Source organism: Mesorhizobium sp. 01N446 (assembly GCF_056399285.1).
In genome coordinates this window covers 224,798-281,906 of record NZ_JBFTRA010000003.1, presented here as the reverse complement: position 1 = coordinate 281,906, position 57,109 = coordinate 224,798, and the positions used below count along the sequence as shown (strand labels likewise).

51 protein-coding genes and 1 riboswitch (2 of these 52 cut by a window edge) are annotated in these 57,109 nt (G+C 64.1%); of the genes, 24 read left to right on the top strand and 27 right to left on the bottom strand.

What is annotated here, in order from left to right:
* The 9 genes in view from AC1DPX_RS15615 to AC1DPX_RS15575 are tightly spaced (at most 46 nt apart) and all read left to right on the top strand, a layout consistent with a single transcriptional unit that may run on beyond the window.
* A protein-coding gene (locus AC1DPX_RS15615) for a carbohydrate ABC transporter permease (RefSeq protein WP_023777019.1) crosses the window boundary here: on the top strand, positions 1-826 show its 3' portion. 98 nt of this gene lie to the left of the window's left edge; 826 of the gene's 924 nt are visible here — the last part of the coding sequence; the start codon falls outside the window, past its left edge; its stop codon occupies positions 824-826.
* 9 nt (positions 827-835) lie between these two features.
* Complete coding sequence (locus AC1DPX_RS15610; protein WP_477237863.1) at positions 836-1,693, top strand: carbohydrate ABC transporter permease; 858 nt, start codon at positions 836-838, stop codon at positions 1,691-1,693.
* A gap of 2 nt (positions 1,694-1,695) precedes the next feature.
* A complete protein-coding gene (locus AC1DPX_RS15605; protein ID WP_202355459.1) occupies positions 1,696-2,814 on the top strand; it encodes an ABC transporter ATP-binding protein in 1,119 nt (372 codons plus the stop codon).
* Positions 2,811-3,935: an ABC transporter ATP-binding protein gene (locus AC1DPX_RS15600; RefSeq protein ID WP_477237861.1), complete on the top strand. Its 1,125-nt coding sequence runs from the start codon at positions 2,811-2,813 to the stop codon at positions 3,933-3,935. Before AC1DPX_RS15605 ends, AC1DPX_RS15600 begins: the two co-directional genes overlap by 4 nt.
* A complete protein-coding gene (locus AC1DPX_RS15595) occupies positions 3,935-5,488 on the top strand; it encodes an FGGY family carbohydrate kinase (RefSeq protein WP_477237859.1) in 1,554 nt (517 codons plus the stop codon). Before AC1DPX_RS15600 ends, AC1DPX_RS15595 begins: the two co-directional genes overlap by 1 nt.
* Positions 5,489-5,498: 10 nt before the next feature.
* The gene (locus AC1DPX_RS15590; protein ID WP_477237857.1) at positions 5,499-6,539 is read left to right on the top strand and encodes a 2-hydroxyacid dehydrogenase; all 1,041 of its coding nucleotides are present in this window, start codon (positions 5,499-5,501) and stop codon (positions 6,537-6,539) included.
* A 45-nt stretch (positions 6,540-6,584) separates the two neighbouring features.
* On the top strand, positions 6,585-8,102 hold the full coding sequence (locus AC1DPX_RS15585; RefSeq protein WP_477237855.1) for a glycerol-3-phosphate dehydrogenase: 1,518 nt from the start codon (positions 6,585-6,587) through the stop codon (positions 8,100-8,102).
* The gene (locus AC1DPX_RS15580) at positions 8,072-9,160 is read left to right on the top strand and encodes a class II aldolase/adducin family protein (protein ID WP_477237853.1); all 1,089 of its coding nucleotides are present in this window, start codon (positions 8,072-8,074) and stop codon (positions 9,158-9,160) included. Before AC1DPX_RS15585 ends, AC1DPX_RS15580 begins: the two co-directional genes overlap by 31 nt.
* 46 nt (positions 9,161-9,206) lie before the next feature.
* Positions 9,207-10,145: a sugar phosphate isomerase/epimerase family protein gene (locus AC1DPX_RS15575; protein ID WP_477237851.1), complete on the top strand. Its 939-nt coding sequence runs from the start codon at positions 9,207-9,209 to the stop codon at positions 10,143-10,145.
* Between the two features lie 65 nt (positions 10,146-10,210).
* On the opposite strand, the gene fba is transcribed toward AC1DPX_RS15575, so the two are convergent.
* Positions 10,211-11,275 carry a class II fructose-bisphosphate aldolase gene (fba, locus tag AC1DPX_RS15570; protein ID WP_477237849.1) on the bottom strand — a complete coding sequence of 355 codons (1,065 nt, stop codon included), beginning with the start codon at positions 11,273-11,275 and terminating at the stop codon, positions 10,211-10,213.
* A 275-nt stretch (positions 11,276-11,550) separates the two neighbouring features.
* On the opposite strand from fba, the gene AC1DPX_RS15565 reads away from it, so the two are divergent.
* Genes AC1DPX_RS15565 through derI form a run of 3 tightly spaced genes read left to right on the top strand, consistent with a single transcriptional unit; the run spans position 11,551 to position 13,597 of the window.
* On the top strand, positions 11,551-12,321 hold the full coding sequence (locus tag AC1DPX_RS15565) for a DeoR/GlpR family DNA-binding transcription regulator (RefSeq protein ID WP_202355452.1): 771 nt from the start codon (positions 11,551-11,553) through the stop codon (positions 12,319-12,321).
* 48 nt (positions 12,322-12,369) lie between these two features.
* Positions 12,370-13,128, top strand: a complete 759-nt coding sequence (locus tag AC1DPX_RS15560; RefSeq protein WP_477237847.1) for a triose-phosphate isomerase — start codon at positions 12,370-12,372, stop codon at positions 13,126-13,128.
* Positions 13,129-13,156: 28 nt separating this feature from the next.
* Positions 13,157-13,597, top strand: a complete 441-nt coding sequence (derI, locus tag AC1DPX_RS15555) for a D-erythrulose-4-phosphate isomerase (RefSeq protein ID WP_202355450.1) — start codon at positions 13,157-13,159, stop codon at positions 13,595-13,597.
* On the opposite strand, the gene dhaL is transcribed toward derI, so the two are convergent.
* The 4 genes from dhaL to AC1DPX_RS15535 all read right to left on the bottom strand — a co-directional run bounded on the left by dhaL (position 13,594) and on the right by AC1DPX_RS15535 (position 17,299).
* Positions 13,594-14,229, bottom strand: coding sequence for a dihydroxyacetone kinase subunit DhaL (gene dhaL, locus AC1DPX_RS15550; protein ID WP_477237845.1), 636 nt, complete (start codon positions 14,227-14,229; stop codon positions 13,594-13,596). The genes derI and dhaL overlap by 4 nt on opposite strands.
* A 15-nt stretch (positions 14,230-14,244) precedes the next feature.
* Positions 14,245-15,258, bottom strand: a complete 1,014-nt coding sequence (locus AC1DPX_RS15545) for a dihydroxyacetone kinase subunit DhaK (protein ID WP_477237844.1) — start codon at positions 15,256-15,258, stop codon at positions 14,245-14,247.
* Between the two features lie 69 nt (positions 15,259-15,327).
* Positions 15,328-15,801: a 6,7-dimethyl-8-ribityllumazine synthase gene (locus tag AC1DPX_RS15540; protein ID WP_202355447.1), complete on the bottom strand. Its 474-nt coding sequence runs from the start codon at positions 15,799-15,801 to the stop codon at positions 15,328-15,330.
* 78 nt (positions 15,802-15,879) lie between these two features.
* Positions 15,880-16,022, bottom strand: a riboswitch (FMN riboswitch).
* Positions 16,023-16,123: 101 nt separating this feature from the next.
* Entirely contained in the window at positions 16,124-17,299 is a 1,176-nt protein-coding gene (locus tag AC1DPX_RS15535; RefSeq protein WP_477237842.1) for an MFS transporter, read from the bottom strand.
* Between the two features lie 48 nt (positions 17,300-17,347).
* On the opposite strand from AC1DPX_RS15535, the gene AC1DPX_RS15530 reads away from it, so the two are divergent.
* Positions 17,348-17,887 carry an Lrp/AsnC family transcriptional regulator gene (locus AC1DPX_RS15530; protein ID WP_202355445.1) on the top strand — a complete coding sequence of 180 codons (540 nt, stop codon included), beginning with the start codon at positions 17,348-17,350 and terminating at the stop codon, positions 17,885-17,887.
* A 12-nt stretch (positions 17,888-17,899) separates the two neighbouring features.
* Here AC1DPX_RS15530 and mtnA read toward each other — a convergent pair whose 3' ends face one another.
* On the bottom strand, positions 17,900-18,994 hold the full coding sequence (gene mtnA / locus AC1DPX_RS15525) for an S-methyl-5-thioribose-1-phosphate isomerase (RefSeq protein WP_477237840.1): 1,095 nt from the start codon (positions 18,992-18,994) through the stop codon (positions 17,900-17,902).
* A complete protein-coding gene (gene mtnK, locus AC1DPX_RS15520) occupies positions 18,991-20,262 on the bottom strand; it encodes an S-methyl-5-thioribose kinase (protein WP_477237837.1) in 1,272 nt (423 codons plus the stop codon). The genes mtnA and mtnK overlap by 4 nt, the downstream gene beginning before the upstream one ends.
* A gap of 137 nt (positions 20,263-20,399) precedes the next feature.
* On the opposite strand from mtnK, the gene AC1DPX_RS15515 reads away from it, so the two are divergent.
* The 3 genes from AC1DPX_RS15515 (at position 20,400) to AC1DPX_RS15505 (ending at position 24,088) form a co-directional block, all read left to right on the top strand.
* Positions 20,400-21,911 (top strand): sugar ABC transporter ATP-binding protein, encoded by a 1,512-nt coding sequence (locus tag AC1DPX_RS15515; protein WP_477237835.1) that lies wholly within the window; start codon positions 20,400-20,402, stop codon positions 21,909-21,911.
* Between the two features lie 81 nt (positions 21,912-21,992).
* Entirely contained in the window at positions 21,993-22,988 is a 996-nt protein-coding gene (locus AC1DPX_RS15510; RefSeq protein WP_096455690.1) for an ABC transporter permease, read from the top strand.
* Between the two features lie 47 nt (positions 22,989-23,035).
* Complete coding sequence (locus AC1DPX_RS15505) at positions 23,036-24,088, top strand: substrate-binding domain-containing protein (protein WP_096455692.1); 1,053 nt, start codon at positions 23,036-23,038, stop codon at positions 24,086-24,088.
* An 83-nt stretch (positions 24,089-24,171) separates the two neighbouring features.
* Here AC1DPX_RS15505 and AC1DPX_RS15500 read toward each other — a convergent pair whose 3' ends face one another.
* The 4 genes from AC1DPX_RS15500 to AC1DPX_RS15485 all read right to left on the bottom strand — a co-directional run bounded on the left by AC1DPX_RS15500 (position 24,172) and on the right by AC1DPX_RS15485 (position 27,867).
* A complete protein-coding gene (locus tag AC1DPX_RS15500; protein ID WP_202355440.1) occupies positions 24,172-24,444 on the bottom strand; it encodes a type II toxin-antitoxin system YafQ family toxin in 273 nt (90 codons plus the stop codon).
* A 2-nt stretch (positions 24,445-24,446) separates the two neighbouring features.
* Entirely contained in the window at positions 24,447-24,704 is a 258-nt protein-coding gene (locus tag AC1DPX_RS15495) for a type II toxin-antitoxin system RelB/DinJ family antitoxin (RefSeq protein WP_202355439.1), read from the bottom strand.
* Between the two features lie 57 nt (positions 24,705-24,761).
* On the bottom strand, positions 24,762-26,816 hold the full coding sequence (locus AC1DPX_RS15490; RefSeq protein WP_477237833.1) for a bifunctional aldolase/short-chain dehydrogenase: 2,055 nt from the start codon (positions 26,814-26,816) through the stop codon (positions 24,762-24,764).
* A gap of 85 nt (positions 26,817-26,901) precedes the next feature.
* Positions 26,902-27,867 carry a sugar-binding transcriptional regulator gene (locus tag AC1DPX_RS15485; protein WP_477237831.1) on the bottom strand — a complete coding sequence of 322 codons (966 nt, stop codon included), beginning with the start codon at positions 27,865-27,867 and terminating at the stop codon, positions 26,902-26,904.
* A 202-nt stretch (positions 27,868-28,069) separates the two neighbouring features.
* On the opposite strand from AC1DPX_RS15485, the gene AC1DPX_RS15480 reads away from it, so the two are divergent.
* The 5 genes from AC1DPX_RS15480 to AC1DPX_RS15460 all read left to right on the top strand — a co-directional run bounded on the left by AC1DPX_RS15480 (position 28,070) and on the right by AC1DPX_RS15460 (position 36,811).
* Positions 28,070-29,710: an acyl-CoA synthetase gene (locus AC1DPX_RS15480; RefSeq protein WP_477237829.1), complete on the top strand. Its 1,641-nt coding sequence runs from the start codon at positions 28,070-28,072 to the stop codon at positions 29,708-29,710.
* A gap of 379 nt (positions 29,711-30,089) precedes the next feature.
* Entirely contained in the window at positions 30,090-30,695 is a 606-nt protein-coding gene (locus AC1DPX_RS15475) for a TetR/AcrR family transcriptional regulator (RefSeq protein WP_202355435.1), read from the top strand.
* A gap of 48 nt (positions 30,696-30,743) precedes the next feature.
* The gene (locus tag AC1DPX_RS15470) at positions 30,744-31,886 is read left to right on the top strand and encodes an efflux RND transporter periplasmic adaptor subunit (protein WP_477237827.1); all 1,143 of its coding nucleotides are present in this window, start codon (positions 30,744-30,746) and stop codon (positions 31,884-31,886) included.
* 238 nt (positions 31,887-32,124) lie between these two features.
* Positions 32,125-35,265 (top strand): efflux RND transporter permease subunit, encoded by a 3,141-nt coding sequence (locus tag AC1DPX_RS15465; protein WP_477237825.1) that lies wholly within the window; start codon positions 32,125-32,127, stop codon positions 35,263-35,265.
* A gap of 190 nt (positions 35,266-35,455) precedes the next feature.
* Positions 35,456-36,811: an LLM class flavin-dependent oxidoreductase gene (locus AC1DPX_RS15460; RefSeq protein WP_477237823.1), complete on the top strand. Its 1,356-nt coding sequence runs from the start codon at positions 35,456-35,458 to the stop codon at positions 36,809-36,811.
* A 62-nt stretch (positions 36,812-36,873) separates the two neighbouring features.
* Here AC1DPX_RS15460 and AC1DPX_RS15455 read toward each other — a convergent pair whose 3' ends face one another.
* From AC1DPX_RS15455 to AC1DPX_RS15380, 16 genes are all read right to left on the bottom strand, one after another.
* Positions 36,874-38,583 (bottom strand): APC family permease, encoded by a 1,710-nt coding sequence (locus tag AC1DPX_RS15455; protein WP_477237821.1) that lies wholly within the window; start codon positions 38,581-38,583, stop codon positions 36,874-36,876.
* 253 nt (positions 38,584-38,836) lie between these two features.
* Positions 38,837-41,206, bottom strand: a complete 2,370-nt coding sequence (locus AC1DPX_RS15450) for a DUF1989 domain-containing protein (protein ID WP_477237819.1) — start codon at positions 41,204-41,206, stop codon at positions 38,837-38,839.
* 260 nt (positions 41,207-41,466) lie between these two features.
* Positions 41,467-42,144: a sarcosine oxidase subunit gamma gene (locus tag AC1DPX_RS15445; protein WP_477237817.1), complete on the bottom strand. Its 678-nt coding sequence runs from the start codon at positions 42,142-42,144 to the stop codon at positions 41,467-41,469.
* Positions 42,083-45,064 carry a sarcosine oxidase subunit alpha gene (locus AC1DPX_RS15440; RefSeq protein WP_477237816.1) on the bottom strand — a complete coding sequence of 994 codons (2,982 nt, stop codon included), beginning with the start codon at positions 45,062-45,064 and terminating at the stop codon, positions 42,083-42,085. Before AC1DPX_RS15440 ends, AC1DPX_RS15445 begins: the two co-directional genes overlap by 62 nt.
* The gene (locus AC1DPX_RS15435; RefSeq protein ID WP_202355427.1) at positions 45,064-45,339 is read right to left on the bottom strand and encodes a sarcosine oxidase subunit delta; all 276 of its coding nucleotides are present in this window, start codon (positions 45,337-45,339) and stop codon (positions 45,064-45,066) included. Before AC1DPX_RS15435 ends, AC1DPX_RS15440 begins: the two co-directional genes overlap by 1 nt.
* Positions 45,340-45,355: 16 nt before the next feature.
* The gene (locus AC1DPX_RS15430) at positions 45,356-46,609 is read right to left on the bottom strand and encodes a sarcosine oxidase subunit beta family protein (RefSeq protein ID WP_477237815.1); all 1,254 of its coding nucleotides are present in this window, start codon (positions 46,607-46,609) and stop codon (positions 45,356-45,358) included.
* A gap of 36 nt (positions 46,610-46,645) precedes the next feature.
* Positions 46,646-47,953: a type III glutamate--ammonia ligase gene (glnT, locus tag AC1DPX_RS15425; RefSeq protein WP_115143675.1), complete on the bottom strand. Its 1,308-nt coding sequence runs from the start codon at positions 47,951-47,953 to the stop codon at positions 46,646-46,648.
* 33 nt (positions 47,954-47,986) lie between these two features.
* Positions 47,987-49,315, bottom strand: a complete 1,329-nt coding sequence (locus AC1DPX_RS15420; protein WP_202355425.1) for an FMN-binding glutamate synthase family protein — start codon at positions 49,313-49,315, stop codon at positions 47,987-47,989.
* Positions 49,316-49,321: 6 nt separating this feature from the next.
* Positions 49,322-50,053: a GltB/FmdC/FwdC-like GXGXG domain-containing protein gene (locus AC1DPX_RS15415; RefSeq protein WP_477237813.1), complete on the bottom strand. Its 732-nt coding sequence runs from the start codon at positions 50,051-50,053 to the stop codon at positions 49,322-49,324.
* A 4-nt stretch (positions 50,054-50,057) separates the two neighbouring features.
* Positions 50,058-50,954 (bottom strand): class II glutamine amidotransferase, encoded by an 897-nt coding sequence (locus AC1DPX_RS15410; RefSeq protein ID WP_477237811.1) that lies wholly within the window; start codon positions 50,952-50,954, stop codon positions 50,058-50,060.
* Positions 50,955-51,039: 85 nt separating this feature from the next.
* On the bottom strand, positions 51,040-51,369 hold the full coding sequence (locus AC1DPX_RS15405; RefSeq protein ID WP_202355422.1) for a hypothetical protein: 330 nt from the start codon (positions 51,367-51,369) through the stop codon (positions 51,040-51,042).
* Positions 51,366-52,055 (bottom strand): hypothetical protein, encoded by a 690-nt coding sequence (locus AC1DPX_RS15400; RefSeq protein WP_477237809.1) that lies wholly within the window; start codon positions 52,053-52,055, stop codon positions 51,366-51,368. The genes AC1DPX_RS15405 and AC1DPX_RS15400 overlap by 4 nt, the downstream gene beginning before the upstream one ends.
* Before the next feature lie 45 nt (positions 52,056-52,100).
* Complete coding sequence (locus tag AC1DPX_RS15395; RefSeq protein ID WP_202355420.1) at positions 52,101-53,495, bottom strand: APC family permease; 1,395 nt, start codon at positions 53,493-53,495, stop codon at positions 52,101-52,103.
* 14 nt (positions 53,496-53,509) lie between these two features.
* On the bottom strand, positions 53,510-53,671 hold the full coding sequence (locus AC1DPX_RS15390; RefSeq protein WP_202355419.1) for a hypothetical protein: 162 nt from the start codon (positions 53,669-53,671) through the stop codon (positions 53,510-53,512).
* A 23-nt stretch (positions 53,672-53,694) separates the two neighbouring features.
* Positions 53,695-54,072 (bottom strand): hypothetical protein, encoded by a 378-nt coding sequence (locus AC1DPX_RS15385; RefSeq protein WP_202355418.1) that lies wholly within the window; start codon positions 54,070-54,072, stop codon positions 53,695-53,697.
* Positions 54,073-54,084: 12 nt separating this feature from the next.
* Positions 54,085-54,372, bottom strand: coding sequence for a hypothetical protein (locus AC1DPX_RS15380; RefSeq protein WP_202355417.1), 288 nt, complete (start codon positions 54,370-54,372; stop codon positions 54,085-54,087).
* Positions 54,373-54,658: 286 nt separating this feature from the next.
* Between AC1DPX_RS15380 and AC1DPX_RS15375 the strand changes: the two genes are divergently transcribed.
* The 3 genes in view from AC1DPX_RS15375 to AC1DPX_RS15365 are tightly spaced (at most 41 nt apart) and all read left to right on the top strand, a layout consistent with a single transcriptional unit that may run on beyond the window.
* Positions 54,659-55,792, top strand: coding sequence for an aminomethyl transferase family protein (locus tag AC1DPX_RS15375; RefSeq protein ID WP_115143666.1), 1,134 nt, complete (start codon positions 54,659-54,661; stop codon positions 55,790-55,792).
* 41 nt (positions 55,793-55,833) lie between these two features.
* A complete protein-coding gene (locus AC1DPX_RS15370; protein WP_202355415.1) occupies positions 55,834-56,430 on the top strand; it encodes a dimethylamine monooxygenase subunit DmmA family protein in 597 nt (198 codons plus the stop codon).
* Positions 56,427-57,109, top strand: partial view of a PDR/VanB family oxidoreductase gene (locus tag AC1DPX_RS15365; RefSeq protein ID WP_202355414.1) — the 5' portion only. Its footprint extends 283 nt past the window's final position; the window shows 683 of its 966 coding nt (coding positions 1-683); it begins with the start codon at positions 56,427-56,429; its stop codon lies off the right edge, out of view. Before AC1DPX_RS15370 ends, AC1DPX_RS15365 begins: the two co-directional genes overlap by 4 nt.

Here is a 57,109-nt window from a genome sequence, read left to right as displayed (position 1 = left end):
CATCGGCATCCTGATCCCGTTCCTGACCTCGGTCGTCTATTCCTTCCAGCGCTACCGGCTGAGCCAACCCTGGGCGCGGCAGTTCAACTGGGGCGACAACTACATCTCCTTCTTCACCGACCCGAAATTCTGGAATACGCTCAAGGTGTCGCTGCTTTATGCCGGCACCACCGTCGTGCTGGAACTGCTTCTCGGCCTCGCCATCGCCTTGCTGCTGCAGAAGCGCTCGACGCTGAACAATTTCATCTCGATCATGCTGTTGATGCCGTTGATGACGGCGCCCGCGCTTGCGGCGCTCATGTGGAAACTGATGACCAATCCCGGCTTCGGCGTGCTGAGCTATCTTGCCAGCCTGATCGGGCTCCAGGATTTCCGCTGGGCGTCGTCGCCCTCGACGGCGCTGTTCACCGTCGTGCTCGTCGACATCTGGGTCTACACGCCCTTCATCATGATCTTGCTGCTCGCCGGACTGCGCAGCCTGCCGACGCAGCCCTTCGAGGCGGCCGCACTCGATGGCGTGCCGCGAAGCTTCGTCTTCTTCCGCATCACGCTGCCGATGCTGACGCCCTACATCCTGACGGCGACTTTGTTCCGCCTGCTGGATTCCATCCAGCAGTTCGACATCATCTATGCGATGACCCAAGGCGGGCCGGGCGATACGCTGACCGTCTTCCAGGTCGAGGCCTATCTCAACTTCTTCCAGTCGACCAATGTCGGCCGCTCGGCGGCGCTGATGATCATCCTGTGGGCGATCACCTATTTTCTCTCCAACATCTTCATCAAGAACTGGCTCAGGCTGCGCGAACGCGCCCGTGGCCAGGCATAGGAGGCCGGGATGGAACACACATCCTTGCTCGAACGCATCCTGCGCGGCGCAGCCCTGACGCTGGTCGTGATCTTCTTCATGTTCCCGATCGTCTGGATCTTCATGATGTCGTTCCAGACCAATGAGACCATCCTGCGCATTCCGCCGCAGCTGATCTTCGAGCCGACGCTTGCCAACTACACGGCGCTGATCACCGGCAAGCTGATGACCGCCGCCGGCACGCTCGACATCGCCTTCATGCGCAATCTCGGGAATTCGGTGTTCCTGTCGGTGACTTCGGTGGCGGTCTCGCTGCTGCTCGGCGTCCCGGCGGCCTATGCCTTCGCGCGGCACAAATTCCGCGGCTCCGAGGACATCGCCTTCACGCTGCTGTCCTTCAAGTTCGCGCCGGCGCTGCTGGTGCTGCTGCCGCTCACCCTCTATTTCCAGAAGCTCGGGCTCGCCAACACCTATATCGGCCTGATCTGGGTCTACCAGCTGATCTGCCTGCCGCTGATCCTGTGGATCGTGCGCGGCTATTTCGAGGATATCCCGGCCGACATCGAATATGCCTACCGCATTGGCGGCCATTCCTGGTTCGCGACCTTCCGCAAGATCGCGCTGCCGCTCGCCGGCCCCGGCATCGCCGCCGCCGGCCTGCTCGCCTTCATCTTCGCCTGGAACAATTTCGTTTTCGCCCTGGTGCTGGCCTCGGCCGACAAGCAGCCGGTGACGGTCGGCGCGCTCGCCTTCATTACCTCCTCGGGCATCCAGTACGGCCAGATCTCGGCGGCCATCGTGCTCTCGATCACGCCGACGCTGGCGCTCGCCCTCTATGCGCAGCGCTATCTCGTCGAAGGCCTCTCGCTTGGCGCGGTGAAAGGATAGACATGGCCAGCCTCGAACTCAAAAACATCGTCAAGCGCTACAAGAGCCAGACCGTCCTCGACAATCTGTCCTTGACGGTCGCCGATGGCGAAACCCTCGTTCTGTTCGGTCCGTCCGGCGCCGGCAAGACGGTGCTGCTCAGGCTGGTCGCCGGCGTCATCGATCCGGATGAAGGCAAGATCTTCATCGGCGGCGACGACATGACCGATGTCGATGCGGAGTTCCGTGGCGTCGGCATGGCCTTCCAGAATTTCGCGCTGTTTCCGCATATGACCGCCTTCGACAATATCGCCACGCCGCTGGAGGCCAAGCGTTCCTCGCCGGGCGCGATCAAGGCCGGCGTAGAGAGCGTCGCCAAGCTGCTGAAGATCGCCCATGTGCTCTCGCACAAGCCGCGCGCGCTCTCCAACGGCCAGAAGCAGCGTACAGCACTTGCGCGCGCGCTGGTCGGCTCGCCGCCGCTTCTGCTGCTCGACGATCCCTTGCGCAATGTCGACGCCAAGCTGCGCTTCGAGATGCGGCTCGAACTGCCGCGTCTGCTCGCCGATCGCGGCGCCACCGTCGTCTACGTCACCCAGGACTACAAGGAAGCTATGGCGCTCGGCGATCGCATCGCCGTCATGTCGCAAGGCGTCATAAGACAGCTCGGCACGCCAGAGCAGATCTATCGCGAGCCGGCCAATATCGAGATCGCAAGGCTGTTCGGCGACCCCACCATCAACCTGCTCGACGTCAAGCCTGCGCGGGATAGCAGGGGGATTTATGTCGGCCTGTCGAATGTCCAGGTCCATCTCGCCGGTGCCCATGAGACGGCCGTCGGCCGCGATTGCGTGATCGGCCTGCGGCCCGAAGCGTTGAGCTTCGTCGAGGAAGGCGTGCCCGGCGCCATTCCGGTGACGGTCGAGGCCGAAACGCCGCTCAACGAAAAGATCGTCACGCTGGTGCGCACCGTGCGCGGCCGCGAAATCCTGGTCTCGCGCCCGGCCGGAACACCGGGCCGCAGCGAGGGCAAGGCCCATATCGCCGTCGACGGCAAGAGCGCCTTGCTGTTCGATCACGCCAGCGGCGACCGCATCGGTTCGAAGAACGTCGTCGCCTTGCGCAATGGAGAAGCGGCATGAGCCAAAGCGCACTCACCATATCCGGTGTCGACAAGTTCTATGGCCCGATCGATCGCGGCGTCCACGCGGTCAAGAACCTGACCATGGAAATCACCAAGGGCGAGATCGTCGCCCTGCTTGGTTCGTCCGGCTGCGGCAAGACCTCGACGCTGCGCATGATTGCTGGTTTCGAAGAGGTCTCGCGCGGCGCTATCTCGGTCGGCGGCCGCCAGGTTCACACGCTGCCGCCGGTCAGGCGCAATGTGGCGATGGCCTTCGAGGGCTATTCGCTTTACCCGCCGCTGACCGTGCGTGAGAACATGGCCTTCGCGCTCAAGGCGGCAAGGCTGCCGAAGAGCGAGGTCGACGCCAAGGTCGCCAGCATCGCCAAGTTGCTCGAGATCGAAGATATATTGGAGCGTTATCCCAGCTCCATCTCGGGCGGCCAGCAGCAGCGCGCCAGCCTTGGCCGGGCGCTGATCCGCGAGGCCGATTTGCATCTGCTGGACGAGCCGATGGGGCAGCTCGAACCGCAGCTGCGCGCCGTGCTGCGCGGCCGCATCAAGCATTTCATCAAGGAGCGCGGCCTGACCGCGATCCTGGTCACCCACGACCAGACCGAGGCCAACGCGCTTGCGGACCGCATCGCGGTGATGGAAGGCGGCGTGCTGCAGCAGTTCGACACGCCGGACCGGATCAAGGAGCGCCCGGCGAACCTGTTCACCGGCACCTTCGTCGGCGAGCCGCCGATGAATGTCTTCGAGGCCTATGTCGGCGCGAACGCAGGCCGCATCAATCTCAAGCTGCCCGACGGCCTGTCGCTTGATTACGACAAGGGCGCCTTCAGCGCGCCGGTTCGTGACCAACTGCTCAGCCGCGAGCGGGTCGTCATCGGTATCAGGCCCTATGCGGTCCGGCGATCGAAGGAGGGTGTTCCCGCCAGGGTTTCGGCCAACCAATGGCTCGGCGACCAGACCCATATCGCTGCGGACTTCGCCGGCGGTTCGCTGGTCCTGGTCGAACATGACCGCACCCGCCTCGATCTCGGTGCGCCGATCAATGTCAGCATCGATCCGAAAAACCTGCATGTCTTCGACCAGGCCAGCGGCAAGGCGATCTCGCACGGCATGGAGCTCGCCTGATGCGTGACATACTGATCGGCATCGATGCCGGAACCTCCGTCATCAAATCCATCGCCTTCGACATAAAGGGCCGGCAGATTGCCGCCGCGGCTCTCCCGAACCATTATGAGACGCTGCCGGGCGGCGGCGCCGAACAGGATCTGGCGCGCACATGGAGCGATGCCGCCACGACCCTGCGCCAGCTTGCCGACAAGGTGCCCGATCTCGCCAGCCGGACGGTGGCGATCGCGGTCACCGGGCAAGGAGACGGCACCTGGCTGATCGACGCCAAGGGTGAGCCGGTGGCCAAGGGCTGGCTCTGGCTCGACGCGCGCGCGGCCGGCGTCGTCGAGGAGATCCGTGCGCGGCCCGAGGACCGGCTCCGCTTCGAAAAGACCGGCAGCGGCCTCGCCGCCTGCCAGCAGGGTTCGCAATTCGTCTTCATGAAGCGCGCCATGCCCGCAATGCTCGGCAAGGCGGCAACCGCCTTCCACTGCAAGGACTGGCTCTATTTCAAGCTCACCGGTGAACGCGCCACCGATCCGTCCGAGGGCACCTTCACCTTCGGCGATTTCCACACCCGCGACTATAGCGACGAGGTGCTCGACGTGCTCGGCGTCACCGATCTCCGGCACTTGCTGCCGCCGATCGTCGACGGCACCAGACACAGCACCGGTCTGTCGCAGGCGGCGGCCGACGCCACCGGCATGCTGGCCGGCACGCCGGTCGTACTCGGTTATGTCGACGTCGTCTGCACCGCGCTCGGCGCCGGCCTGCTCGATCGCCAGCGCAAGCCCGGCTGCTCGATCATCGGCTCCACCGGGATGCACATGCGGCTCGCTGAGACTCCCGACGACGTGCAGCTCAACGAAGCGGCGACCGGTTATACGATGGCCATGCCGGCGCCCGGCGTGTTCGCGCAGATGCAGTCCAACATGGCGGCGACGCTCAACATCGACTGGGTGCTGGGGCTCGCGTCAGGTATCCTCGCCTCGCAAGGCATCACACGCAGCAATGGCGAGATGATCGCGCTGGTCGATGCCTGGATCGCGGCCGCGCAGCCCGCCTCGCTGCTCTATCAGCCCTATGTGTCGGAAGCGGGTGAGCGGGGGCCGTTCGTCGATGCCAATGCCAGGGCCGGCTTCGTCGGCATTTCCTCGCGGCACGGCTATGCTGACCTTGTCCGCGCCGTCTTCGAGGGCCTGGCGTTCGCCGCGCGCGATTGCTACGCGGCGATGGGACCGTTGCCGCGCGAAGTCCGCCTGACCGGCGGCGCCGCCAGAAGCCCGGCGCTGCGCAAGATCCTGGGTGCGGCGCTGGGTGCTGACATTCGCACCAGCGCGCGCGAGGAGGCAGGCGCGGCGGGCGCGGCGATGATCGCCGCGGTCAGCGTCGGCCTTTACAAATCAATGGACGAATGCGTCGGCGAATGGGTGACGCCGTTGCTCGGCGAGGCCGAGCCGAGCGACCGCAGCCTCGCCGCGATATACGACAAGATGACCCCGTCCTACATGCTGGCACACCAGGCGCTGCGGCCGGTCTGGCGCGCAATGGCGGCATCGCAGGCAAGTTGAGAAGTTGAGTATGGGTAGGAAAATAGCGATCATTGGCGACAACTTCATGCTCCCGCAGGTGTTCCGCGCCGAAATCGAGAAGGTTGCCACTGGCGACTTCGACATCAGGACATTGCAGACGGCATGGCCCGACGAGCCGATGGAATTCGGCAATCCGGCGTTGGGGCTCGACAAGGTCAAGGAGTATTTCGGCCATCCCGACGAAGTCGTCGATTTCATCGGCGACGCCGAAATCCTTGTCACCCAGTTGGCGCCCCTGTCGGAGGCCATGATGCGGCGCCTGCCTGATCTCAAGCTGGTCGCGGTTTCGCGTGGCGGCCCGATCAACATCGATATGCCCGCCGCCAGGGCGCACGGCATCACCGTGGTCAACGTGCCCGGCCGCAACGCCACCGCCGTCGCCGAATTCACCATCGGCGCCATCCTGGCCGAGACGCGGCTGATCCGTGTCGGCCACGAGGCCTTGCGCAAGGGCGAATGGCGCGGCGACCTCTACCGTGCCGACCGCACCGGCCGCGAGCTCAGTGAAATGACCGTCGGCGTTATCGGCTATGGCAATATCGGCACGAAGGTGGTGCGCCTGCTGCGCGCCTTCGGCTGCCGCGTCCTCGTTTGCGACCCCTATGTGCAGTTGAGCGCCGAGGACCGCAATGCCGGCGTCGAACTCGTCTCGCTGGACAATCTCCTCGTCCGCTCCGACGTCGTCACGCTGCATCCCCGGGTGACCGAGGAGACGCGCGGCCTGATCGGCAAGGACACCATCGCGCGGATGAAACCGGGCGTCATTCTCATCAACACGGCGCGCGGGCCACTGGTCGACTATGACGCTCTTTACGAGGCGCTGGTTTCAGGCCAGATCGCCAGCGCCATGCTGGAGACGTTCGCGATCGAGCCGGTGCCGTCGGACTGGCCCTTGCTGCTGCTTCCCAACGTGACGCTGACGCCGCACATCGCCGGCGCTTCGGTGCGCACCGTCACCTATGCGGCCGAACAGGCCGCCGAAGAGGTGCGCCGCTACCTCGCCGGCCTCCCTCCGGTCAATCCGTGCTGAGGTGGTCGCCATGACGCATCAAACCGGCATCGAGGCCATGGCGAGATGAACGGCGGCCTTGAAATCGTCGACCTCTTCGTCATAGGCGGCGGCGTCAATGGCGCCGGCATCGCGCGCGACGCGGCGGGCCGCGGCCTTTCCGTGATCCTGTGCGAAAAGGACGATCTCGCCGAAGGCACCAGCTCTCGCTCCGGCAAGCTCGTCCATGGCGGCTTGCGCTACCTCGAATATTACGAATTCCGCCTGGTGCGCGAGGCGCTGATCGAACGCGAGGTGCTGTTGGAATCAGCACCCCACATCATCTGGCCGATGCGCTTCGTGCTGCCGCACAGCCCGGACGACCGGCCGGCCTGGCTGGTGCGGCTCGGCCTGTTCCTCTACGACCATCTCGGCGGACGCAAGCGGCTGCCGGCGACACGCACGCTCGACCTGCGCACCGCGCCGGAGGGCGCGCCGATCAAGGACGCCTTCCGGCGCGGCTTCGAATACTCCGACTGCTGGGTCGACGATGCCCGCCTCGTCGTCATCAACGCGCTCGACGCCGCCGAGCGGGGAGCAAGGGTTTTCACCCGCACCGCCTGCACCGCCGCCCGCCGCGAGAACGGCCTGTGGGTTGTCGAGATGCAGGACGGCAGGACGAGCATCAGGACGGTGGTTCGGGCGCGGGCGCTGATCAATGCCGCCGGCCCCTGGGTCAACGACATCGTCAACCGCGTTGCCGGCCAGAACTCCAGCCGCAATGTGCGCCTGGTCAAGGGTAGCCACATCGTCGTGCCGAAATTCTGGGAAGGGCGCCAAGCCTATCTCATCCAGAACAGCGACAAGCGCGTGATCTTCATCAATCCCTATCAGAACGATCTGGCGCTGATCGGCACCACCGACATTCCTTATGACGGCCGGCCCGAGGACGTGGCGGCGGATGAGAGCGAGATCGATTACCTGATCAGGGTGGTGAACCGCTATTTCAAGCACGGTTTGGCGCGCGGCGATGTCGTCTATTCCTTCTCCGGCGTCAGGCCGCTCTATGACGACAATGCCGACAACCCAAGCGCTGTGACCCGCGACTATATTTTCGAGCTCGACGCGCCGGACGCGCAGGCCCCGCTGCTCTCCGTCTTCGGCGGCAAGATCACCACTTTCCGCAAGCTGGCCGAGCATGCGCTGGACAGGATCGCGCCGTTCTTTCCCCATATGGGCAAGCCCTGGACCGCGAAGGCGCATCTGCCCGGCGGCGACATCGCCAATGCCGATTTCGAGCAATTTCTCGGCGATCTCGCAGGCGAATATCCCTGGATGCCGGCATCCCTGCTGAAGCACTACGGCCGGCTCTACGGCACCAGGACACGGGCTTTGGTTGGTGGGGCCCGTTCGCTTGATGAGCTCGGCCGCTGCTTCGGCAAGGATTTCTTCGAGCGCGAGGCCAGCTATCTCTTCGACCGGGAATGGGCGGTTACATCGGCCGACATTCTCGAGCGGCGCACCAAGCATGGCCTGCATCTGTCCGCCGAGGAGAGGGCGGCCTTCGAGCATTGGTGCGCGAACCGGCTGGCGAGGGCAGGCTGATGGCGCATTCGGGCGACAACCATCACAGCGAATTCTGCATGCTGCGTTCCTTGTCCGCCAGCATCGGCGCCGATCCGCTGCTGGTCCAGGGCGCCGGCGGCAACACCTCCATCAAGCAGGCCGGCGTGCTGTGGATAAAGGCCTCCGGCACCTGGCTGAAGAATGCGCGCGACGACGAGATCATGGTGCCGGTCGCGCTGGCGCCGTTGCTGGATGCCGTGGCGCATCGCAGCCCGGCGGCCGAGACGGCCGGGCAGTTCACGTTGGCCGACCTCAACCCCCGCCAGTTGCGGCCCTCCATCGAGACGACGGTGCACGCACTGCTGCCGCAGAAGATCGTGGTCCACGTCCATTGTGTCGAGACGATCTCGATCGCCGTGCAGGCCAATGCCGAAGCCTTGCTGGAGGAGCGCCTGCGCGGCCTCGACTGGGCCTTCGTGCCCTATCGCCGGCCTGGCCTGCCGCTGGCGCAGGCGATCGCCGAGCGGCTGAGGCCCGCGACCAATGTGCTCGTGCTTGGCAATCACGGGCTGGTGGTCGCCGCCGACACGGTCGGCGAAGCAGCCTTGCTGCTGCAACGGGTGACCGGGCTGCTCGCGCGGCCGCCGCGCCCGGCTCCAGAACCCGATCTCGACGCGCTGCTGAGGCTGGCCGCCGGCAGCGATTACCGGCTGCCGGCATCGGCGGCCGCGCATGCTGTCGCGACCGATCTCGCCAGTTGCCGCATCGCCGCCTCTGGCAGCCTCTACCCGGATCATGTGATCTTCCTTGGCGTCGGCTCGGTGATCGCCGGTCCCGGCGAGGACGCGGCGGCGGTCGTTGCCCGCACTGGAGCCACACCGACGTCCATTCTCTTTCCCGGCAAGGGCGTGGTGATGCGCCGGGACGCCAATGCCGGCGCCGAAGCGATGGCGCGCTGCCTGGCTGATGTCATCGCGCGCGTCGATGGAACGGCGCGCGTCAACTATCTCAGCCCGAATGAGAATGCCGAGCTCTTGAACTGGGACGCCGAGAAATACCGGCAGCAGCTCAACCGCGAGGGGGCGACGCTGCAATGACGGCATTCCGCTCCATCGAGCCGTGGTCACGGGAGGGATAGCGGCCTTGGCTTTCACGCTTTCCCTCAACACCAATCCGCTGGTCAATCGCTTTGCCGATCCGGACGACCTCATCGACACGATTGCTTACGACATCGGCATAAGGGACGTGCAGCTCACGCATGAGTTCGTCAATCCCGGCTGGCCCGCCGCGACGATCGTCAAATTCGTCCGCCTGTTTCGCGGCGCGCTCGCCCGCACCGGCGTGCGTGTCACCTCCGGCATGACCGGCCCCTATGGCCGGCTCAATCATTTCGGCCACCCCGATGCCGACGTGCGCCGCTACTATGTCGACTGGTTCAAGACCTTTGCCGACATTGCGGCACAGCTTGGCGCCGGCGGCATGGGCACGCAATTCGCCATCTTCACCCATCGTGACTTTGACGACCTCGAGCGCCGCGAGCGGCTGTTCGATATCGCGCTGGACTGCTGGCGCGAGGTCGCAGAGCACGCCAGGGCGGCCGGCCTGACCTACCTGTTCTGGGAGCCGATGTCGGTCGGCCGCGAATTCGGCCACACAATCGAGAACTGCCGGCTGCTGCAAGGCGCGATCGACGCCGCCGGCATGGCCATTCCGCTGGAGATGATGGTCGACATCGACCATGGCGACGTCACCTCGAGCAATCCCGCTGACATCGATCCCTATGCCTGGGCCGAGGCCTTTCCCAGGAAATCGCCGATCATCCACATCAAGCAATCGTCGATGAACAAGGGCGGCCACTGGCCGTTCACGTCGGCCTACAACAAGGACGGCCGCATCACCCCGGAAAAGCTGCTGGAGACGGTGCGGCGCGGCGGCGGCACAGACAACGAAATCTGCCTCGAGCTATCGTTCCGTGAGCGCGAACCGGTCGACCATCAGGTCGTCGCGATGATCCGCGAGTCCGTCGACTACTGGGCGCCGTTCATCGAGACCGGCAGGTCCGGTCTTCTGCCAAAGGCCTGATAAAAACGGGCAGGGGCCGATGCGGCTCCTGCCCGTTGAACTTTTCAGATTGAAGTCGCCAGAACTCAGCCGAACTTCGGGTCGAGGCTGCCCGACTTGTAGCGCTTGGCCATTTCCGAGACCGGCAGCGGCTTGATCTTCGGCGCGTTGCCAGCGGTGCCGAACTGTTCGAAGCGCTCCTTGCAGAGCTTGCGCATCGCCGCCATGGCCGGCGTCAGATATTTGCGCGGGTCGAACTCGCTGGGGTTCTCGGTCAGCACCTTGCGGATCGCGCCGGTCAGCGCCATGCGGTTGTCGGTGTCGATGTTGATCTTGCGCACGCCATGCTTGATGCCGCGCTGGATCTCTTCCACCGGCACGCCCCAGGTCGGCTTCATCTGGCCGCCATATTTGTTGATGATCTCCTGCAATTCCTCCGGCACCGAGGACGAGCCGTGCATGACCAGATGCATGTTCGGCAGGCGGCGATGGATATCCTCGATGACGTTCATCGCCAGCACCGCGCCGTCGGGCTTGCGCGAGAATTTATAGGCGCCGTGGCTGGTGCCCATGGCCACCGCAAGCGCGTCGACATGGGTGTCCTTGACGAACTGCACCGCCTGTTCCGGATCGGTCAGAAGCTGGTCGTGGCTGATCGCGCCTTCGACGCCGTGGCCGTCTTCCTGCTCGCCGCCGCCGCTCTCCAGCGAACCGAGCACGCCGATCTCGCCTTCGACTGACACGCCGCCCCAATGCGCCATGTCGACGACGCGCTTGGTGATGCCGGAATTATAGGCGTAGTCGGCCGGCGACTTGCCGTCTTCCTTGAGCGAGCCGTCCATCATCACCGAGGTGAAGCCGTACTGGATCGCGGTGACGCAGGTGGCTTCGTTGTTGCCATGGTCGAGATGCATGCAGACCGGGATGTCGGGGTGGATCTCGACCAGCGCGTCGATCAGCTTGGCCAGCACCACGTCATTGGCATAGGCGCGCGCACCGCGGCTTGCCTGCAGGATGACTGGCGATTTGGTCTCTTCCGCCGCCTCCATGATGGCGAGGCCCTGTTCCATGTTGTTCATGTTGAAGGCCGGCACGCCATAGCCGTATTCGGCGGCGTGATCGAGCAATTGTCTCAGTGTGATGCGAGCCAACGAATAGTCTCCCGTATCTGGTTTCAAACCTGGTGGTTGCGGACTGTCCGCGCATCGTCCAGCCCACCGATGCTTCTGGCCGGATTTCCGCGCAACCGCAACCGTGACAGACCGTCCCGGCCGCAATTCTTGTTACAGCGCTGCGATCGAGGTCGACGGAATATCCCAGAGAATTATCCCATTATCACAAAATTTATGATACTTTTGCGATAGAAGCTGTTACATTCAGAAGTTGGATCAAGGAGCCACGCTTCGGCGTTTGGCGGTCAGCGGCAATGAAGAGCGACGTCAGGCGTCAAGGCATCATGGAGTTTCTGATGGACGCCGGTCAGGCCGGCGTCGACGACCTCGCCTTGCGCTTTGGCGTCTCGAAGATGACCGTGCACCGCGACCTCGACGATCTCGAGGAAAGCGGTTTCCTGCGCAAGGTGCGCGGTGGCGCCTCGATCCAGCCGAGCAGCCTGTTCGAAAGCGATTTTCGCTACCGGCAGAAGCAGGCGACGGAGGAAAAGCAGCGTCTGGCCGCGGCCGCCGTGGCCATGATCGAACCCGGCCAGACGGTGATCATCGACGACGGCTCGACGGCGGGCGGTATCGCGCGCCATCTCGCCGACCTGCGGCCGCTGACGGTGATCTCCAACAATCTGGCCGTCATCCAGGAGCTCGCCGGCGCCGGTGGCATCAACCTGATCGCGCTCGGCGGCCAATACAGCAAGAAGTTCCACGGCTTCTTCGGCCTGCTGGCCGAGGCTTCGCTCAAATCGCTGCGCGCCGACGTCGCCTTCCTGTCGTCCTCGGCCATCCATGGCGCTTCCGCCTTCCACCAGGACCAGGAGGTCGTGCAGGCCAAGCGGCTGATGATGGCGGCGGCGACCCGCAAATATCTGCTGGTCGATCATGGCAAGTTCGGCCGCACGGCGCTGCATTTTCTCACCGATCTCAGCGCATTCGACACGGTCTTCACCGGCCGCACGCCCGAGCCGGGCGTGCGCGCGGCGCTGGATGCCGCCGGCGTTTCGCTGACGGTGGTCGACAAGGGATCATGATGCCTGAAATCGGCGGACCGTGGTCAACAAAGTTAGGGAGCAGTACGCGTGGTCTACTGGGTCGGTACAAGCTGGAAGATGAACAAGACGCTCGCCGAGGCGCTGGATTTCGCGGAGCGCCTGGCCGGCTTCATTCCCGGTTTCGATGACCGCATCCAGCCCTTCGTCATCCCGCCCTTCACGGCGGTGCGCGAGGTCAAGCAGGTGCTGTCGTCGACGCGCGTCAAGGTCGGTGCCCAGAACATGCATTGGGCAGATGCCGGCGCCTGGACCGGCGAAATCTCTCCGCCAATGCTGAGGGATTGCGGGCTCGATCTGGTCGAACTCGGCCACAGCGAACGGCGCGAGCATTTTGGCGAGAACGATCGAACGGTTGGTCTGAAGACGGCGGCCGCCGTGAAGCACGGTCTGATCCCGTTGATCTGTGTCGGCGAGACGCTGGCCGAGCGCGAAAGCGGCAAGGCCGATGCCGTGCTGAGTGCCCAGGTCGAGGGCGCGCTGCAATTCCTCGAAGGCGAGGCGAGGGGCGCAAGAATCCTGTTCGCCTACGAGCCGGTCTGGGCGATCGGCGACAAGGGCGTTCCGGCCAGCGCCGATTATGCCGACAAACAGCAGGCGTTGATCAAGATGGTGGCTGGCGGCCTTCTGCCGTCGGTGCCGCCGGTGCTCTATGGCGGCAGCGTCAATCCTGGCAATGCCGCCGAACTGATTGGCCAGGCCAATATAGACGGCCTCTTCATCGGCCGCTCCGCCTGGCAGGCGGACGGTTACATCGACATTCTCAGCCGCACCTCGGCGGCGATCTGAATCATCCGAACACGAAAGGGTCAGAAGCATGAAAATAGCCATTGGAGCCGACAGCGCCGGCAAGCCGCTGCTCGATGTCATCGCCGCGCATCTCGCCACCAAATCCGGCCTGACGGTCAGCGATCTCAGCCAGGCCGGCTACTATGCCGACCTGTCGCAGAAACTCGCCCAGACCATCATCGATGGCGAGAACGATCGCGGCATCCTGTTCTGCGGCACGGGCATCGGCGTCTCGATCTCGGCCAACAAGGTGCCGGGCATCCGCGCCGCGCTCACCCATGACACCTATTCGGCCGAACGCGCGGCGAAATCCAACAACGCGCAGATCATCACCATGGGCGCCCGCGTCATCGGCCCGGAACTGGCCAAGGCGATCGTCGATACGTGGCTCGCCTCCGAGTTCGACGAACAAGGCCCCTCGGCCGGCAATGTCCAGGCGATCAACAGGCTAGACGCGGCCAAGGGCTAAGCGAGACTGTCTCGTATCGCGCCGATCACTGTGACGGCCGATGCTGCGCCCGGGTCCATGTGCCCGAGTGATCGCTCGCCGAGCCGCGAGGAGCGGCCCTTGGCGGCGATCATGTCCTTGGTCGCTTCCGCACCAGACTGGGCGGCGGCAAGGGCTGCCCCGAGGCTCTCGGCCAGGGTCTTGCCGGCGACACTGGCCGCGGCGGCCGCTTCGGCCGCCGGTTGCCAGGCATCGACCATCGTCTTTTCGCCCGGTTCCGCCTTGCCGCGATCCTTGATGCCTTGTGCCATGGCCTGGAACAGGGCGGTGAAGTCCGCGTCCGCCAGCGTCGCCTTGCCCTTGACGGCGGCGGCGGCGCGCATGAAGGCCGTGGCGTAGAGCGGGCCCGAGGACGCGCCGACGGCATTGAGGAACGATTTCGCCGCCGTGTTGAGCAGCGCCGTCGGCTCGGTCGCCGCGAGGTCGAGCGAGGCCAGCGCATCGCGCACGGCATTGAAGCCGAGCGCCATGGCAATGCCATGGTCGGCGTCGCCAATGACGCCGTCGAGCTGGCAGAGCCGGTCCTTGTCGGCCTCGACCGCTCCCGCGATCGTATCGAACATTCTTTTCAGGTCAGCGGTGTCGATGGTCACGGGAACGCTCTTTCGTCAGCCGGCACGGAACATGGCGCAGTCGCAGGGGTGGTCGAGCATGGTCTGCAATTCCGCGTCGAGATGGAAAAGCGTCACCGAGGCGCCGGCCATTTCCAGCGACGTGCAGTAATTGCCGACCCAGGTCGCGTGGATGGAAACGCCGATGTCGTCGAGCCGCTGCTTGACCCGCCGATTCATGATGTAGAGCTCCATCAGCGGCGTCGAGCCGAGCGAGTTGACCAGCACCGCGACCTTGTCGCCGCGCTTCGGCGCCATCTCGGCGAAAATCTTGTCCAGCATCTCGTCGGTGATCGCGTCGGCGGTGCCAAGCTTGCCGCGGGCGATGCCGGGCTCGCCATGGATGCCCATGCCGATCTCCATTTCGTCCGCGCCGATCTCGAAATTCGGCCGCCTCGTCTGCGGCAGCGAGCAGGGCGACAGCGCCACGCCCATGGTGAAGGTGTGGTCGTTGGCCTTGCGCGCGATGCGTTCGACCTCGTCCAGTGAGAGCATCCGGTCGCAGGCCGCACCAGCCGCCTTGAAGATGAAGAAATTGCCGGCGACGCCACGGCGCTTCTGCCGCTGGTCGCGCGGCGCCGAGGCGACGTCGTCGGTGGTCAGCACGGTGCGCACGTCGATGTCGTCCATCGCTGCCATCTCGGCCGCCATGTCGAAATTCATCACGTCGCCGGCATAGTTGCCGTACATGAACAAGACACCGGCACCGCCGCTGACCGCCTTGGCGCATTCGAGGATCGGATCGGGCGGCGGCGAGGCAAAGACGTTGCCGATGGTCGCCGCGTCCGCCAGCCCCTTGCCGACAAAGCCGAGAAAGGTCGGCTCATGGCCGGAGCCGCCGCCGATCACCAGCCCGACCTTGCCGGGCCGCGGCCCGTCGCGGGCGATGATCGAGCGCGGGCTGCCGTCCACGCTCCTGAGATGGCGAGGATGCGCGGCCAGGATCCCTTCGAGCATTTCGTCGACGGCGCGGTTGCCGTCATTGATGATCTTCTTGGTCTGCACCGGCATCCTCCCCGAACTCGGTATTTCGCAAATACTACCGGGTGTTATCGCGATTTCCACCCGGCCGGGAAGATTTCATGCCGCGATCTTTTCCCGCGCGGCGAGAATCTCCACGCAAGCCTTGGCCGCTTCCTTGCCCTTGACGGTGAAGTGCTCGAAGAAGAAGCGATGGTGCTCGGCGCTGTCGTGATAATTGTGCGGCGTCAGCACCGCCGAAAGCACCGGCACGCCGGTCGACAGCTGGACGTTCATCATGCCGTCGATAACGGCGCTGGCGACGAACTCATGCCGGTAGATGCCGCCATTGACGACGAAGGCCGTGCCGAGGATCGCGGCATAGCGGCCGGTCTCGGCCAGGGCCTTGGCGTGCAGCGGGATCTCGTAGGCGCCGGGCACGTCGAAGACATCGACGGCGAAGCGGCCGCCTCCGATCTCGGCCATCTCCGCCTCGAACGCGTTGACGCACTGATCGACGATATCCGCATGCCAGCGCGCGCGGATAACGGCGATGCGAACAGTTTCATAGTCTTTGTGGGAATGCTGATTCATGGGTCCATCCTTCCGTTTCGAACCAGAATCAGGACGCACGATACGGAAATCCGGCCCGCCGGAGCGGTCGGTTTTCCGTTTCGTTCTCTTTTATCCGGACTGTAACCGTCGGCCCCGGAATCACACCGGATCTGCTGACCTTTCCAATTGGAAAGCGCTCGCGGGCTTGGGTCGAGACCCTTACCGCCGGTGGGGACTTTCACCCCGCCCTGAGAACATTAACGCCGTTTGTATGGAGGGATGGGAGCGCTGATGTCAACCTCGCGGCGGCCAGTGGCTGGTCACGTTCCGTCGACTGGAGCAATTCCGTGGAAGAACCGCTCTACCGCGTGCGCCAGGCCGCAGCCGCTGCGGCAACCAGCATCAGCAGAGCCGCAACCATCGCGCAGATGGCGAAGCCGAAGCTGGAATAGATCGGCCCGAAGCCGGTGGTGCCGATAAAGACCGCCAGATAAGTCACCGCGCTGTTCAGGCCCATGATCGTGCCGCGCCGTGAGGGATCGAGTGCGGAGAGGCGCATCACCAAGACGTTCAATCCGAAATGATTGGCAAGTCCCCACACCGCGACCATGGCCAGCGTCAGGCCGAAACTGTCGCTGGTCGCGGCAATGGCGACATAGACGGCGGCGACGAGGAGAAAGGCGAACGGCATGACGCGACGCGCGCCCAGGCGATCGATCACGCCGTCGAGGAGTGCGGCCGTGCCGAAGCCGATGCCATAGGCAAGTGCTGCCCAGCCATTGGCGCTCACCGGTTTGCCCAGTCCGCTGTGCAGGTGGTCGCCGAGATAGCCGTAGACCCCGTAGAAGGCGGTCATGAAGGCCGCACAGGCGATGAGAAGCGGCACAATGCCGGGAATGCCGAGCGCCGCCAGCGGTGTTGGTGCCGGACCGCTCTTCCTGACATCGCTCAGCGACGTCATGGTGAGGCTGGCCAGCGCCAGCATTGCCAGCACCGCGACGGCGGCGAGGACGGCGCGCCAATGCACGAGATCGGCAAGCACGGCCGAGAGCGAAACGCCGGCCACCATGCTGAGCGTCCATCCGGTCAGTACGACGCCGATGGTGCCGCTTTCGCGGCCGGGCGGCGCGATCGCCGCCGAACTGGCATAGATCGCCGGCATGGCGACGCCGGCGGCGATGCCGGCGACGAGCTGGGCCGCGACCAGCATGATCAGGATCGGTGCGGCCGCGCTTGCGGCGAGAGCAATGGCCAGCAACAGCAATGCCCCTTGCAGCATCCGGCGGGCGCCGAGCCGGTCGATATAGCGGGCCAGGAACAGGGCGCTCGCCGAGGTGCCGAGGCCAAAGGCGGCCGCCGCGATCATGACGGTCGGGACGCTGCTTTCGAAGGACGAGGCCACGGCCGGGGCTATCGGGCCCAGGACCAGCGAATTCGAGCCGATCACGGCGATACATCCGGTCAACAGATAGGCGATTGCCGGGATCGGCGGCCTGGCATCGGCTGGCAGGGCGGTGGCTTGATTGCTGTTCGACATATCACCATAATGGCCGTATTAAATTCCGTCGCAATCGGGATTGTCGATATGGATGAAGAAACAGATGGCATTCTGCGGAACACGCCAGCGCCTCGCGACGTCGATGCAATTGACCGAAAAATATTAGGCGTTCTCGTCGACGATGCCACGGTCAGCTATGCCGAACTCGGTGATCGCGTCGGCCTTTCGCCGCCCGCGGCGCATGAACGGGTCAAGCGCCTAAGGCGCAGCGGCGCCATTCGCGCGACCTCGGCGATCATCGATCCCAAGGCGGTGAAGAAGCCGCTGCTCGCCTTCGTGCATATCGACACCAGGGGCTGGGGCAAGACCCCGGAGCTGATGGCGGTTTCGCAATATCCGGAAGTCGAGGAGATCCACACCGTCGCCGGCGACACCTGCGTGTTGCTGAAGGTCCGCACGGAAGATACGCGGGCGCTGGAAGGCCTGCTCTCGCGCCTCTACGAAACGGCTGGTGTCACCTCGACGCGCAGCTATGTGGTGCTGTCGACCTATCTCGAGCGTCCGGTGCAGCCCGGCGTTACCGACAAATGGCCGACGCCGGGTCACATGAGCAAGCCGCTCTATTAGCCGGCTCCGGCACTATCCCCTCTCGGGGAACATCGCCTTCAGGCCCTCGCGCGAGGCCTTGGCGATGCCGCGTTCGGTGATCAGTCCGGTCACCAGTCGTGCAGGGGTCACATCGAAGGCCGGGTTCGCGGCCGGCGTCGCTTCGGGCGAGATGCGCACCTGTGCGATCTCGCCGCTGGCGGTCTTGCCCCACACCAGCGAGACCTCGTCGGCCGAGCGCTGCTCGATCGGGATCTCCTGGAGCCCGTCATGCACCGTCCAGTCGATGGTCGGCGAGGGCAGCGCGACATAGAACGGCACGTCATTGTCGGCGGCGGCGAGCGCCTTCAGATAGGTGCCGATCTTGTTGCAGACATCGCCGTCGGCGGTGGTGCGGTCGGTGCCGACGATGACCATGTCGATCGCGCCGCGCTGCATCAGATGGCCGCCGGCATTGTCGACGATCAGCGTGTGCGGCACGCCGTGGCCGGCCATCTCCCAGGCGGTGAGCTGGGCGCCCTGGTTGCGCGGCCGCGTCTCGTCGACATAGACGTGGACCGGGATGCCGGCTTCGGTCGCCAGATAGATCGGCGCGGTGGCGGTGCCGTAGTCGACGGTCGCCAGCCAGCCGGCATTGCAATGGGTGAGGATATTGACCGTCTCGCCCGGTTCTTTACGCGCCGCGATCGCCTTGATGATGGCAAGGCCGTTCTCGCCGATGGCGCGGTTCAGCCCGACATCCTCGTCGGCGATCTCCCCGGCGCGCCGATAGGCGGCAGTGGCGCGCTGTTGCGGTGCAAGCGGCTTGAGGAAGCGCCGCATCTCGTCGAGCGCCCAGCGCAGGTTGATCGCCGTCGGGCGCGTCTCGTGCAGCGTTTCCCAAACGGCATCGAGCGCTGCGTCGGACGGATCGTCCGCCATCTGCATCGCGACGCCGTAGGCCGCGGTGACGCCGATCAGCGGCGCACCGCGCACCCACATGTCGCGGATGGCGGTGGCGATGCCGGCCACCGTGCGAACCGTCTCGATGCGGAAATCATGCGGCAGCCAGCGCTGGTCGATGATCTCGACCGAACGCCCGTCGTCGCTCAGCCAGATGGTGCGGTAGTGGCGGTCGCCGACGTTCAAATGCTGCTCTCCTGTTCGATCAGCGCGGCCAGGGTGTTGACCTCGTCGATGCTGTGTATCTGGCGCCGGTTGACGGCGATGTGACGGCCGAATTTGAGCGCCTTCGCCTCACAACTGGCGCGAAGCTCTTCATCGGCGATGGTCTCGAAATCGGCATTGTGGGCGAGGCCGAGGATGCGCCTGTGCACCTCGATGCCGGCAAAGCCGAGCAGATCGGTCCAGATCTGGTGCAGCACATGGTCAAGTGCCTGTTCCGCGCCCAGCCTGTCGCCCTGATCCTCGAACAGGCTTTTTTGGTACAGCATGCCGGTGCGCTCGCTGCGCCACAGATGCGAGAATTCGGCGCGGAACACCGCCCACGTCTCAGCGGTGACCCCAAGCAGATAGGTGCGCATGGCGTCGCGCTTGCCCTTCTCCTCATGTCCGCGCTGCGAGAAGAACGACATCCAGAAATTGGCCAGCAGCATGCCGACATCGAAGGCCATCGGGCCGTAGAAGGCGAACTCCGGATCGATCATCCGGGTTTCCTGGTCGGTGACCATGATCGAGCCGGAATGCAGATCGCCATGCAGCAGCGTCTCGGCATTGGCCGCGAAAATGTGCTTCAGCCGTTGCGCCTCGACCTTGAGGTCGCGGTCGGCGCGCAGTTCGGCAACGACGCTGTCGAGCTGCGGCGTATGCCGGTTCATCTTGGCGTCGAAATAGGGATCGGAAAACACCAGGTTCTCGGTGATGTCGCAAAGCTCGACATTGTCGGCGAACAGCGCCAGATCGGCCTTGCGCTCCTTGGTCACCATCGACAGGTCGGAACCGCGAAACAGGGTGCGGGCCATGAACAGGCCGATGTCCCTGGCGATGTTGGGCAACTGGCGCCCCTCGATCAGGGCGCGCCTGAGAATGACGTGCGGCGGCGCCAGATACTCCATGATGATCAGCGCCTGGCCCTCATCGAAATGATAGATCGCCGGCACGGAGCCCGGCGCGCGCGCCTCTTGCCGCGTCAGCGCGTGGTACTCGAAGAAGGAGCGTTTCAGCGGCAGCGGCCAGCTGTCGCCGACCAGGCGGACATAGGGCAGGGCCTGCTTGACCACGGCCGCGCCGCTGGCGCCTTCGACGATGAACACCAGGTTCAGATTGCCGTCGCCGACCTCGCGGACTCTCCAGTGTGTCGTGTCCCTGCCGATCTTGGCGCACAGCGCCTCATTCGTGCCGAGGCGCGTTGCAAGCGTCTCCACCGACAGTGCTTCGAACGGCAATTTCCCGGTCATTCGTGTCCCTCCCGCCTGTGCGCTCCGATCATAAGGGAGCCTTGACGGCGGGGCCAAGCTAGGAAGCGATCTGGCAATTGTCAATCGTGTTGACAATTGCCGATGTAGCCCATAGCGTCATGGTCAGGGAGGAACGCATGGTCGGCAATGCCGTGTTCCGTGTAGAGGGACTGAGGAAATCCTTTGGCCGCAACGAGGTGCTTGGCGGCATCTCGCTCGAGCTGCATTCCGGCGAAGTCACCGTGCTGATGGGCGCCAATGGCGCCGGCAAATCCACCCTCGTCAAGATCATCAGCGGCGTCTACGAGCGCGGCGGCGGCACGATGAGTCTCGCGGACCAGGACTTTGCGCCGAGCACGCCGGCGGAAGCGATCCGCGCCGGTGTCGTCACCGTGCATCAGAACATCAATGACGGTGTCGTCGCCGATCTCGACGTCGCCACCAACCTCACGCTCGACCGGCTGAGCGGCCGGGGCGTGCCGACCCTGTTCAATCCGGCCCGCGTGCGCCGCGAGGCCAAGGCCGTCGCCGACCGCATGGGCTTGGCCATCGATCTCAAGGCCCGCGTCAACGACCTTTCGCTGGCCGATCGCCAGATGGTGGCGATCGCGCGTGCACTGGCGCATCAGCCGAAAGTGCTGATCCTCGACGAGCCGACCTCCTCGCTCTCCAGCGCCGAGGCCGACCGGCTGTTCGCACTGGTCGACAGGCTGCGCGAGCAGGGCGTGGCGATCCTCTACATCTCGCATCGCATGTCGGACATCAGGCGGCTCGCCGATCGCATCGTCTCGATGCGTGACGGCGTCATTTCCGGTGTCTTCGACACCAAACCGCTCGACTATGAAGGCGCGGTCAACGCCATGCTCGGCCGCAAGATCCATCTCGACCAGATCGTTGCCAGGAGTTCCGCCAAACCGGTCCTGACCGTCGAAGGCCTGCGCATCGGGCAGGGCGCCAGGCCGATTTCGCTGACGCTTGGCGATGGCGAGGTCGTCGCCATCACCGGCCTCGTCGGCGTCGGCAAGACGGCACTTGCCGAAACGCTGTTCGGCGTGCGCAAGCCGCTCGCCGGCACCATGACGATGAACGGCAAGCCCTATGCGCCGCGCTCGGCGGGCGATGCGATCGGCGCCGGCGTGTTCCTCGTCGCCAAGGACCGCGCCACCAGCGGCATCGTCGGTGGCTTCAACATCGAGCGCAATGTCAGCCTGCCATTCCTCAAGCGCATGTCTAGTCTGAGCGTGCTCAAGCGCCGGCTCGAACGCGCCACCGCGCGCCGGCAGATCGAGGAACTCAGCATCGTCTGCCGTTCCGAGAAGGACGAGATGTCGGCCCTGTCCGGCGGCAACCAGCAGAAGGTCATGGTCGCCCGCTGGATGGCGCAGAATGCCGCGCTGTTCGTCCTCGACGAGCCGTTTCAGGGCGTCGACATTTCGGCCAGGCGCGACATCGCCGCCAAGCTGAGGGCAAGCGCCAATGGCCGCGCGACGCTTTTGTTCGTCACCGAACTCGACGAGGCGCTGGAGACGGCCGACCGCATCCTGGTGATGTCGGAACACACAATCGTCGGTGAACATCGCAACGCCGAAGTCGATCTCGATCGCCTGTTGGCGGAGGTTGCCGGTGGACCGCTGCACAGCGCTGCCTGAGCGTGGCGATCGACAGAATTGGAATGGAGAGACTATGGGTTTGAGTTGGGCAAGAATGGTCGCGTCGCGCGGGTGCGCTGAATGACGCTGCGCGACTACGCCATCCGCTATGGCTTTATTGTCCTGTTGTTCGGGCTGGTCGCCTATTTCGCGATCGCCGCGGACGGTTTCGTCTCGCCGCAAAGCGCCGTCTTCATCTTCCAGTCGGTCGCCATCACCGGCGTGCTGGCGCTGGGCGTCACAGCCACGCTGGTTGTCGGCGGCTTCGACCTGTCGATCGGCTCGGTGGCCACATCCGCCATGATGGCGGCGGCCTATGTCATGGTGGTGCTGGAGCAGAATGCCGTCGTCGCCGTCGTCGTCTGCCTGCTCATCGGTGCCGTGGTCGGTCTGATCAATGGCTGGCTGATCGTCTATATGCGCGTGCCCGACCTCCTGGCGACGCTCGGCATGATGTTCCTGCTCGTCGGCCTGCAGCGCATCCCGACCGAAGGCCGCTCGATCGCCACCGGCATGACCATGCCGGACGGTTCGGTCGCCAACGGCAAGTTTGGCGACGCCTTCCTGGCGCTCGGCCGCCACCGCTTCGACTTCTTCATCCCGAACCTCATTCCGGTGTCGGTGGTCGTGCTGCTGGTGCTGGCCGTGCTGATCTGGTTCTTCCTCGAATACACCCGCTTCGGCCGCATGATGTATGCGGTCGGCTCCAATGAGCGCGCCGCCGAACTCGCCGGTGCGCCTGTCAAGGCATACAAGATCTGGGCCTACGTTATTTCAGGAGTTTTTGCCTCGATCGGCGGCATTTTGCTCGCGGCCCGGCTTGGACGCGGCGACATCGCCTCGGGTAATAATCTGCTGCTCGATGCGGTCGCCGCGGCGCTGATCGGCTACGCGGTGCTGGGGGCCGCCAAGCCGAACGCCTTCGGTACCGCTGTCGGCGCGCTGTTCGTCGGCATCCTGCTGCAAGGCCTGACGATGATGAACGCGCCTTACTACACGCAGGATTTCGTCAAGGGCGTGGTTCTGGTCGTCGCCCTTGTCTTCACCTTTGCCCTTTCGGGCAGGGGCAGGGGGTAGTCCGACCGGACAGGATTTTGGGTTCAACAAGAGTGGAGGAAAACAAGGTGAACATCACAAGACGACTTCTGGGGAAGGTGGCGCTCGGACTGGCCGGCGCAACCATGCTGATGCAGGTTCCGGCTTTTGCCGCGGACAAGCCGGCGCCGTTCGACAAGCCTGGCGTCAAGATCGCACTGGTGCGCTATCTCTCGACCGGCGACTTCTTCCAGGCCTATCTCTCGGGCGTCGAGGCACAGTCGAAGGCGCTCGGCATCGACCTGCGCGTGCTCGACAGCCGCCAGGATGCCGCCCTCCAGTCCGACATGGTCGACCAGGCGATCGCGCTTGGCGTTCAGGGCATCATCATCCAGCACGGCCTGACGGAATCGATGAAGGACGCCGCGCAGCGCGCGGTCGACGCCGGCATCAAGGTCGTGGCCTTCGACGTCAATGTCGAGAACCCGAAAATTCCGCAGATCGAACAGTCGGACAAGGACCTTGCCCGCCTCGCGCTCGAGCAGGCGGTGAAGGACAATGGCGAGAGCTGGAATGCCGGCTATGTCTATGTCGCCGGCATCGCGCCGCTCGACCGCCGCAATGAGACCTGGGTCGACGTGAAGAAGAAATACGCCGGCATCAAGGAAGTCGCGATGTTCGGCACGCTCGACAACCCGATCGCCAATTCCGTCGCCAACCAGGCGCGTTCGGTGCTGTCGGCGCATCCCGACATCAAGGTGATGTTCGCCCCCTATGACGAATTCGCCAAGGGCGTGAAGATCGCCGTCGACGAAGCCGGCCTGAACAAGGGCATCAAGATCTACTCGGCCGACATCTCGACATCGGACATATCAGCGATGCGCGAACCCGACAGCGCCTGGGCAGCGACTGCCGCCACCAACCCGGCCGTCGTCGGCCAGGTCTCGGTGCGCGCTCTGGCGCAGCTGCTGGCCGGCGAAGATCCCGGCCACAACGTCATCGTGCCGCCGACCCTGATCACCCAGAAGGAGCTGATCGACAAGGACATCAAGAACATGGAAGACCTGTCGGCCAAGCTGCCGCAGTTCGCCCACGCCGATGTCGCCATGCCGGCCTGGATGCCGAACCCGAACGCGAAGTAGCTTTCGGCACTTTACGGCGTGTCGAATGGCACGCATCGAGAGCCGCCCGCAGCAGATCGCTGTGGGCGGCTATTTCGTGGAGTTCACTCGTTGAACAGGTCGGAATGCGAACCGGTACGGGCAAGCTGCAATTCATCGCCGACAACGCGGTAGATCAGGAGCCAGTCCGGTTCGATATGCGCGTCTCGAAAGCCCTTCCAGTCGCCTTTCAGAGGATGATCCTTATACGTCGGCGGCAGTTCATGCCCGGCGATCAGCAGGCCTAGCAGATCGCGCAATTTCCCAAGGTTCTTGCCACGCTTTTCCATACGCTTCACATCCCGACGAAATTGCCCGGAATGAATGGGCGCTGGCATTCCTAGAGCCCCAGATCCTTGAACAATTCATCAGCCGAGGCGAAGCGCTTGCCTTTGCCTTTTTCCAATTCGGCCATGGCCTTTCGCGTGGTTGCGTTAGGCACTTTCACCGGGAAAGGAAATTCCTTGTCGGCGGCCACGCGCACCAGGAGCAGGCGAATGGCATCGGAGACCGACAAGCCCATGGCCGCCAAAGCTTCCGTTGCCTGATCCTTCGTTGCGGCGTCGATCCGAGCGCGGACCACTGCATCTGTAGCCATATCGTAACTCCCTTGCGTTGAGCCACAATGTAGCTACAGCGGACAGTTCTTACAAGCCTACCGCAGCGCCGCCGCGATGTTGCCGCCGTCGACCGTCGTCACGTCGGCGGTTGTCCGCTCGGCCAGCGCGTGATGCAGGAAGGCCTGCGCCACGTCCTGCGCCGTCACTTCCTGGCCGAGCAGGTTGCCGGACATGTATTCCTTCTCCGACACGCCGCGCGCGCCGGAGCGGCTGGCGATCATGGCGTCGGTCAAAAGCCCGGAGCGGATGCGGTCGGCGTTGACGGCGTTCGAACGGATGCCATGCGCGCCATAGTCGAGCGCGTATTGCCGGGACAGGAACAAAGTCGCCGCCTTCGGCACGCCATAGGCGCCGAACTTCGGCCCCGGATTGACCGCCTGCTTGGAGGTGTTGAACAACAGCACGCCGCCGGTGCCCTGTTCCAGCATGATGCGCACGGCGTTCTGCGCCACCGACTGATGGGCGAAGAAATTGAGCTCGAAACTCTTGCGCAGCAGCGCGTCGTCAAGCTCGCCGATGCGGCCTTCCCAGGCCGCACCCGCATTGGAGACCAGAATGTCGACGCCGCCGAAGACGGCGACCGCTTTGTCGAAGGCGGCACGCACTTGTGCGGGGTCGGTGATGTCGGCGGCAACGCCGATCGAATTGTTGCCGGCCTTCTTGGCGGCATCGGCGGCCTTGTCGCCATCGAGGTCGACGACGACGGCATGGGCGCCATTGTCGGCGAACAGCTTTGCCGTCGCAGCACCGATCGCGCCGGCGCCGCCGGTGATCAGCACCACCTGGCCGGTCAGCGGCTTTGGCTTGCTGGAGGCGAGCTTGGCCTGTTCCAGCGACCAGTATTCCAGCGGGAACAAATCGGCCTTGGACAGCGGATGGAAGCGGCCGACGGCCTCGGCGCCGCGCACAGCCTCGATCCACATTTCGCCGACATCGGAGGCGATCCTGGCATCCTTCAGCGTGCGGCCATGGCCGAACATGCCGAGCCCCGGTACCAGCGTCAGCCGCGGCATCGGATCGAGCATGGTGCGCTTGACATCGTCGAGCGCGTCATTGGTCTCGAAATAGGCGCGATACTCCTTGGCGAAGGCGTCGACATGGCTCTTGATGACGGCCTTGTAGTCGCCGGCTTTGTCGGCATCGGGCGCCGGCACCGCCATCGGCCCGGTCTTGATGCGGATCGATAGATCCGGCGTCGACACGCCGCGTCCCGCATAGTCGGCAATCGCAGCCGAATTGATGAAATCGACGATTGCGTCCGAGGTGCGGAAGTCGGAGATCATGCGGTCGAAGCGGCCTTCGCCGCGCGCCACCGCAACGGCGCCGCGGAGCATCGGCGCGATGGATGCCGGCGTCGCAAGTCTTGCCGGCAGCGTCACCTTGGCAGCCTTCGGCTTGGCATTCCTGGCGACATACTCCTCGGCGACGTTCACATAGTGGATCATCCGGTCGTAGGCCTGTTTGGCATCGTCGCCGAAGGTGAAGATGCCGTGCTTGTCTAGGATCAGGCCCTCAACGGTCGGATCGGCATCGAACACATCGGCCGCCGCCTTGGCGAGGTCGAAGCCCGGCATGATGTAGGGCACATAACCCATCTTGGTGCCGAACACCGTCTTCACCAGCGGCTTCGAATCTTCCTGATCGACGATGGCCAGGATGGCGGTCGAATGGGTGTGATCGACGAATTTGTGCGGCAGGAACGCATGTAGCAACGTCTCGACCGAGGGGTTGGGCGAGGAGGGATCGATGAGGTTCGCGCGCTGCAGCGCCACCATGTCCTCGTCGGCGAGCTTGTCCAGCGCGCGGGCCTTGAGCAGGGCGCCCATCTTCACCGCCGGCAGGCCCTGCGGCTCGATGACGGCCATGTCCCAGCCGCTGCCCTTGACGCAGAGCACATCCCATTCATCGCCGACAAGGTCGGTCGCCTTGATCTTGCAGGAGGTGTTGCCGCCGCCATGCAGGACCAGCTGCGGCACGCCGCCCAAGAGCCGCGTCGTGTAGACGCGCAGCGCGAGGTCGCGGCCGACGCCTTTCTTGGCATAGTCGGCAACGAGTTTCTCGGCCGCGTCGTCGTTCCACAAATTCTTCATGTCGCTTCGTCCAGTTGCTGTCTTGGGTGGTGAAACAGGAATGCCGCGACGCCTTGATGACAATGCGCCGGCGAAGGGTTGCTTTTCAGGATGCTTTTGGTGACGCCGCTCCGGCATGATCGAGCAGCCGCTGCGCCATATGCGCGCCGACCACCAGATGCGTGCAAAGCCCGCCGGCAAGGGCTGCGAGCACAGGATCGAACTTGCTGTCCTCCTGCACCACCATCAGGCGTTTTTCGATGGCGCGGAGCGAAGCGAGTTCAGCCGAAATGACCCGGCGGTTGTAGCTGCAGTCGAGCGCCTCGCCCTTGGCGTCGATGATCTGTCCGGCGATCACGCCGGCGGCGCCTATGCCGCGCAGCGCGGCCATTTCGTCCGGGTTCAGCGCGCCGCATTTGACGACATGGCTGTCGGCATCGACGGTGCCGACGGAAAAAAGTGCGAGATTGCAATCGCTGATGCCGGCCAGCTGCTCACGGATCACCGGCTCGGCGCGCAGCGCCCGCGCCAGCTCTTCCGTCGACAGCACCAGCGGCGCATAGAAATTAAGCCCCTTGGCATTGAGCCGGCGCGCGATCTCCATCGTGCATTGGTCGGGCCGGTAGGAGTAGGGCGCACCGAGATTGCCGCAGAGCTGCACCACAGTGACGTCCTGCAGGTCGGCATAGGACATGATGTCGGCGATCATGTAGACAGTGCGGCCCCAGGCGACGCCGATGCGATCGCCCTTCTTGACCAGTTCGAGAAAGACGCTTGCCGCCAGCACGGCGATGTCGGTCGAGGGGTCAGGGATATGGCCATTCTCCGGCGCGATCCAGACCGCGTCGAGTTTCAAGGCGTCCTCGAGCCTGCGCGCCATCACATCGTCGGTGAACAGCTGGGTCGAGGTCGAGATGTTGACGATGCCGGTCTCGCGCGCCTTACGCAGATACATGGCCACCGAAGCGCGCGAAATGTTAAGCTGGCTTGCAACCTGGTCTTGCCGCAGGCCATGCGCGTAATAGAGCCACGCGGCTTTGTGAATGATCTGTTCTGCCGGTCGGATCGCCATGCCGTCTCCTTGGCTGACAATAGTCACGGCTCTCGACAAAAGTCAAATTCGGATGCGCGAGTGCGATCGCCTCTAAACAGAACGCATCCGGGATAGTCGTTCTACAAAGCCTGGACAGCATAGCATTTTCGGCCATTCAAGGGGATGGCCTGACGAGAGTGCTAAGGTTAGAAAGTTCGAAAAGGACTTTGGGGAGGACGGGATGGGCAATCCTTACGAACAGGATCTCGACAGGAACGCGGCCAACCACCAGCCGCTGACGCCGCTCACCTATCTGGAGCGCGCGGCAAGGACCTATCCCGACCACATCGCCATCGTCCACGGGCGCCAGCGCATCAGCTACCGCGATTTCTGGCGCCGCTCGCTGAAGCTTGCCTCGGCGCTGCACAAGCGCGGCATTGGCAAGGGCGACACCGTCACTGTGATGCTGTCCAACACGCCGCCAATGCTGGAGGCGCATTTCGGCGTGCCGATGACCAAGGCGGTGCTGCACTCGCTCAACACCCGCCTCGACGCCGCGGTCATCGCCTTCCAGCTCGACCATGCCGAGACCAGGGTGCTGATCGTCGACCGCGAATTCTCCGGCGTCGTCCGGCAGGCGCTTGATCTGGCCAAGGTCAAGCCGCTGGTCATCGACTATGACGATCCCGACTACGCCGCCGACGCTCCCTATCCGAAGGGCGAGCGGATCGGCGCGCTCGACTATGAGGATTTTGTCGCAGGCGGCGATGAGGATTTCGCCTGGTCAATGCCCGACGACGAATGGGACGCCATCTCGCTCAACTACACCTCCGGCACGACGGGCAATCCCAAGGGCGTCGTCTATCACCATCGTGGTGCCGCCCTGATGGCCTACACCAACACCATCCATGCCGGCATGGCCAAGCATGCCGTCTATCTCTGGACGCTGCCGATGTTCCACTGCAATGGCTGGTGCTTTCCCTGGACGCTGGCCGTGCAGGCCGGCACCCATGTCTGCCTGCGCTGGGTGCGGCCGAAGCCGATCTACGACGCCATCGCCGATCACGGCGTCACTCATCTCTGCGGCGCGCCGGTCGTCATGTCGGTGCTGATCAATGCGCGGGATGAGGACAAGCGCGCGTTCGCGCAGACGGTGACCTTCAACACCGCGGCCGCGCCGCCGCCGGAAGCCGTGCTGTCGGGCATGGCCGATGCCGGCTTTGCCGTCACCCATCTCTACGGGCTGACCGAGACCTATGGCCCGGCGGTGGTCAACGAATGGCATAGCGAATGGGACGCTCTGGCAAAGGGCGAGCGCAGCGCCAAGAAGGCCAGGCAGGGCGTGCGCTACGCCGCGCTCGAAGGCCTGACCGTCATGGACCCCGAAACGATGCGGGCAACGCCGGCCGATGGCGAAACCATCGGTGAGGTCATGTTTCGCGGCAACATTGTCATGAAGGGCTATCTCAAGAACCGCAAGGCGAGCGACGAAGCCTTCGCCGGCGGCTGGTTCCATTCCGGCGATCTCGGCGTCATGCATCCAGACGGCTACATCCAGCTCAAGGACCGTTCCAAGGACATCATCATCTCGGGCGGCGAGAATATTTCCTCGATCGAGGTCGAGGACGCGCTCTACAAACACGCCTCGGTTGCGTCCTGTGGTGTGGTCGCCCGCGCGGACGACAAATGGGGCGAGGTGCCGGTTGCCTATGTCGAATTGAAGGCCGGCAAGGCGGCGAGCGAGGCCGAGATCATCGAGCACTGCCGCGCGCTGCTGGCCCGCTTCAAGGTGCCGAAGGCGGTGATTTTTGCTGAAATACCGAAGACGTCGACAGGCAAGATCCAAAAGTTCCGGCTGCGGGAAATGGCGAAGCGTACCTAACTTCGTCATCCTTGGGTGGAGCAGTCGCGAAGCGACGTCGCGGAAACCCTGGGATCCATGCCACGACCTCGCGGCCGTGCTCCAGCGGTCGAGAATGGTTTACCGTTAGAGGCGTAAACCATTGAGTAACCACATTCTTTGACCAGAGTGCCGGAATGGGTCCCCGGGGGCCTGCGCCGGGTCGCTTCGCTCCTTGCTTCGCCCTAGGATGACGAACTCATGAGGTTTGCCGCCAATCGCGGGCACCGCTTGTCATGCTCGACCACTGTCACCATCTGTCACCAACTATACGCGTACGTCGATTTCGCGTTGACATCCCGCCTCTTTCAATTTACGACTGACGAAAATCGAAATTCGTCACTTGTCAAACGAAAGAGCCATGTCCGAAGCCGCCAACATCGTGGCCGATGCCGCCAAACAGGAGAATGTGACGCGCATTCTCGACTGCGCGGAGCGCCTGTTCCGGCACTACGGCTACGGCAAGACCAATGTTGCCGACATTGCCCGCGAGCTCGGCATGTCGCCGGCCAATATCTACCGTTTCTTCGCCTCCAAAGTCGAAATCCACCAGGCGGTCTGCGGCCGCATGCTCGGCGCCAGCTACAAGATGGCTTACGAGATCATGCATCTGCCGATCAGCGCCGAGGAGCGGCTGCGGCGCTACATCCATGCGCAATACAAGATGACGCTGGAGACCATGCTCGACGAGCAGAAGGTCCATGAGATGGTCATTGTCGCGCTCGAGCGCGACTGGGGCGTCATCGACAAGCACGTCAACAGCATCCACGACCTGTTCGCCGAGGTGATCCGCGAGGGCGTCGAGACCGGCGAGTTCAGGCAGCAGGATCACGAAGTGGCGTCGCGCTGCTTCGGCGCCGCCACCGTCATTCTCTGCCATCCGCAGATGGTGGCGCAGTGCCTTGCCAAGACCAACCGGGCAATGCCCGACGAACTTATCGACTACGCCATCAGAGCCTTGAAATAGCCGCCGGTCGCCGGTGTCGACAGTCCGTCTCCAGTCGGGAGTACCACGATGTCTTTGTCCAACTCCATCATCCGCCGGCTGCCGGTTGCGGGCCTGATCGTTGCAGGGCTCGTGCTTGCCGGCTGCAGCCAGGAGAAGGCCGAGGTCAAGGAGATCATCCGCCCGGTCAAGGTCGTCGAGATCGCTCAGGCGCATGACACCCGCACGCTCTCCTATTCGGGGTCCGTGCGGGCTCGCACCGAAAGCGCCCTGGCTTTCCGCGTCAACGGCAAGATCACCGAGCGTCTGGTCGACATCGGTCAGCATGTGGCGCCGGGCGACGTGCTCGCCCGCATCGATCCCACCGACTATGACCTGTCGGTCAAGAGCGCGCAGGCCGCGCTCGATGCCGCCGAACGGCAGGTCGAGACGACGGAGCTCACGCGCAAGCGCGCCGAGCAACTTTTTACCAAAAACTTCGCACCGAAATCACAGCTCGAACAGGCGACGCTGGCCCATGACCAGGCGGTCGCGACGCGCGACTCCGCCCGCTCGTCGCTTGATCAGGCCAAGAACCAGGTCGGCTATACCGACCTCAGGGCCGACCGGGATGGCATCGTCACCGCGGTCAATGCCGATGTCGGCCAGGTGGTCGGCTCCGGCACGCCCGTGGTCACTGTCGCGGTCGACGGCGAAAAGGAAGTGCTGATCGCGGTGCCCGAAATGGAGATCGCCGAGTTCAAGCCGGGCAAGCCAGTCAAGGCCGGGTTCTGGTCCGACAGCACGCTGGCGCTCGACGGCAAGGTCCGCGAAGTCGCCGGCAGCGCCGATCCGCAGTCGCGCACCTTCGCCGTCCGTGTCAGCCTGCCCAACGATCCACGCGTGCTTCTCGGCATGACCGCCAATATCGAGGCCTCCGCCGCCAACGAGAAGCAGCTGGTTTCGATCCCTTTGAGCGCGTTGGCTGAGAAAGACAGCCAGTCGATCGTCTGGACCGTCGATCGGGGCGCCGACACCGTCCATGCCCGTCCGGTGACGGTTGCCAAGTTCGCCGCCGATGGTGTGCGCGTCGCCGAAGGATTGAAGCCCGGCGATATCGTGGTCGCCGCCGGCACCCAGTTCATGACCGAGAATCTCAAGGTCAAGCTCGCCGGCGGTGTGGCGCAGCAATCAGCCTCGGCCGAGGGCGACGACGCCAGCCGGCTGCGCTGAGGACAGACAGGTCGGCCGCGCGTTCCCGCGGCCGCAGGTTTCCGGGCGGCGTGCGCCCGAAGGCTGAGACGTCACGGCCGATGTACCCCCGCATCGACCTAGCGTCCCACCGCGATGAGTGTCTCTCCGCTCGGAAAGCCTCGCCGCCCGGAAGCCAGATCGAACGCAGATGATTTCGTTCCGCGCGCCGCGCTTCTTCGAGGCCCCAGGCGCCGGCAGACAAAGTGGACGAGTACCGATGACCAATTCCACTGAAGAAAAGCGGCCCTTCAACCTCTCGCGCTGGGCCATCGGCCATCCCTCCATCGCGCGCTTCCTGTTCGGGCTGATCATCATCGCCGGTGCGCTCGGCCTGATGCGCATGGGCCAGAAGGAAGACCCGGATTTCACATTCCGCGTCATGGTCGTGCAGGCGATCTGGCCAGGCTCCTCCATCCAGGAGATGGAAGACCAGGTCGTCAACAAGATCGAGCGCAAGCTGCAGGAGACGCCGCATCTCGATTTCGTGCGTTCCTTCACCCGCGCCGGCAGCGCCATCATCACCGTGCAGATCAAGGGCGATACCAACGCCGCCGAGGTCTCGGACGCCTTCTATCAGGTGCGCAAGAAAGTCGGCGACATCTCAGGCGACCTGCCGCAAGGCCTGCTCGGTCCCTATTTCAACGACGAATTCGGCGACACCTTCATCACCCTGCATTCGATCAGCGGTGATGGCTTCTCCTATCCGGAGCTGAAGAAGTTCGCCATCCAGGCGCGCGACATGCTGTTGACGACGCCCGGCGTCGAGAAGGCCGTCATCATCGGCGACCAGCCGGAAAAGCTCTATATCGACGTCTCGTCCAAGGCGCTGGCCGAGCGCGGCCTGACGCTGCCTGACCTGCAGAACGCGATCAAGGGCCAGAACAATGTCGATCCGGCCGGCGCCGTCGACACCGGCGTCAATTCGGTGCGCATCTCCGTCGAAGGCGACGTCACCAAGGCCGCCGATATCAGGGAATTGCGCCTGCGTGCCGGCGGGCAGGTGACCCGTCTCGGCGACATCGCCACCGTCACCTCCGGGCTCGAAGATCCCTTCCAGCGCAAATACCGCTTCAACGGTCATGACAGCGTGCAGCTTGGCGTCGTCATGGCCAAGGGCTTCAAGGTCACCGATGTCGGCAAGGATGTCGAGGCGACCTACAAGCGCTTCGAGGAGGCGCTGCCCTATGGCGTGTCGGTCGACCAGATTTCCGATCAGCCGGGCGTCGTCACCGATGCGGTGGCCGAGTTCATGCATGCGCTCGGCGAAGCGCTGCTGATCGTGCTTGTCGTCTCGTTCCTGTCGATCGGCTGGCGTTCGGGCCTGGTCATAGCCATCGCCATTCCGCTGGTTCTGGCCGCCACCTTCGCCATCATGTACGAGCTCGGCATCGACCTGCAGCGCATTTCGCTGGGCGCCCTGATCATCGCGCTCGGCCTGCTCGTCGACGACGCCATGATCGTTGTCGAGATGATGGAGCGCAAGCTGGAGGAGGGGCTGGTCAAGATCGAGGCCGCGAGCTTCGCCTATACGTCGACCGCCTTCCCGATGCTGACCGGCACGCTCATTACCACCGCCGGCTTCATCCCGGTCGGCTTTGCCGCCTCCACCGCGGGTGAATATGTGCGCACCCTGTTCTATGTCGTCGGCATCGCACTGATCGTCTCGTGGTTCGTCGCGGTCTATTTCACCCCGTGGCTCGGCAACATGATCCTCAAGCAGCGCAAGCATGCCGGCAGCCATCATGACGCCTTCGACACACGCTTCTACCGCCGGCTGCGCTCGACCGTCGGCTGGGCCGTGCGTCACCGCATCATCGTGCTGGTCATGACGCTGGTGACTTTCGGCACCAGCCTATGGGCGTTCCAGTTCATCCCGCAGAACTTCTTCCCGCAATCGTCGCGGCCGGAAATCCTGGTCGACCTCTGGCTGCCGGAAGGCACCAGCATCAAGGAGGTCGAAACGCAGGCCAAGGCGCTGGAAGCCAAGTTGATGGACGACAAGGACAAGCGCTTCATCGCCACCTATATCGGCGAGGGCGCGCCGCGCTTCTTCCTGCCGCTCGACCAGCAGCTGCGCAACCCGAACTTCGCCCAGATGCTGGTGATGGCCAATGACGAGCCGGCGCGCGAGCGGCTGATCGTCAAGCTGCGCACGGTTCTGGCCGAGGATTTCCCCTCGATCCGCGCCAAGGTCGATCGCCTGTTCCTCGGACCGCCGACCGGCTGGCCGGTACAGATGCGTGTCATGGGTCCCGATCGCCAGGAAGTGCGCCGCATCGCCGACCAGGTGAAGGCGAAGTTCCGCGAGGATCCGCTGCTGGGCGCCGTACATGACGACTGGCTCGAACCGGTGCCGGCAATGAAGCTGGTCATAGACCAGGATCGCGCCCGGGCGCTCGGCGTCACCTCGCAGCGCATCCGCCAAATGCTGCAGGCGACCATGGCCGGCGCGCCGCTCGACGACTTCCGCGATGGCGAGGAGACGGTCTCCATCGTCGCCCGCGAGCCGGACGCCAGCCGCAGCCTGCTGTCTTCGGTCGACTCGGTCTATATCCCGACCGATTTCGGCGGCTTCGTGCCGCTGTCGCAGGTGGCCAAGGTGGTGCCGGTGCTGGAGCAAGGCATCGAATGGCGCCGCGACCGTCTGCCGACCATCAGCGTGCGGGCAACCCTGCCCGATGGCGTGCAGTCCAACGATGTCGTCACCAAGATGTACAAGGACATGCAGGGCCTGCGTGACGGCCTGGCGCCCGGCTACAAGATCGAGATCCAGGGCGGTGCCGAGGATTCGGCCGAAAGCCAGGCGTCGATCGCCGCCAAGGCGCCGATCATGCTGGCCATCATCGTCGTGCTTCTGATGATCCAGCTGCAGAACTTCGGCAAGGCGATGCTGGTGCTGGCCACCGGCCCGCTGGGCATCATCGGGGCCGCCGCCGCGCTTTTGATCAGCGGTGCGCCGTTTGGCTTCGTCGCCATTCTCGGCGTCATCGCGCTGCTCGGCATCATCATGCGCAACTCGATCATCCTGGTCGACCAGATCGACCAGGACATCGCCAGGGGCATGGAACGCTCGGAAGCCATCATCGGCTCGGCCGTACGCCGTTTCCGGCCGATCGTGCTGACGGCCATGACGGCGGTTCTGGCGCTGATCCCGATCTCGCGCGCCGTGTTCTGGGGCCCTCTCGCCTACGCCATGATGGGCGGCATCGTGGTCGCCACCGTGCTGACCATCCTGGTTCTGCCGGCCGGCTACGCGCTGTTCTTCGGCCGCGAGCCGAAGAAGGTGGTGAACAATGAGCAGGCGCCCGAACCAGAGTTGGCGACCGAGCGGCCGCAACTGGCCCTGGCCGCGGAATAGAGTGGTTTCATTGCATCATCCGCCGTCGGCGATGGCGGATGATGCGGCGTGACGGCTTGATCCGTCACGCCGATGAAAATGCTCCCCGCTGCCGGTTTCGCAAAACAGAATTCCTTCCCAGGGCCGCAAAGCGGTTCCATGCTGAGCGACACCGGAGCGGCAACGCTCGTCTTCATCAAGGTGTCTTCCCATGACAGAAAAACGGCAATTGCGGCTTGGCGCCTTCATGCGCCCGGTCAGCTTGCACACCGGCGCCTGGCGCTATCCCGGCGCCTATCCCGACGCCAATTTCAACTTCGCGCATCTGAAGCGCTTCGCGCAGACGCTGGAGGCGGCGAAGTTCGACGCCTTCTTCATGGCCGACCATCTGGCCGTGCTCAACATGCCGGTCGAGGCGCTGCGGCGCAGCCATACGGTGACGTCGTTCGAGCCGTTCACGCTCTTATCGGCGCTGGCCGCCGTCACCGATCATATCGGCCTGGTCGCCACAGCGTCGACGACCTTCGATGCGCCTTATCACATTGCGCGGCGCTTCGCGTCGCTCGACCATATCAGCGGCGGGCGCGCCGGCTGGAACATCGTCACCACGTCCAACCCCGACGCGGCGCTGAATTTCGGGCTGGACGAACATGTCGAGCATGACGAGCGCTATCACCGGGCACGGGAATTCTACGATGTCGTGACCGGCCTGTGGGACAGTTTTGCCGACGATGCCTTCATCCGCGACGCTGAAAGCGGGCTCTATTTCGATCCGACCAAGCTGCATGTGCTGGATCATAAGGGCGAGCACCTCTCGGTGCGCGGGCCGCTCAACATTGCGCGTCCCGTGCAGGGCTGGCCGGTCATCGTCCAGGCCGGTGCCTCGGAAGCCGGGCGGCAGCTGGCCGCTGAGACGGCCGAGGTGATTTTCGCCGCCCATGGCGATCTGGCCGCCGGGCAGCGCTTCCTTGCCGACGTCAAGGGCAGGGCTCAAAAACTCGGCCGTTCGCGCGACGACATCAAGATCCTGCCCGGTGCCTTCGTCATTGTCGGCGACAGTGTCGAGGAAGCGCGGGCCAAGCGGGCCAAGCTCGACAGCCTGGTCTATTACGAGAGCGGCATTGCCTCGCTGTCGATCGCGCTTGGGCATGACGCGTCGGCCTTCGATCCCGATGCACCCTTGCCTGAAATACCGGAGAGCAATGCCTCGAAGAGCAGCCGCGAGCGCGTCATCGAGCTCGCCCGTAACGAAAATCTGACGGTGCGCCAGCTTGCCCAAAGGCTGGGCGGCTATTCCGGCCTGGCCTTCGTCGGCACGCCGCAAACCATCGCCGACGAGATGGAGGAATGGCTGGTCACCGAGGGATCGGACGGCTTCAACATCATGTTCCCCTATCTGCCCGCCGGGCTCGACGATTTCGTCGAGAAGGTGGTGCCCGAGCTGCAGCGGCGCGGCATCTTCAGGCGGCAGTATGAGGGATCGACGCTGCGCGAGAATCTCGGCCTGAAGCGGCCGCCCAACCGGTTCTTCGATGGCTCGGAAGCAGCCATTCGGAAGTCCGGTTGACGTCTCAGCGCAAAAAAGGAACGGGCGCGCCGAAGCGCGCCCGTTTTTATCGGTTGGCGGTGTCAGATGACAAAGTACCAGTTGGCGATCAGCATCACCGCCACGCCGGCGACCAGCGTCAGATAGGGCAGCATGCCCGCTTTCTTCACCGACAGGTCAGCCCCCGTCATGCCGAGATCGGCCAGCATGTGGTCAGGGAATTTGCCCTTGTCCTGGATGTAGTGGCGGAAGCAGAAGACGGGGATGATCAGCGCCGCGGTGATCAGGCCGGCCCACAGTGCCATCGGGTTCCACACCTTGGCGCCGGCGCCCATGAAGATAGCGTTGACATAGGCGAAGATCGCCCCGATCCCGAGCAGCCAGGTCGGTGCTTTCCACGGCCGCGCGATATGGCCGTTGTCGATGCGATGGATCCAGCCGGCATTGAGGTTGAGGAAGTTGAAGATGATGTAGCCGCAGTTCGACACGGCGAGGATGAAGAAGAAGCTGGTCGCGTCGGCCGAGGCGATGGCCAGCACGATCAGGTTGAAGCAGAGGTCGGTCCACATGGCCCGCGTCGGCGCGCCATGCTCGTTGACGTGGCTGAGATAGCGCGGCAGCCAGCCGTCGACCGAGCCCTGGTAGAGCGTGCGCGAGGAGCCGGCCATCGCCGTCATGATGCACAGCACCAGCGCCAGGATCATCAGCATCACCAGGAGGCTGTGGATGATCTTGCCGCCGCCGACCATGCCGGCCAGCGCGTCGGCGACGCCCGAGCCGTCGACGATCGGTGTCGCCAGCATGCCGTTGAGACCCAGCACGCCCTGGAAGGTGAAGGGCACCAGGATGAACAGAAGCATGCAAAGCAGGCCGGAATAGAAGATCGCCTTGAAGGTATCCGTGCCGGGATTCTTGAACTCGGACGTGTAGCAGACGGCGGTCTCGAAACCGTAGGTCGACCAGGCGGCGATGAACATGCCGCCGAGCACCAGCGTCCAGCCGGCGATGTTCCAGGCGCCTGGATCCGGCRCATAGGCGGCGGCCAGCGGCACCAGCGGCGAGAAATTGGCCCAATTGATCTGCCCGGTGAAGATCGGCACGACGCCGACGATCAGCATCGGGATGATGACCAGCAGGCCGATATATTTCTGCACATTGGCCGTGCCGAGGATGCCGCGATGCTGGATCGAGAAGATGATCAGCATCAGCACTGCGCCGATGAAGAAGGTGGCGTTGAGCGTGAAGGAGACCGGCCCCAGCGTGTGGCTGTAGAGCGTCCAGTTGCGGATCGCCGGTGTCGCGGCAGCGGTCACTGCCGTGATGGCGTCGGCGGGCGCCGTTCCGGCATGCGCCGCTATATAGGCGACGACATCAGGTGAGGTCTCGGTGAACAGCGGCACCGGCGCCAGCGCGTTGAGGATGTAGGCGGCGGCGATCGAGCAGCCGAGCGACAGCACCGGCGACCAGGCGAACCAGTTGCACCACACCGATAGCGGCGCGATGAACTTGGAGTAGCGTAGCCAGGCGGTGGCGCCATAGATCGAGGCGCCGCCCGACTTGTTCGGGAACAGGCCGGCGATCTCGGCATAGGTGAAGGATTGCAGGAAACCCATGATCATGGACACCGTCCAGATCAGGAAGGCCAGCGTCCCGGTCGTGCCGGCGATGCCGCCGATCGAAAACAGGACCAGCGCCGGAACGCCGCTCGCCACCCAGAAGGCGCCGCGCCAGTCGATATGCCTGAGCAGCTTGCTTTCGGCAGGCTGCTCGAGGGCCGTGCTTATGGTGCTCATGTCAGTGACTTCCCCTTTTTCTCGTGTTCCCCGCCAGCGATGCCTCGGCTTTGCGAAGCTTGCTCCCCGGCACTTGATCGTACGACTCCGGTGTTTCCACTCAGTCGTATTTTTTTCTTAGGAGTGAAGATTGATCCGGCGCGCTTTCACGTCAAGCGTTTTGTGACGCCGTACACATCACGCTTGCGCGCGCATGCAACAATACGCCTCGCGGCGCCACCGGCGCGCGGTTTGCCGGCCTGGAAAGCAGCAGTCAGGAGCGCGGTCTGGTCTTTTGCGGATCGTAATGGGCGAAGGCGACGACGCGTGCCGGCAGCCGCTTGGCGTGGCCGTCGAGCTTGCCGATCTCGACCTCCGTACCGGTGGCCGCATGGGTGACGTCGAGCCTGGCCAGCGCGATGTTCTTGCCGAGCACCGGCGAGCGCGTACCTGATGTGACCACGCCGATCTGAGCGCGGCCGACATGGACACAGTCGCCATGGCCGACATCGACATTGCTGTCGATGTCGAGCCCGACCAGTTTGTTCTGCGGGTTTTCCTTGCGCCGGATCAGCGCCTCGCGGCCGATGAAATCGTCGGTCTTGCTCTTCAGCGGCACGGTGAAGCCGATGCCGGCCTCGAACGGGTCGGTCTGGTCGGAAAATTCGTAACCGGCGAAGATCAGTCCGGCCTCGATGCGCACCATGTCGAGCGCTTGCAGCCCCATCGGTTTCAGCCCATGCGGCTGGCCGGCCTCCCAGATCGCGTCGAACACCTTTTCGGCGTCACGCGGATGGCACCAGATCTCGTAGCCGAGCTCGCCCGTATAGCCGGTGCGCGAGACGACGATCGGGATGCCATTGCCGCCGCCGATGCGGGCAACCGCGAAGCGGAACCATTCGAGCTCGTCGATCGACGGCTGCAGCGGCGAGGTCCATATCACCTCTCTCAGGATGTCGCGGCTCTTCGGGCCTTGCACGGCGACATTGTGCATCTGGTCGGTCGACGAGCGCACCAGCACGTTGAGCCCGAGCTTCTTGGCCGTCTCGCGCAGCCATTCGCCGGACAGATCGTCGCCGCCGACCCAGCGGAAATTGTCCTTGCCGAGCCTGAGCAACGTGCCGTCGTCGATCATGCCGCCATGCTCGTAGCACATGGCCGAGTAGACGACCTGGCCGACGCCGAGTTTCTTGACGTCGCGGGTCAGCGTGTATTGCAGCAGCGCTTCGGAATCCGGGCCGGTGACCTCGAATTTTCTGAGCGGCGACAGGTCCATGATCACGGCATCCTGCCGGCAGGCCCAGTATTCGGCGATCGGTCCGTCCTTGGCGAAGGAATTGGCCAGCCAGTAGCCCCTGTACTCGGCGAAGTTGCGGGTGTGCTTGGCGAAGGACGAATGGAAGGCGGTCTCGCGGGTCATTTTCGGTTCCGAATCGGGCGTCATGCGTCTGGCGATCGCTCGCGAGAATTTGTGCTGGCCGGAATAGGTCCGCACATGGATGTCGGTGAGGTCCCAGCCATTGGCCGGCGTCGTGTCGTCGGGGCAGGCGGAGGAAACGCAGACGATGTCGGTCAGCGCGCGCAACAGCACATAGTCGCCAGCTCGCGACCATGGCTCGTCGGACACCATCACGCCATGCGCATCGATCGCCGTGTTGAAGAAGAAGTTGATCGCCATCCAGCCGGCGCGGGGAGTGACGCCCTTGCCGGCCAGGGCGCCGTTGAAATTCTCCGAGCAGTTGGTGTGGCCGGGATAGCCGATATCGTCGTAATATTTGGCGGCGCAAGCCAATGCGAAAGCATCATGCCTGCCGCATGTGTCCTGCACCACCTCGACCAGCGGCTCCATGTCCTGGTCGTAATATTTCGAATGCAGGCCGGGCATCGGGTAGCTCGACCCCATCAACGTCCGCGTCGTCGTCACGTCGAGCGGATGGTCGAGGCCTCTGTCCAGCTTGCGCGCCGAAAAGCACTGGAAGTCGGTGCACTGGCGGCCGTCGACGTCGATGATCTGCAGATAGTCGCCGGCCTTGACGAAATAGGATTCCGCCGTCGCCGAATGGACGCGCAGGTCGAGCACCGGATCGGCGAGGGGATCGGCCAATTGCGACTTCGATTTCAGGCGCACCGTGGCGCGCCGCACGATGACGGTAAGCGGTGTCGCCGTGTCGTGGCCATCGACCAGCATCGGCCCGCCGGGCGCGGCGATGATCATCGAGCCATCGCGCACGACCGTGAAACTCTGTTCCGTTCCGGCCGGCGTGGTGGCGCCGAACACGCGCACGGCCTTTGCCTGGTCGAGTTGCACCTGCCGGCGCGCCAGCCCACGCCGCAGGGTCGCGAGACTGTCATCGCCCTCGGCGAGCAACGCCTTGATGCCGGCGGCATTGCTGTTGGACTTTTCGCCTAAGATGCCGGGATCGGTGGCGCCTGTGTTGTCCCAGGCCAGCAGCTCGCAGGCCTGGCCACCCTCGACATTGCGCACCGTGATCGTGTCGCCGGCATCAACCTCGATCAGCACCGCGCCATTGCCCTGGACCGTATAGCGTTCCATGCCGGGCGGCAGCGCGATCTGGCCGGGCCTCAGGATGAGGCTCGGACGCGGCGGTCCGGCTGTGACCGTGGGGTAGGGTGACTGGCTCATCTCAGCCTTGCGGTTCGAAGTTTGCCTGTGTGTGAAATTATTTTAGCAGCAAGAATAGCAGCGCGGTTGAGTTTGGCAAGGCGGGGGTGATGTAAGCTCCCTTTCTCCCCCTGTGGGAGAAGGTGTCGCAGAAGGCGACGGATGGGGGGTGCTCCAGGGAAAGTGAACGTCTCACTTCGCTGGAACACCCCTCATCGGTCTCGTCGCTGTGCGCCAATCCATCTTCTCTCACAAGGGAGGAGGAAGAGCGTTCACAAACGCTACGCCAGTTCCTCGGAATGGCTGATCGCCACGCCGTACTCCGCAGCCGAGTCGAGCATCGTATGCCAAAGGCTCTCGGCAAAAGTCGCGAACACCAGAACGTTGAACACGGCCAATCCATCTCGATCACTTCCCCGCCACAGCGTGACGCTGGTGTGATCCATCGAGGTCGCGGCAGCCGCGCCAATCGCGAACACATCGGCATACAGATCGATCGACGACAGCTTGGCCAACATCGCCCGCGCCTTGACGCCGGAAACGCTGATCAGCACCCGCGCATGCGACTGGTCGGAGAGCGAAGCCGAACCGGCAAAGGAAGGAGCAAGCGCCCCAATCAAGTGCTTGCCACCCTTCGACAGGACGAAAAATTGATCCGGTCCCGACCAGATCAGCGCGGCACCGGAAGTCTGCACCGCCTTCGGCGTTTCTGGAGGCGCAACGCCGAACCGGCCCATCGCAGCCGTGGCCAGCTCCGCCGCCTTGCCGCGCCGCGCCATCACTTGCACCAACTCAAAATTGCGGATCTCGGTCAGCGCCACGCCGGCTTCACCAGCCGCGCCATAAGACCCGGCGACAAGCGAGCGATCGAGCGGGCTGCGAACGTCCCAGAAAAACTCAGCCACGCTGGCGCCCCCCATCCGGATCGTAGAAGACGGGATTGCAGAGTTCGACGTCATAATCCTCGCCGCGTATCGGGTCATGCGCATGGACGATCTCACCGATGCGTTCGCGGCCGCGCTCGACCAGCGCCAGCCCGATCCACTGGTCCGCTGTCGGCGAGAAGCAGACCGAGGTGACATAGCCCTGGTCGTTGCCTGGCCCGGGTGTCTGCCCTTTCGGTATAATGTGCGCGCCCGAGCGCAGGCGGCGCACTCTGTCCGTCGGCTTGACGCCGACCACGACCTGCCGGTTCGGCGCCACCAGCGCCTCACGGCCGGCCATGACGCGGCCGATGAAGTCTTTCTTGGTCGACATCATCTTGCCGAGGCCGAGATCGGCGGCCGTCGTCGTGCCGCTCAATTCCGGTCCGGCGATATGGCCCTTTTCAATGCGCATCACGCCGAGCGCTTCGGTGCCGTAAGGCGTGACGCCGAACGGCGCGCCGGCCAGCATCAGATTGCGCGCCATCGCCTCGCCGTAGCGCGCCGGAACGGAAATCTCGAACGCCATTTCGCCGGAGAAGGAGATGCGGAACAGCCGCGCCTTGATGCCGCCGCGCAAAGCGACTTCCCGCGCCCCCATGAACGGAAAACCTTCGTTGGAAAGGTCCTCCGCCGGATCGACGATCTCCTTCAGCAAATCGCGGGTCTTGGGGCCGGCGATGGAGAACTGCGCCCACTGGTCGGAGACCGAGGTCAGCTGCACGTCGAGCTCGGGAAACAGCACCTGCCGGCAGAATTCGAGATGCTGCATCACCAGTCCGGCCTTGGCCGTGGTGGTGGTCAGGAAATAGTGGTCCTCGGCCAGCCGCGACGTCGTGCCGTCATCATAGACGATGCCGTCCTCGCGCAGCATCAGCCCGTAGCGGGCCTTGCCGACGGCAAGGTTGGAGAAGGTGTTGATATAGACGCGGTCGAGGAAGGCGCCGGCATCCGGGCCATGCACGTCGATCTTGCCGAGCGTCGAGACATCGCAGAAGCCGACACCGCTTCTCACGGCCTTGACTTCGCGCGTCACCGATTCCAGCCAGTCCTTCTCGCCCGCGCGGGGGTACCACTGCGCGCGTTTCCAGAGTCCGGTGTCGACGAAGATCGCGCCCTGTTCGGCGGCCCAATGATGCGAGGGCGTCAGCCGCGTCGCATGGAACGTCTCGTCGCGATGATGGCCGGCAAAGGCACCGATGGCGACGGGCACGTAAGGTGGCCGGTAGATCGTCGTGCCGGTCTCGGGAATGGATTTCCCGGTTACGGCCGCCATGATGGCGAGGCCGGCGACATTCGACGTCTTGCCCTGGTCGGTCGCCATGCCGAGCGTGGTGTAACGCTTCAGATGCTCGACCGATTCAAAACCTTCGCGCTGTGCAAGTTCGATGTCGGAGGCGGTGACATCGTGCTGGTAGTCGACGAAGGCCTTGCCCTTGCCGGCGACGTGCCAGAGCGGGTTGAGCGAGAAAGCCTCGTCATCGGCGACCGGCGCTGAGCCGACCGTGCCGTTGCGCCCGACATCCCGCGCGGCTGCCGCACCGGCTGCGAAGCCCTCGGCCAGGCAGGCGCCGAGGCCGAAGGCTCCATTCGCCGCACCCGCCGCGACCATGCCGGGAGGCGCGCCGTCGGGCACGAAGGCGGCGATGTCGTCGCGCCATTTCGGCCGGCCGCGATGATAGGAGGTGAGCCCGACCGCCGGATTCCAGCCGCCGGAAACGGCAAGCCCGTCGGCCTCCACTTCGGCGCGCGCGCCGCCGGCGAGCGACACCGCGATTTTCCTGATACCGTCCTTTCCGCCGTCGACGCCGCTGACGGAGCCATGCAGCACCGTGAAGCCGTTCTTGGACGCCAGCGAGCGATGTGCCGGCGAAACGTCCGGCCGCGCGTCGATCACCGCGGCGATCTGCAGTCCGGCGCCGAGTGCGGTTTCGACCGTGCGCCAGCCATCCTCATTGTTGGTGAACAGCGCGATGCGTTTTGCCGGAGCGGCGGCATAGCGCGCGACATAGGTCCGCATCGCGGATGCCATCATCACGCCGGGCGTGTCGTTGCCGGCAAAGACGATCGGCCGCTCGAGCGCGCCGGCCGCGACCACGCAGCGCCTGGCCACGATCCGCCACAGCCGCTGGCGCACCTGATGTTCGGGCGGCGAGGGCAGGTGGTCGTTGACGCGCTCCAGCGCGCCATAGGTACCGCTGTCATAGACGCCGAACAGCGTCGTGCGGGTCATGATGCGGACATCGGGCATCGCCGCGAGTTCAGTCAATGTCCGCGCCAGCCATTCGGCCGCCGGCAGCCCATCGACCGTGCCGCCATCCGACAGCAGGCGGCCGCCAAGCGTGAAATCTTCCTCGCAGACAATGACGCGGGCGCCCCTGCGGCCGGCGGCCAATGCTGCCGCCAGACCGGCCGGACCGGAGCCGGCGATCAGCACATCGCAATGCGCCCAGGCCTTGTCGTAGTGGTCGGGATCGGCAACGCCTGAAGCGCGGCCAAGACCTGCGGCGCGGCGGATCGCCGGTTCGTAGATCGCTTCCCAGAACTTCGCCGGCCACATGAAGGTCTTGTAGTAGAAGCCGGCGACGAAGATCGGCGCGAACAGCTGGTTCACCGACATCACGTCGAAGGCGAGCGACGGCCAGCGGTTCTGGCTGGCGGCCTCGAGCCCCTCATAAAGCTCCGCCGTCGTTGCCTTTGTGTTCGGCTCACGCCGGGCGCCGGTGCGCAGTTCGACCAGCGCGTTGGGCTCTTCCGAGCCAGCGGACAGGATGCCGCGCGGGCGATGGTACTTGAACGAACGGCCGACCAGCTTGACGCCATTGGCAACCAGCGCCGACGCCAGCGTGTCGCCCTGGAAGCCGGAAAAGCTCTTGCCGTCGAAGCGGAAGTTCAGCGGCGCCGTGCGATCGATGAGACCACCCTTGTCCAGCCGGTTCGTTTGCGCGCCGGCCATCACGCACCAACCTTTGCCGCGCCGGCGCCGGCCGCCGGTTCGACCGCCGAAATCTCATGCGTCAGCGTGTTGCGGGTGACCTTCAGCCACGCCCGGCAGCCGCCGCCATGATACCAGTTCTCACTCATCACGCCGGCTATGTTGTCGCGCAGATAGACATAGTCGTAGACGGCATCTTCACCGGCATCCGCCGCCGGCCGCACCGGTTTGGCGTCGCCGAGATAGGTGAACTCGCCGAGTTCGCGTTCGCCGCAGAAGGGACAGACAATGCGCATGGTTTTCTGGCCGCCCTCAGTGCAGGTTCGGTTGGGCGCCCTGGCCCTTTTCGTCGATCATGGCGCCGGTCCGGAAGCGGTCGAGGCGGAACCGTGCGGCCTCCTCATGCGGCGTGTCGCGGGCCAGTAGATGGGCAAAGACGAAGCCGGATCCCGGCGTTGCCTTGAAGCCGCCATAGCACCAGCCGGCATTGAGATAGAGCCCGTCGACCGGCGTCTTGTCGATGATCGGCGAACCGTCCATCGACATGTCCATGATGCCGCCCCACTGGCGCAAAAGCCGCACGCGGCCGATCATCGGCATCAGCGCCATGCCGCCCTCGCAGACATCCTCCATGACAGGCAGATTGCCGCGCTGGGCATAGGAATTGTAGCCGTCAATGTCGCCGCCGAAGACAAGGCCGCCCTTGTCCGACTGGCTGACATAGAAATGGCCGGCACCGAAGGTCATCACGCCGGGGATAAGCGGCTTGATCGCCTCGGAGACGAAGGCCTGCAGCACATGGCTTTCGATCGGCAGGCGCAGGCCGGCCATGGCAGCGACGCGCGAGGAAGAGCCGGCCACCGCCATGCCGACCTTGCCGGCGCCGATCCTGCCGCGCGAGGTCTCGACACCGGTCACCTTGCCGTTGGCGTCCCTGACAAAGCCGGTCACCTCGCAATTCTGGATGATGTCGACGCCGAGCCCGCTCGCCGCATGGGCATAGCCCCAGACAACGGCATCGTGCCGCGCCGTGCCGCCGCGCCGCTGCAACAGACCGCCTTGCACCGGAAAGCGTGCATTGTCGTAATTCAGGAACGGCATCATCTTCTTCACCGCCGCGAGGTCCAGCAGTTCGGCATCGATGCCGTTGATGCGCATGGTGTTGCCGCGCCGCGCATAGGCGTCGCGCTGCGCGTCGGAATGGTAGAGGTTGATGACGCCGCGCTGGCTGACCATCGAATTGTAATTGAGGTCCTGCTCCATCCGCTCCCACAGCTTCATCGACAATTCGTAGAAGCCGGTATTGCCGGGCAGGCCGTAATTGGAGCGGATGATGGTGGTGTTGCGGCCGGCATTGCCGGAGCCGATCCAGCCCTTTTCCAGCACGGCGACATTTTTGATGCCGTATTCGCTGGCGAGGAACCAGGCGGTGGCCAGGCCATGGCCGCCGCCGCCGATGATCACCACATCGTAGCGATCCTTCGGCGTGGCGTCGCGCCAGGTGCGCTGCCAGTTCTTGTGGCCGGAAAGGGCAGCGCGGGCGAGCGAGAAGATCGAGTATTTCATCAGTTCATTCCGAGGTCGCTCGCCCAAACTGGATAGTTAGATGTCCAGCGTGTGGTCGCGCTCCCATTGCGTGAAGTGCGAAGCATAGGAATTCCATTCCTGGTGCTTCAGCTTTAGGTAGGCCGACGAGAATTCCTCACCCAGCGCCGCCTTGAGCGATTTGTCCTTGTCGAATTCGCGCAGGGCGTCGAGCAGGTTGAGCGGCAGTTTCGGCGCGCCCTTCACTGTGTGTCCGTGCTGGTACATGTCGATGTCGTAGCGCTTGCCGGGATCGGCCTTGGATCGGATGCCGTCGAGACCGGCGGCAATGATCACGGCCTGCAAGAGATAAGGGTTTGCGGCGCCGTCGGGCAGGCGCAGTTCGAAGCGGCCGGGGCCGGGCACACGCACCATATGGGTGCGGTTGTTGCCGGTCCATGTCACCGTGTTCGGCGCCCAGGTGGCGCCCGAAATCGTGCGCGGCGCGTTGATGCGCTTGTATGAATTGACCGTCGGGTTGGTGATCGCTGCCAAGGCCGAGGCATGCTTCATGATGCCGCCGAGGAAGTTCTTGCCCTTGGCCGACAGGCCGAGTTCCATCGAATTGTCGGCGAAGACGTTGGTCTTGCCTGCCTTGTCCCATACCGAGATATGGGCATGGCAGCCATTGCCGGTCAGGCCCTGGAACGGCTTCGGCATGAAGGTGGCGCGCAGACCATGCTTTTCGGCCACCGACTTGACCATGAACTTGAAGAAGGAGTGCTTGTCGGCGGTGGCGAGCACGTCGTCGAAGGCCCAGTTCATCTCGAACTGGCCGTTGGCGTCCTCATGGTCGTTCTGGTAGGGGCCCCAGCCGAGCGCCAGCATGTGGTCGCAGATCTCGGCGATGACGTCGTAGCGGCGCATCACCGCCTGCTGGTCGTAGCAGGGCTTGGAGGCCGTGTCGTATTGGTCTGAGATGACGCTGCCGTCGGGCGAGATCAGGAAGAATTCGGCCTCGACGCCGGTCTTGACATGCATGCCATCGCCGGCGGCCTCCGCGATCAGCCGCCGCAGCGTGTTGCGCGGCGTCTGGTCGACTTCCTTGTCGTCCATGACACAGTTGGCGGCGACCCAGGCCACCTCCTTCTTCCATGGCAACTGGATGACGGAGTCCGGATCCGGCACCGCCAGCATGTCGGGATGCGCTGGCGTCAGGTCCAGCCAGGTGGCGAAACCGGCAAAGCCTGCGCCGTCCTTCTGCATATCGGCGATTGCCTGCGCCGGCACCAGCTTGGCACGCTGGCCACCGAACAGGTCGGTGTAGGAAATCATGAAATATTTGACGCCGTTCTTTTTGGCGAAAGCGGCGAGATCGTTCCCCATTATAGTTCCTCGCTTGGTATTTTGGATGCTGTCTTAGAAGCCGTTCTTCCCCGGTATCCAGTTGGTGCCGGCGAGCGGCACGCCGGCCATGGCGGCGGCTTCGATGGTGAGCGCGACGAGATCCTCGGGCTCGAGATTGTGCAGGCTGTTCTTGCCGCAGGCGCGGGCAATCGTCTGCGCCTCGAGCGTCATCACCTTGAGATAGTTGGCCAGCCGCCGTCCGGCAGCGATCGGGTCGACCCGCTTCATCAACTCCGGGTCCTGCGTGGTGATGCCGGCGGGGTCGCGGCCCTCATGCCAGTCATCATAGGCGCCGGCCGTTGTGCCGAGCTCGTTGTATTCCGCCTCCCAGCGGGGATCGTTGTCGCCGAGAGCGACGAGGGCGGCCGTGCCGATGGAAACCGCGTCGACACCGAGCGCCAGCGCCTTTGCGACATCGGCGCCGTTGCGGATGCCGCCCGAGACGATCAGCTGCACCTTGCGGTGCATGCCGAGATCCTGCAGCGCCTGCACCGCCGGGCGGATGCAGGCGAGCGTCGGTTGGCCGACATTCTCGATGAACACTTCCTGCGTTGCCGCCGTGCCGCCCTGCATGCCGTCGACGACGACGACATCGGCGCCGGCCTTCACCGCAAGCGCGGTGTCGTAATAGGGACGGGCGCCGCCGACCTTGACGTAGATCGGCTTCTCCCAGTCGGTGATTTCGCGCAGTTCGAGGATCTTGATCTCGAGATCGTCCGGGCCGGTCCAGTCGGGGTGACGCGAGGCGGAGCGCTGGTCGATGCCTTTCGGCAGCGTGCGCATCTCGGCGACACGGTCGGAAATCTTCTGGCCAAGCAGCATGCCGCCGCCGCCGGGCTTGGCGCCTTGGCCGACGACCACCTCGATGGCATCGGCGCGGCGCAGGTCGCGCAAATTCATGCCGTAGCGCGAGGGCAGATATTGGTAGACCAGTTGCTTGGAATGGCCGCGCTCTTCCTCGGTCATGCCGCCATCCCCCGTCGTGGTCGAGGTGCCCGACAGCGTCGCGCCGCGTCCGAGCGCTTCCTTGGCCGGGCCGGACAGCGAACCGAAGCTCATGCCGGCGATGGTGATCGGGATCTTCAGCTCGATCGGCTTCTTGGCATGGCGCGAGCCGAGCACCACCGATGTGTCGCAGCGCTCGCGATAGCCTTCCAGCGGATAGCGCGAGATCGAGGCGCCGAGGAACAGCAGGTCGTCGAAATGCGGCAGCTTGCGCTTGGCGCCGGCGCCCCGGATATCATAGATGCCGGTCGCCGCGGCGCGGCGGATTTCGGAAAGCGTGTAGTCGTCGAAGGTCGCGGATTTGCGCGGCGTCGTCGGCGGGTTGCGATAGGTCATGCTGCCTCAATACGCGTCGGCGTTGTCGATATTGAAATTGTAGAGCGTGCGCGCCGAACCGTAGCGCTTGAACTCCGACGGCTTGACGCCGGTGACGCCGGCGCGGTCAAGCAGGCCCTGCAGCAATTCAAGATGCTCGGGACGCATCTCCTTGGCGATGCAGTCCGCACCCAGGCTGTCGACCTTGCCGCGCACGAACAGCCGCGCTTCATAGATGGAATCGCCCAGCGCATCGCCGGCGTCGCCCAGCACCACGAGGTTGCCGGACTGCGCCATGAAGGCCGACATGTGGCCGATATTGCCGTGCACGACGATGTCGATGCCCTTCATCGAAATGCCGCAGCGCGACGAGGCGTTGCCCTCGATGACCAGCAGGCCACCCTTGCCGGTGGCGCCGGCATACTGGCTGGCGTCGCCTTTAACGATGATAGCGCCCGACATCATGTTCTCGCCGACGCCAGGGCCGGCCGAACCGTGCACGGTAATGGTGCTGCCGGAATTCATGCCGCCGCAGTAGTAGCCGACGCTGCCGCGCACATCGATGCTTACGGGCTGGTCGACGCCGACGGCGACCGAATGGCTGCCCTTCGGATGCAGCACTTCCCACGCCGTTTCGTTCGAACCGGGCGTCAGATTGTGCAGCGCCTGGTTAAGCTCACGCAGCGACGACACATCGAGATCGAAGATCCGCGAGGCTTGGTCCTGCGTCGCCGCCTTGGAAAGTTTGGTTGCCGGCATGAACTCAATGCTCCCAGAAATAGACGGTTGCGGGTTCCGGTTCCCAGACCCTCGCATTGTCTATGCCGGGCAGTTTGGTCAGCGCGCGATACTCCGAGCCGAAGGCGACATACTGGTCGGTCTCGGCCATCACGGCAGGCTTGCAGGCGATCGGGTCGCGCACCACGCCAAAACCGTTCTTGGTGCCGACGACGAAGGTGAAGAAGCCGTCGAGGTCGGAGAGCGTGCCTTCCAGCGCCTCGCCGAGGTTCTTGCCATGCGCCATCTGCGAGGAGAGGTAGGCGGCTGCGACCTCGGTGTCGTTCTCGGTTTCGAATTTCATGCCTTCGCGGATCAGCTCGCGGCGGACATTGTTGTGGTTAGACAGCGAGCCATTGTGCACCAGGCACTGGTCGGCGCCGGTCGAGAAGGGATGCGCGCCCATCGTCGTCACCGCCGATTCCGTCGCCATGCGGGTGTGGCCGATGCCATGCGTGCCGGTCATCTTGCGCACGTCGAAGCGATCGACCACCGCTTCCGGCAGGCCGACTTCCTTGTAGATCTCGACAACGTCGCCCGCGCCCATGATGCGGATGTCGGGACGCAGCGCCTGGATCGCCTCGCGGGCTTCGTCGATCTTGGCCGGCGCGGTCCTGACGACGGCATGGGTCGACTTCACCGCAATGCTCACAGGTGCGCCGATGGCCTTGGCAAGCTCGATATCGAGGTCGCGAAAATCGCGCGCGGGTTTCGCCGACTGAATGGTGATTTTGGCTTCATTCTTGGAAGGCGCGCCATAAATGGCGATGCCAGCGCTGTCGGGGCCGCGATCGCTGAGTGACACCAGCATCTCCGACAGCATCTCGCCGAGCTTCGGCTCCAGCGACTTGTCCTTCAAAAACAGTCCGACAATTCCACACATGTCAGCCTCCCGGCGTTTGTAGCTAAGAGATGATGTACCGAATGCGGTGCTCGAATTCAATCATATGAAAAAAATTTTCCTGTAGTTACGTATGCGGCGTGATGCCGCCTTGTGAATTGTCGCTGTCCCGCGCGGCATTGTGGACCCATAGCGCATGGCGGATGCGGGCCAGCTTGTAGGCGTCCAGAACAGACAGCGCATAGATCAGGAAGCCGCCGGCATGGCGGCCGATGAAGCTGGCGTCGGACGGCGCGATCTTGGCGGTCACCCAGGCCAGGATCACCATGAAGAACAGAAACTGCAAGCCCCGCACCGGCACACCCAGAATGACATGGCCGCTACCCGGCAGTACGATTGCCGAGCCCAGGACGAGATAGGGGTTCACCGGCGTCGGCTGTGGGCTCGAACTGGTCATGCGGCTTGCCGTTCGCTTTTGTTGATGGCATCGCGCAGCGCCGAAAGAGAGGTGAGCAGCCGCTCGATCAGCGCCGGATCGATCTGCGCGTCACCGAACGCGGCCTGCCGGAAAACGCCGTAGCGCGCCCGTTCGGCCTCGGCCAGCAGCCAGACGATGCGCACCCCGTTTGGCGTGATCAGCAGTTCCTTGGCGCGTCCTTCCGAAAACGGTTCCAGATGTTCGGCGATGGTGCCTTGCGGGAAACGCGTGCCGCGGCGGTCGGTCCGTAGCACCGCCTCGGCCGGAAATCCCGGAGCCTTGGGCAGCGTATGCTGGAGATGGTCGAAATTGGAGAAGGTCGTCGGCGAGCCCGGCCGCATCATCATGTCGAAGGTGGCTGGCACGGCCACCTTCTCGGTGATCGAGACGCTGAGCCAACGGGCCGGGAGCTTTCGCGTCGCCAGCGTATCGACGATGGTACGCAACTGAACACGCTGGCCGTTCCACGATCCTTCCCAGGTGACGACGCCGGCGGTGCCGTCCGAAACATCGGCGGCGTCGGCGATGACGGTGCGAATGCTGGCTTCGTCGGCGGCGAGCGCCGCCAATGCCCTGTTGCGGCTGCGGCGCGCCAGCCACGTGAGGTGAAGGGCGAGAGCCAGGACAATCGCCCCGGCGAGCAGTGCTGATGTCACTTCGGACATTTTATCATGCCTGGCCCATCCGGCATCCGGACGGGCCGTCTCCCATCAATAGCCCTGCGGTTTCGGCCACGGCATGGTGAACTGGTCGCCGCGGCGCACATAGCGGTAGCGGTAGAAATGGAACCACAGCGAGATCAGGAAGTAGAAGGCGACCATGGCAATCAGCTGCGAGCCGTAACCGAGGAAGATCGCAAAGAAGGTCACCACGCACAGGCAGAACAGCACGATCGCCGGCAGCGGATGGAAGGGGTGCGTGTAGCCGCGGCGGATCGAGCCGAGCGGCCACTTCTTGCGGAACATCATGATGTTGATGCTCATGAAGGTGTATTGCAGTACGCCCGACAGGATCGAGAAGGTGATCGCCTGGTTGAGGTCGGCGATGAAGGCGAAGGCCAGCGCGATCGGCAGCAGGAACAGGATCGAGCGGTAGGGCGTGCGGTATTTCGGATGCACCGCCGAGAACCAGCTCGGCAGATAGCGGTCGCGGCCAAGCGAGAACCACGCGCGGGCAGCATCATTGATGCAGCCATTGGCCGAGGCCAGCGCCGCCAGCAGCGTGGCGATGAACAAGAGGTTCTCGAGCAGCGGACTGCCCGTCAGCTTGCCGGCGTCCCACAGCGGATAATAGGTGATGCCGAGATATTCCCAGGGCATCAGCGAGGCGCAGACATACCAGGTCATGGCGGCAGCGATCAAAAGCGTGATCATGCCGGCCATGGTGCCATAGGGCAGCGAGCGGGCCGGCGAGCGCACTTCCTCGGCCGCCTGCGTGGTGCCTTCGATGCCGAGATAGTACCAGATGCCGAACTGGAAGGCGGCGATGACGCCGATCCAGCCATAGGGCAGCGCATTGCCGGGCGTGACCAGCTCATTGAGCTTGAGCACCGCGCCTTGCGTCCACGGGCTGACCGAGAAGAACAGGATGACGATCGAGATATAGGCGATTGCCGTGATGACGAAGTTGACGTTGAGCGTCATCAGCACGCCGCGATAATTGAGCCACGCCAGAACCACGATGGTGGCGGCGATGAAGGAATTGTGGGTGAGCCCTTCGACGCCGGCCTTGGCGACGATGGTGTCGCCGAGCAGGATGGCGTCTGAGACCTCCAGCATCGTGTAGGCAAACACCAGGAACAGCGCGACGTTGAACGCCATCAGCGGCCCGACAATGTGCTTGGCCTGTGCGTACTGGCCGCCGGCGGCGGCTACCGTCGATGTCACCTCGGAATCAATCATGGCGACTGAGGTGTAGAGCAACCCGACGACCCAGCAGACGATGAGTGCCGCCAGAGCGCCGCCCTTGTCGGCGGAAAAATTCCAGCCGGTGAATTCACCGACCAGAACGATGCCGACGCCGAGCGCCCAGACATGGGCCGGGCCGAGCACCCGCAGGAGTGAGACCCTGTCGCCGTGAATTGCCGGTTCAAGTGCGGTCGTCATTGTTCAATCCCCACTCAGATCCGGTGTTTTTCGGAAACGGCTTCAAGTTCGCCTTCACGCGACGAGGTCAGGACGTCCTCGGAATAGGTCGTATCGACCTTGAACCAGTCGTAGAGCATCCACAGCGCGAGCAAGACCGAGATGCCCCAGCATGCGTAAGAGAGTGCCATCCACATGATCGTGTCCCCCGTCCAAACTCTTACTTGTCGTCGAATTTTTCGTTGATGACGTCGCGGTATTCGCGGTCGGATGCGCGGAACAGGAAGACGAAATAGCCGATCAGCACCGCCGCCATGATGATCAGCGTCGGCCAGTCGATGACATAGTGGAAGCGGTTCTGGATGACGTCATGCGCGGTCTCGGGCGTGTAGCCGAGCTTCTCCCAGATCGCGGCCATGGTCGGGTTCTGGCCAAGCGCTTCCCAGGTCTTGGCATCGAGCGCGTCGATGGATTTGGCGGCTCCGGCAAGGCCGAGCTTCAGCGGCAGCCACAGCGCCACGAAGATGGCGACCACCACGACGACGATATCGAAAACCTGGCCGGCCTTGCTCTGCTCCGGCGGCGTATAGCGCGGCATGTTCTTGACCCCTCAGGTATTGCGATTGCGGGCCGCGTCGGCATTCTTGATGTCGAGCCCGTAGATGAAGTCCTTGTCTTCCTTGTAGTGTTTGACCATCGCCAGGATCGCGGCGGTGTTGAAGATCAGCACGGCGGCGGCGGCAATCGCGACGACGGCCTTGATGCCGCTGTCGGGAATGTACGGCCATGTCATGAAGAGGACGAAGAGGATCGTCGCCCACAGGCAGATGATCAGCAACGCGGATCCGCGCAAGTCGGAGCGATACAGCGCCTCGATGCGCTGCTGCAGGTCTGACATCGGTTTTCCCCTTTTTTCCGACGTTCGGCTCCGAATCCGCCGCGCGCCGCCCTCTTTCAAGAGAGTGAAATTTTTTTCATAAATTCAGGCCGTTTACGGCAATTGTCAAGGCGAATTTACGTAGAGTTAACCGTTTGCTTGGGGCGACCAATTTTGCCTGACAATGAAATTATTTGCTTTCAGGGGATTGCGGCTCTCGCGCGTTTGCGGTCAATATTCAACCCAAAGCTCCGGCCTCCGCGCCAAGGAGCAGGGAACAATGGATTTTTGAACGGAGGACGATCGGATGACGGCATCCTGGAGATTTTCGACCCTGGCGGATCGCCATCGCGCGCTGGGTTCGAAGCTCGAAGACTGGAGCGGCATGGGCACCGCCTGGACCTACGACAAGGACGCTGACGAAGAGTACATCGCCATCCGCACCAAGGCCGGGCTGATGGATGTGTCGGGCCTGAAGAAGGTGCACATCACAGGGCCGCACGCCTCGCACCTCATCGACCTCGCCACCACGCGCGACGTGGAAAAGATCTACCCCGGCAAGTCGGCCTATGCCTGCATGCTGAACGAGGCGGGAAAATTCACCGACGACTGCATCCTCTACCGCACCGGCCCGAACAGCTGGATGGTCGTGCATGGTTCGGGCACCGGCCATGAGGAATTGCAGCGCGCCGCGATGGGCCGCGATGTCTCGCTGCGCTTCGACGACAATCTGCATGATCTGTCGCTGCAAGGGCCGACGTCAGTCGACTATCTCGCCAAGCATGTGCCGGGGATCCGCGACCTAAACTATTTCCATCACATGCAGACCCAGCTCTTCGGGTTCCCCGTCATGATCTCGCGCACCGGCTATACCGGCGAGCGTGGCTACGAGATCTTCTGCCGTGGCCAGGATGCCGGCACGATCTGGGACAGGATCCTCGACGAGGGCAAGAGCGCCGGCATCATTCCCTGCCGCTTCACCACGCTCGACATGCTGCGCGTCGAAAGCTACCTGCTGTTCTATCCCTACGATAATTCCCAAAAGTATCCGTTCGAGAACGAAGGCCCCGGCGACACGCTGTGGGAGCTCGGCCTCGACTTCACCGTCAGTCCCGGCAAGACAGGTTTTCGCGGCGCCGAAGAGCACTACCGGCTGAAGGGCAAGGAGCGCTTCAAGATCTATGGCGTGCTGCTCGACGGCAAGGAGCCGGCCGACGAGGGTGCGCCGGTCTATCGCGACGGCAAAAAGGTCGGCGTGGTGACCTGCGCCATGTATTCGCCGCTGGTCAAGAAATCGATGGGCATCGCCCGCCTCGACGTCGACTGCGCGGTCAAGGACACCAAGCTCGAAATCCGCAACAAGAGCGGGGCGATCAAGGCGACGGCGCAGCCATTGCCGTTCGACGATCCCAAGAAGACCAAGCGCACAGCGAAAGGTTGAGGCATAATCAACAGCGAGGGGTTCGAGGCACGAAGACTTAAATGGCAGCCAAAAGCATCATCAGTCGGCCGGTCTACGGAACGCTCTCTCCGCAGCCCGGCAAACACCATCTTTTCATCGCCGATGCCGAAGGTGCGCTCGCCATTACAGACATGGCCGCAAGAGCGCCGGCCGGCTTTTTCGACGGCGCCGAAATCGTCTTCATCCCGGGCCCCGACGGCAAGCATGTCACCGCCCTCGAAGCGCTGAAGCCGGCGCAGTTCCATCAGGCGCCATCCTTCGCCAGCCTGCTGCCACGCCTCAAGCAGACGTTGAGCAACGCACATATGGGCCTGCGCCTCTACCTTGCCGGCACCGAGGGCCTGATCGGCCAGGCCATGCAGGTGGCGCTTGAAGCCGGCATCGACCACACCTCCATGCAGACCGAGCATCGCGGCTCACTGGCGCGGCGCATGCAATGCGTGCACTGCAAGGGCATCACTGAGAACGTGACGACGCAGCCGGCCACCTGTTCGCATTGCGGCCTGCTGCTTCTGGTGCGCGATCACTATTCGCGGCGGCTGGCGGCTTTCCAGGGTGTCTGCATCAACGCCGAGGATCGCTCGGAGATTCCTCCAATCGAGGAGGCCTTCCCATGAGCACCGGCACCACAAAACTCGATGTCGTGGTCAGCGATGTCGTCCCGGTCAACGAACTGGTCACCCGCTTCCATTTCCGCCGGCGCGACGGTGAGCTGTTGCCGACCTTTTCCGGCGGCGCCCATGTCGTGGTCGAGATGCGCGACGGCGACCGCACAAGGCTCAATCCCTATTCGCTGATGGGCTCGCCGCTCGACACGCGCGAATACACCATCTCGGTGCGTCGCGACGATGTCGGACGCGGCGGCTCGCTGTTCATGCACAGGTCCGTCAAGCCGGGCCTGGAGATGGTGATCAGCTACCCCGTCAATCTGTTCTCGCTCGATCTCAGGGCGAAGAAGCATCTGATGCTGGCCGGCGGCATCGGCATCACGCCGTTCATGGCGCAGACCGCGCAACTGGCGGGGGAGGGCGGCAATTTCGAACTGCATTACACCTGCCGCACCGCCTCGCTCGGCACCTATGCCGACGTGCTGCGGGAGCGTTACGACAGGCGCATCAGGCTCTATCATGACGACCTGGACGAGCGCATCGATCTCGACCGCTTGCTGTCGACGCAGCCGCTCGGTACGCATCTCTACGTCTGCGGCCCCGCCGGCATGATCAACTGGGTGCGCGACCGCGCGGCCGCCTTGGGCTGGCCGTCGGAGGCCGTGCATTTCGAGCATTTCGCGGCACC

Bases quoted from the DNA above. Each gene is read 5' to 3' on its own strand.
- AC1DPX_RS15380 (WP_202355417.1), bottom strand. From the start codon at position 54,372: ATGTCAGACCTGCAGCAGCGCATCGAGGCGCTGTATCGCTCCGACTTG.
- AC1DPX_RS15565 (WP_202355452.1), top strand. From the start codon at position 11,551: ATGAAGAGCGACGTCAGGCGTCAAGGCATCATGGAGTTTCTGATGGAC.
- AC1DPX_RS15495 (WP_202355439.1), bottom strand. From the start codon at position 24,704: ATGGCTACAGATGCAGTGGTCCGCGCTCGGATCGACGCCGCAACGAAG.
- AC1DPX_RS15460 (WP_477237823.1), top strand. From the start codon at position 35,456: ATGACAGAAAAACGGCAATTGCGGCTTGGCGCCTTCATGCGCCCGGTC.
- AC1DPX_RS15610 (WP_477237863.1), top strand. From the start codon at position 836: ATGGAACACACATCCTTGCTCGAACGCATCCTGCGCGGCGCAGCCCTG.
- AC1DPX_RS15435 (WP_202355427.1), bottom strand. From the start codon at position 45,339: ATGCGCATTGTCTGTCCCTTCTGCGGCGAACGCGAACTCGGCGAGTTC.
- AC1DPX_RS15420 (WP_202355425.1), bottom strand. From the start codon at position 49,315: ATGACCTATCGCAACCCGCCGACGACGCCGCGCAAATCCGCGACCTTC.
- glnT (WP_115143675.1), bottom strand. From the start codon at position 47,953: ATGGGGAACGATCTCGCCGCTTTCGCCAAAAAGAACGGCGTCAAATAT.
- mtnK (WP_477237837.1), bottom strand. From the start codon at position 20,262: ATGACCGGGAAATTGCCGTTCGAAGCACTGTCGGTGGAGACGCTTGCA.
- AC1DPX_RS15490 (WP_477237833.1), bottom strand. From the start codon at position 26,816: ATGAAGAATTTGTGGAACGACGACGCGGCCGAGAAACTCGTTGCCGAC.
- AC1DPX_RS15450 (WP_477237819.1), bottom strand. From the start codon at position 41,206: ATGAGCCAGTCACCCTACCCCACGGTCACAGCCGGACCGCCGCGTCCG.
- AC1DPX_RS15595 (WP_477237859.1), top strand. From the start codon at position 3,935: ATGCGTGACATACTGATCGGCATCGATGCCGGAACCTCCGTCATCAAA.
- AC1DPX_RS15390 (WP_202355419.1), bottom strand. From the start codon at position 53,671: ATGTGGATGGCACTCTCTTACGCATGCTGGGGCATCTCGGTCTTGCTC.
- AC1DPX_RS15385 (WP_202355418.1), bottom strand. From the start codon at position 54,072: ATGCCGCGCTATACGCCGCCGGAGCAGAGCAAGGCCGGCCAGGTTTTC.
- AC1DPX_RS15475 (WP_202355435.1), top strand. From the start codon at position 30,090: ATGTCCGAAGCCGCCAACATCGTGGCCGATGCCGCCAAACAGGAGAAT.
- AC1DPX_RS15480 (WP_477237829.1), top strand. From the start codon at position 28,070: ATGGGCAATCCTTACGAACAGGATCTCGACAGGAACGCGGCCAACCAC.
- AC1DPX_RS15510 (WP_096455690.1), top strand. From the start codon at position 21,993: ATGACGCTGCGCGACTACGCCATCCGCTATGGCTTTATTGTCCTGTTG.
- AC1DPX_RS15370 (WP_202355415.1), top strand. From the start codon at position 55,834: ATGGCAGCCAAAAGCATCATCAGTCGGCCGGTCTACGGAACGCTCTCT.
- AC1DPX_RS15465 (WP_477237825.1), top strand. From the start codon at position 32,125: ATGACCAATTCCACTGAAGAAAAGCGGCCCTTCAACCTCTCGCGCTGG.
- AC1DPX_RS15605 (WP_202355459.1), top strand. From the start codon at position 1,696: ATGGCCAGCCTCGAACTCAAAAACATCGTCAAGCGCTACAAGAGCCAG.
- derI (WP_202355450.1), top strand. From the start codon at position 13,157: ATGAAAATAGCCATTGGAGCCGACAGCGCCGGCAAGCCGCTGCTCGAT.
- AC1DPX_RS15585 (WP_477237855.1), top strand. From the start codon at position 6,585: ATGAACGGCGGCCTTGAAATCGTCGACCTCTTCGTCATAGGCGGCGGC.
- AC1DPX_RS15540 (WP_202355447.1), bottom strand. From the start codon at position 15,801: ATGAATCAGCATTCCCACAAAGACTATGAAACTGTTCGCATCGCCGTT.
- AC1DPX_RS15375 (WP_115143666.1), top strand. From the start codon at position 54,659: ATGACGGCATCCTGGAGATTTTCGACCCTGGCGGATCGCCATCGCGCG.
- AC1DPX_RS15440 (WP_477237816.1), bottom strand. From the start codon at position 45,064: ATGGCCGGCGCGCAAACGAACCGGCTGGACAAGGGTGGTCTCATCGAT.
- AC1DPX_RS15500 (WP_202355440.1), bottom strand. From the start codon at position 24,444: ATGCCAGCGCCCATTCATTCCGGGCAATTTCGTCGGGATGTGAAGCGT.
- AC1DPX_RS15415 (WP_477237813.1), bottom strand. From the start codon at position 50,053: ATGCCGGCAACCAAACTTTCCAAGGCGGCGACGCAGGACCAAGCCTCG.
- AC1DPX_RS15590 (WP_477237857.1), top strand. From the start codon at position 5,499: ATGGGTAGGAAAATAGCGATCATTGGCGACAACTTCATGCTCCCGCAG.
- AC1DPX_RS15430 (WP_477237815.1), bottom strand. From the start codon at position 46,609: ATGAAATACTCGATCTTCTCGCTCGCCCGCGCTGCCCTTTCCGGCCAC.
- AC1DPX_RS15405 (WP_202355422.1), bottom strand. From the start codon at position 51,369: ATGACCAGTTCGAGCCCACAGCCGACGCCGGTGAACCCCTATCTCGTC.
- AC1DPX_RS15485 (WP_477237831.1), bottom strand. From the start codon at position 27,867: ATGGCGATCCGACCGGCAGAACAGATCATTCACAAAGCCGCGTGGCTC.
- AC1DPX_RS15600 (WP_477237861.1), top strand. From the start codon at position 2,811: ATGAGCCAAAGCGCACTCACCATATCCGGTGTCGACAAGTTCTATGGC.
- AC1DPX_RS15395 (WP_202355420.1), bottom strand. From the start codon at position 53,495: ATGACGACCGCACTTGAACCGGCAATTCACGGCGACAGGGTCTCACTC.
- AC1DPX_RS15470 (WP_477237827.1), top strand. From the start codon at position 30,744: ATGTCTTTGTCCAACTCCATCATCCGCCGGCTGCCGGTTGCGGGCCTG.
- AC1DPX_RS15515 (WP_477237835.1), top strand. From the start codon at position 20,400: ATGGTCGGCAATGCCGTGTTCCGTGTAGAGGGACTGAGGAAATCCTTT.
- AC1DPX_RS15400 (WP_477237809.1), bottom strand. From the start codon at position 52,055: ATGTCCGAAGTGACATCAGCACTGCTCGCCGGGGCGATTGTCCTGGCT.
- AC1DPX_RS15445 (WP_477237817.1), bottom strand. From the start codon at position 42,144: ATGACGTCGAACTCTGCAATCCCGTCTTCTACGATCCGGATGGGGGGC.
- AC1DPX_RS15545 (WP_477237844.1), bottom strand. From the start codon at position 15,258: ATGCCGGTGCAGACCAAGAAGATCATCAATGACGGCAACCGCGCCGTC.
- AC1DPX_RS15535 (WP_477237842.1), bottom strand. From the start codon at position 17,299: ATGTCGAACAGCAATCAAGCCACCGCCCTGCCAGCCGATGCCAGGCCG.
- AC1DPX_RS15410 (WP_477237811.1), bottom strand. From the start codon at position 50,954: ATGTGTGGAATTGTCGGACTGTTTTTGAAGGACAAGTCGCTGGAGCCG.
- AC1DPX_RS15530 (WP_202355445.1), top strand. From the start codon at position 17,348: ATGGATGAAGAAACAGATGGCATTCTGCGGAACACGCCAGCGCCTCGC.